Genomic DNA, 57671 nt, shown 5'->3' on the forward strand with positions numbered 1-57671 from the left:
GGACACGTTCACCGTGCTCTGAACGTACAGGGAAAACCGATCTACGGGTGAACGGAATAACGACTGGACTAAAGGTCTCTCCGGGAAGGTTTTAAAAGAGAAATTTGTATAAGAGACGGGGAAGAGAGAGTAGGAAAGGAATAGCTCCTCTCCCTTCCAGAGAGAGGATTGACGTGAAAGGCCTACAACCCTAAATCATCAAAATCTGAAGCATCATGGCGCTCGGCCAGCTGCACATCGCCCCAGGTGCGGTTCACGATGCGGCCGCGTTTAACCGCCGGGCGGTTAGCTACTTCATCTGCCCAGCGGCCAAAGTGTTTGTAGGAGGCTATGTCGAGGAACTCGGCGGATTCATACAGGCCGCCTTTCGCCAGCGAGCCGTACCAGGTAAAGATGGCAATATCGGCGATGGTGTATTCATCTCCGGCGATAAAGCGATGATTCTCCAACTGTTTGTCTAGTACGTCCAACTGACGCTTGGTTTCCATCGCGAAGCGGTTGATGGCGTATTCGATTTTGACCGGCGCATAGTGGTAGAAGTGACCGAAGCCACCGCCCAGGTAAGGTGCGGAGCCCTGCAGCCAGAACAGCCAGTTCAGCGCTTCGGTACGCCCGGCGATGTCCTTCGGCAGGAAGTGGCCGAATTTTTCTGCGAGGTAAAGCAGGATGTTGCCGGACTCAAATACGCGCAGCGGCGGCGTAACGGAATGGTCAAACAGCGCCGGGATCTTGGAGTTCGGGTTTACTTCTACAAAGCCGCTGGAGAATTGATCGCCTTCACCGATGCGAATCAGGTGCGCGTCGTATTCAGCCCCGCTGATGCCCAGCGCCAGCAGCTCTTCCAGCAGAATAGTCACTTTCTGCCCGTTAGGCGTGCCAAGGGAATAAAGCTGTAGCGGGTGTTTGCCGACCGGCAGCGTTTTTTCGTGGGTTGGGCCAGAAACGGGGCGGTTGATGCTGGAGAACTGGCCTGCTTCGGTCTTGTTCCAGGTCCAGACTTTTGGTGGCTGGTAGTTGTGTTCGGACATAGCGTTATCTGCCTTCTTCTCAGGTTAGTTATCTGATGAAACTATCTGGAAGTGTAGCAAGAGGGAAGAGCTGGCCGGGCTATACCGCCAGAAAAGCGAAAGCCCGGCACGGCATTACAGGCTACGCCGATACGCTAAAGAGCTTTAAGTTTATCTCGGCCTGAACCTTAGTCACGATGTTGATGACTGACTGAGCAAAACTGCCTTCTCCTCGTTCGACCAGGAGGGACCATGCGTCTGGATCCATGCCCCAGTTACGTGGCACATGCATGCTTTCGTCGGCATAGGTCCACCATGGCCACCATCCTTCTTTTCGAGTGTGAGCTTCCAGCTCGGGGTATATATTATTCATCGCTTCAGAAATAAGAGGGAAATATAGGCGCTGATTCTTTTTGGACATGATATCCGAACTGCTTATTCCCCAACAGAAACCGCAATAGTTTGGTTTCTCAAATTGCCAGCACAGGGTGAAATCATCTTCCCCTGAAAAGTAAAAATGAAAATCACCTTCCTTGCGGCCCGTAAGAAGTTGGTTATTATAATTGAGGGTAATGCCTTTGGGTTGAAGTTCCTTTTTCAAATAAGATAGAAAATCAAGCCAAAGCTGTTCTTTTACTTTCCTCATACTTTGAGCAATAAGAAATGCCGCATTAAGATTCTGTGGAGAAGCGATTACGTTCTCTGTAAGTTCTTTTTCATAATCCACGTTAGTCTCTCCGTTGATATCTTCACGAGTAAATTGTATTAGCGCATCAACAAAACAGCGAACTTGTGGTGCTTTAATATGTGGAGCGCAGGCAGAAAGCCATTCTGCTAACTGATAAAAAGTGAATTGTATAATGTTTTTTCTGAGATCCTGGGGTGTTTCAGGGCGAAGTGTGAAGTCATTGATCTCATTGTTACAAAGATAAACCATTAACCAACTACTGTTTTTTTTCTTGGCTTCATTTGCTAGCCAGTTTGAATAATCATAGAGTTGGTCTATTTGGTCGGCAGCCCAGGGTTTGTTTTCTATGCCTATAAGAATCTCTTTGCTGGCGATATATATGTCTATTCTTCTTTTGTTTAGTATTGTGTATTCAGTAAAAATCTGAGTTGATTTATTAATGGATATACTTTCAGTGAGCTCTATTGAATTATAGAAACTCGAAAGGAAGAGATCTCCCTGAGCATGATCTTCCTGGGGATCCAGAAGATAGGCAAGGCAGCGGGATAATGTGTTTTCATTTATGTTGAAAAGTTGAAATAATTTGAAGTCAGGCGCGACCTGGCTGGCATATCGAATTTTTGCCTGCCGATAGCCCTCGTGAAGCATTGCCGTGCTGTTCAGCAGCTTTTGAATATTTTTCTGCACAAGAGACATTTCCATTGCAAATAATAAAATTAGAACGGAATGATAATAATGTTTTATTGTTAAAAGATCACCCCGCCAGAAAAGGCGAGGCGAGATAAGTAAGAAGCATTAAGCCGGTTTCAGCCCCGGTTCGACCAGGCCGTAAACCTGGCCGTTCAGGTGGGGGGCTTTTGCCAGTTCGGCCACGTGCGCGGCGACGTCGGCACGCATCACCATGCCGTGAATTTCGGGAGCCTGACTCAGAACAGCTTTACCGGTTGGCTCGCCGTGAAGCAGGCCGCCGGGGCGCACGATGGCAAAGGCCAGTATGCTGGTTTGCAGCCAGCTTTCCGCGAGAGATTTTTCCCGCACCGCCTGGCCGAAACCAGCTTTTGCACGATCGGACAAGTAAGCCCAGCTTTCTCCGCAGCCCAAAGAGGTGACCAGCACCATACGCGAGATCCCGGCTTTTTCGGCGCAGTCGATAACGGTGCGGTGTGCCAGATAATCCTGCGCGCCTCCCATTGTCGAGATGACGGTTGTTTCCTTGCCCGCAAGGCGACAGGCTTCTGTGACCGCGTCTGAATCGCAGGCGTCACCGATAATCACCTGAGCACCGGCCTCGCGCAGTTTTGCGGCGGCCTCTTCGTTACGCACCAGCGCAACAACGGGGCGATTTTCTGCCAAAGCCAGCTTCGCGGTTAGCGCGCCCACGCCTTTGCCTCCGGCCCCAAAAATTAACCATGGCGTCATGCAATATTTCCCTTAAGTGTTTCTGCCAGCGCCCGGAAAGCCGCGAGCTGGTCTGCCAGTAACTGACGATGATCGTCGCGCCCGATGAAGATTTTCAGCATCGCGCTGCCCGCCTGATTGAAGAACAGAATCGAGGCGGTGTCCATCCCCATAAACTTGCGCTCCACCAAAGCGATGTGGGTGCAGTTGCTCGCTTTGATATGCCCCGTCATGCCTTTTTTGCCGCGCAGGTTGAAATAGCCGTGGCGGTGGAAGCCGGAAGGCAGCTCGCCGGAAAATTCAATAATCAGGTCGGCGGTGTGTACCAGCGTGGTGACGCTGCCCCATTCGACAACGGTATCCCAGACGGTATCGAACTGCTCGCCGCTGACCAGGGCCAGAGCGGGAAGCTGGGAGACAACATCCAGCAGGGTGACATTATATTGTGCAGCGATGGATTCCAGCGTGCCATCCGGCTGGGTTTGTAAGTAGTCGGCGAGGGAAACGGAAGTCATAGGGGAGCTCCTTGTGGATTTTTGTCCGTTGTTATTGGGATATTCAGGGTCGAAATCAGCGTCTGCAGAGACTGGAAGATATTGCTGGCCCAGAAGCGGCCTTCATCGGTCAGGCGCAGGCAGGTAGAGTCATCGCGCGTCAGGCCGGATTCATGCCATTGGGTCAGCAGCGGCTGAAGCAGATGCGCATCGGCGGTCAATTCATCGAGCGGCACGCGTGCAGTTTCAATCCCGGCCTGCAGCCGATGCCGCCAGCGGTAGCCTGGGTCAGTGGTGCGGGCCATCATCATCAGCGGTTTTTTTCCGGCGGCGATGGCGGTGTGCCAGGTCTCCAGGTTGCGTTCAACCATCCAGGAATAGCCGTTGACCGAGCCGCCTGCACCGGAGCCAAAGGCCAGGCAGTCAGCGCCTTGTTTGATCAGCAGGTTGTAAAGGTTGCGTTCCCGCGTGGTGCGCGCCCAGTGGCTGTTGCTGATGCAGCGCCAGCCTGCGCCGTCCATGAAGTCGCAGCCCTGAAGGTACAAATCCCTGCGTTCTGCCGGAGAAGGCAGCGAGACACGTCCGTTTTCGACGGCTTTACCCAGCGGCGTTTGCGGCAGCAGGTTCAGGGCATAAAGATCGACTCCGTCGAGGCCGATGTCCCGCGCGATGGCCAGGTCTTCCGCCCACAATTTTTGATCCTGCCCCGGCAGGCCGAACAGCAGATCGCAGACCACGGCGGCGCGATCGCGTTTGCAGAGGTTTTCCATAAAGCGCCGGGCGGTGGGACCGTCGGACGTACGCGCCATTTTCTTGCGGATTTTGCTGTTAAACGACTGAATGCCGATGGAGAAGCGGTTTGCGCCCGCGTCGAGGCAGGCGTCGATGCGCTCATCGTCAAAATTCAGCACCCGGCCTTCAATGGTGATTTCGCAGTCAGGTGCCAGCGGCAGGCTGCGGCGCAGGGCGGTAATGATCCGCGCCAAATCTTTGGCCGAAAGCGCCGAGGGCGTGCCGCCGCCAAAGTAGATGGCGTGAATGGGTGCGGACTGGTGCAGCGGGCTGCTGGCCTCCAGCTCAATTTCCCTGAGCAGCGCGTTGGTGTAACGCTCGCAGTGGTCTTCTTCGTAGCGATTCTGATAAAAACCGCAGAAGGTACAGTGCGTTGCGCAGAAGGGAATATGCAGATAGACCAGCCTTTTGCCGGGTGGCGTTGGGCTGGCAATCACCTGCTGCCAGGTTTGCTCAAGCTGCTCTTTGGCAACGGGTGCAGCGCCGCGCCACGGCATGGTGGCGTGACGATCTTTAAAAGGTTGCCCGCCGGGGAGCGCGAAGTGCGCCTGGAGATCCAGTTCAGGTTTCATGTTCAACATCGCTCATTTCGAAGTAATCATTAATTGTTCTGGCCGGAATCAGGCCAAAACTGGTGATGCAGTTGCTCCACGGCTTCTGCGATACGCGGGCCCATGCCCAGGATCAGCGCTTGATCGATGATGACTATCCGCTTATTTTTCCAGGCCGATGTGTGGGTGATGCCGGGAATGGCCTTCAGCGCGTCAGGGTTGCCCTGAGTCATTTGGGTCGTGGCGACAATCACGTCCGGATTCGCAGCTATCATCGCTTCGGTGCTATAGCTCTGATACTGACGATGTCCGGCGATATTGCTGGCTCCCGCCATTTTCATAATGGTGTCGGCCACGCTGCCCGCGCCGGCAAACTGCGGCAGGCTGCCGCCTGTAGAGAGAATAAACATCGCCCGGACGGGATGGGATTTGAGGACGCTGCTTTTGGCTACGGCCTCCAGCCGTTGGCGCAGGCTGGCAACCAGCGCTTCGCCCTGCTGCGGGCGATCCAGGGCATTCGCAAGCGTTTGAATATTTTCATACATTTGTTCGACCGTGGCGGGAACTCGTGGGAGCAACAGCACGTTCACTTTGGTTTTTTTAAGCTGTTCAAAGACGATGTGTGGGCCAGCGTCCTGCCAGGTGATGAAGCGTTCAGGGCGCAGCGACAATATGGCTTCGCTGCTGAGCTGCATCCACGGGCCGATGTGCGGTAATTTTTCCGTTTCCGGCGGCCAGGCCGTGGTTTCGTCTACGCCAACTACCTGAGCGCCCGCGCCCAGCGCGTAAACGAGTTCAGTCAGTGAACCTCCGGCAACAATCAGCCGCTCGCTGGCCGCGGTGGAAAATGACGCCGTCAGCGCCAGCAGTACGACAAAAAGACTTTTCTTCATCAGAATTTCCACCCAAAGCCGAGGGCCGTATTGAAGCCCGCTTCCGGAATAGATTCGTGTGCGGTCTGGTAGCGCTTGTTGGTCAGGTTGTTCAGCGCAAAGTTGACCTGGTACTGGTCGTTGTCACCAAATTCTGCGTTTATCGCCAGATTCAGCGTGGCCCAGCCGGGGTAGCGCCTTTGTCCGTCGCCGGTGTTTTCTTTGGCTCGGGAAGCGGCGCGGATAAAGGCGTCGGAAGTGAGGTTCATGGCGTTGAGCATCAGCGTATGCCTGACCCCAAAGCGGCCGTTAACGGCGGGTTCCCCGGTATCCCAGGTTTTTAGCGTGCTGCTCTGATACTGGCGGCGCAGGAGGTTGCCGCTCAGATAAGGGGAGATGGCCCAGCCGTTATACTCGGCGCTCAGCTCTATGCCGTAGGTTTTGGCTCGATTGATATTGTCGTAGTAGCGGTAGTCGGCTCGTGCGCTGCCGCTGTTCCCCTGACAAACGGCTTGCCCTTCGCAGGCCCGCGAAGCGATGTAATCTTTCGCTTCGGAGTAGTATGCCGTGCCGTCCACCAACCACAGATTGCCCTTATAGCGGGCGCCGATTTCGTAGTTATTGGAATGTTCAGGGCTCAGGTTCTGGTTGCCATAAGTCAGGCCGCCGCCGGCTGAGGTTTGCATAAATTGCTGTACCAGCGTCGGGAAGACGTAGCCCTGGGCAAAGGCGGCGCGCAGCTCGATATCTTTAAACCCGGAGTAGTTCAGGCTGGTGGCACCCACAAACTGGCTATCGCTGGTCGACTTGCCGCCATTGGTGCTGCTGGTTGCCACGCCACCTTCAACCGTTTGCGAGCTGCTGTTGATGAGCTTTGACGCCAGCCAGTATTGCCGGGCTCCCACGGTCCAGGTCCAGTCATCGGCCAGATGCCAGGCGTTCTGAGCAAACAGTGAGGTATTAGTTTGCGCCGATTTATCCTGCGACCGGGTGCGGGTTTCGATATCAAAGAACCCGGTTTTCGCCGTCTGGCGCGTGTAGCCGCTGGAGTTCTGGTTCACTTTGTCGTGCTGATACTGCGCCCCAAGTACCAGATCGTTCCCGGCCGGCAGCGAGAAGTTAGTTTGCAGCGTAACGCCCTGGGTGTACTGCTTGTCGTGGGTTTGGGTCTGATTTTTTACGCTTAACGCCTGGATGATGGGCGAGGGAATTGGCTGCGTAGTGGCGACTTCATTTTCAAACTGGCGTTCGACGGTCTGGTTATAGGCATCGAGGTGGATTTTTTTCAGGTAGTTTCCGTCGACGTCATAATCGTAAAACAGCCCGATTTTTTCCCGCGTCATTTCCGGGATCCTGACGCTAAAAGTATCGAACTGGTGAGCCGGATCGCTGTACCAGGTTTGCGTGGAGAGGCGGTAGCGGTCGAGAGACAGGCCGATTTTCTGGCGGTCGAAGCTGTAACCCAGCCACAGGCCCTGGCCGTTATTGCGGAAGTGGGTGTTATCCAGCCGCCCGTCTGGCGTTTTTCTGTTGCCCTGATCCGAGTAGCTGCCGTTAATGCGGTAGTCGAACTGGCCGATGCTGCCCCAGGCCGCGGCGGATTCCTGCCAGCCTGCCGTTGCCGAGTTCCAGGTGGCTTTTACCAGCCCGCCCAGCGGCTTGTCACCGCCTTTTTTGGTGATGAAATTCACCACCCCGCCGATGGCCTGTGAGCCGTAGAGCACGGAATAGGGGCCTTTAATAACTTCGATACGCTCCAGAGCAGATTCATCCAACAACAACCCCGCGCCGTAGTCCTGCCCGGCGCGTTGGTAAGTGACCTGCTGACCATCAATCAGAATCAACACGCGTGACGAGGCTTCCCCGCGGATGCGGATCTGCTTGCGCCCCGCCAGTGAATTATCCGTGACTTCTACGCCGGGAATGTCACGCAGATCGTCGGCAATCGAGACGCTGGTTGAGTTCTCAAGCGTCTTGCTGCCAACGACCTGGACGGTGACCGGGCTGTTCCAGAGGTTGGTTTCCGAGCGGCTGGCGCTGACGATGATGGTATCTTCAGGCGCGGTGTTTTCCTGGGCAAATGCCGCGGTGGGAGCGGCAACGGCTCCCGTAACAAACAGAGGTATGGCTGAAAAGGCCGTGTAGGTTTTACGTTTCCCTGGCATAAACTCATCCTTGCGAACGTTAATGATAGTTATTATCGTTCGTCTTTATATCCAGGCGGAGCGCTCATCGCCACCGTTTAACCTGCTAACCAGATGCAACTTTGATTTTGGTCAAAGTTGCGCGGCGTCTCTGAAAAGAGGGTTCGCGTTCTGTGCCGAGAGCAGGATCGATCCCTTTTATGCCGCTAACCTGTTTATTTCATCAACAAACCCACAAAAAGTCGCCATGAGCCTGGAATGACGCACGCTGTTTATTTTCCGTTGTGTTCCAGGTTTGTAATGTCTTGCGGCAGGGTATGCCTTAATTCCAAATGCTTCTCGGTTAGTTACCACCAGAAATAATCAGCCAAATCATGTAAAGGAGTGATGTTTTTATGTTGCAGCGCAAGGATGGAAAAGTACTCCTTTTGTTTATTGGTTTTATGTTTATTTATTTGTTGCCGGGAATATATGGGCATACGCCGTGGAAGCAGGATGAGAATTATACTTTTGGCGTGATTCAAACTATGTATGAAACAGGCAACTGGTTGGTGCCTGTGAATGCCGGTGAGCCTTTTATGGAAAAACCACCGCTTTATTACTGGACGGCCACGCTGATGGTGCACTTATTCTCTGGCGTACTGTCGATGCATGATGCAGCCCGCACCGCAACGTTACTGTTTTCAGTTATTAATTTTTCATTTTTTATTCTGCTGGCGAGAAGAGTATTTCTTAGTGAAAGCCTGACGGATTATCGTATTTGGCTGGCTTTCGCCGTTTATGTCAGCGCGCCGGGCATTCTGCGTCACAGCCACGATATGTTCAGCGATACGGCCCTCACTGCCGGTGCAACCGTGGCGCTCTATGGCATTGTAGGACTTATCCGTCAGGAAAAAATAGCTGCCTCGGCCGTATGGCTTTGCGTAGGGACGGTGGTCACTCTGTTATCGAAAGGCGTTTTTATCCCCGGCGTGCTGTGGATAACGCTATTTTTGAGTTCTCTATTTTTCGCGCAATGCCGGACAAAATATTTTTGGAATCCTGTTATTCTTGCGGGAATCATTTCACTTGTCTTTATTCTTCCCTGGCCCGTGCTGCTTTATATTAAGCATCCGGATCTGTTTATAGTGTGGTTCTGGGAAAATAATATTGGCCGCTTCCTGGGGTTTTCTGTTGCAAAGCTCGGGGCTAAAGCCAATCTGATGCGAGTCCCCGAGGCGATTGTGCTTTTTGCGCTGCCGTCCGGCATACTGGCAACGCTATATTTTCTCCGTCACCCTCTTAAGCGCCTGAAGAGTCAGGATGAGTTTGCTATTACTCTGTTTCCACTGCTGGGGATTATTGTTCTGCAGATGTCAGCGAGCAGCCGTGCTTTATATCTGATGCCCTTTGTTGGCCCGCTGGCTATATTGGGCTCTCAGCTGCTGCCGTTAATAAAAGAGAAAGCGCTACGTTATTTCTCTTATTTTTCCACCGCGCTCTGGTCAGCCCTGCTTGTGGTGGTGTGGGGCGTCTATCTGCTGAAGGTTAGCGGCGATAAAAGAGGGTGGTTGGATCCTCTTGAGCATTGGCTGCCGACGAGCTACGAGCTGCATTTCTCCTGGCCGCTGTGCCTGTTTGCTGTGGCTATCACTGCGCTGTGGTTTAGCCGCACGCGTTTATCTGGTGCGCTCAACCCGGCATTGCGTGCCGCCCTGAGTTGGGGATTAGGCGCGGTCTCTGTCTGGAGCGTGGCGTTTACCTTGATGGTCGGCTGGTTCGATTACAGTAAAGGCTACGAAGGCGTCTTTACCGATCTCAAAAGTCACCTTGCCGGGCAGTACCAGGCCAATGACTGCATGGCGTCTTACCACATCGGCGAATCAGAGGCGCCGATGCTCTACTACTTTGCCGGTATTCTGCATCGGCCACAAAAGACCTTCAGCAAGCCTGAGAGTTGCCGCTGGCTGATTGTGCTCGGCGATAAGCGGCAGCCTGCGCCTGCGGGAATGGCATTTTTCTGGGAAGATAATCGCCCCGGTGAGAAGCGTAACAACCTGATGGTTTATCGGGACGTGTCGGGGAATAACGGCTAAAAAACAGCCCGGCAGGCCAGCAGCGAGAGTGTTGTACATTTCATTACACGCCGATACCAAACACTCACTGAAGAGTTTATTCGACACGCCTATAGTTCATTTCAACGGCCCCGCAGTGGGGTACACACAAAAACAAATTCGAGGATGTCGAAATGAAAAAAGTATTAGCTCTGGTTGTTGCCGCTGCTATGGGTCTGTCTTCCGCCGCTTTCGCTGCTGACACTACCGCTACCGCACCAGCTGCTGCTCCGGCAACCACCGCCGCTGCACCTGCTGCTAAAGCTCCAGCTGCAAAAGTAACGCACCATAAGAAACACAAAAAAGCTGCCGTTCAGAAAGCTCAGGCCGCTAAAAAGCATCACAAAAAAGCCGCTAAGCCAGCGACCGAGCAAAAAGCTCAGGCTGCCAAAAAGCACCACAAAAAAGCAGTAAAACCTGCGGCAGCACAGAAGGCTCAGGCTGCTAAAAAGCATCACAAAAAAGCAGTAAAACCTGTTGCCCAGAAAGCGCAGGCTGCTAAGAAACACGTGAAAAAACACCATAAAGCTGCTGCCAAACCAGCTGTTCAGCCAGCAGCATAAGTCAGGCGGGGCTATCCCGTTAGCTTGAAGCGTTAACACAAACACCCGGCTTGCCGGGTGTTTCTTTCTGGAGTTCAGATAATGTTGCGACGCTACAGTTTCGAATTAATCCTCACCGCGCTGCTGACCTGCGGCCTGATCACGCTGAATTTTTGGCTTCAGTAGATTGCGTTCTTTTGGACGTCTGGTGTTCTGGCATAAAGCCTCTATGCTTTTATGGCTGACAATTCAAAATCAGTAAAAAAGAATATCAAAATTTTTTACTGGGATTGACCAAAATCCATTGAGTAAAATTTGATGAGATTACATAATTGATGAGTTTTTAAGTATTAATTATTTGATTTTGCAATACAAAACTAAAACCAGAAAATTCCTGCCTTTGTCATTTGCAGTATCATTGTTTTAACCGTTGCTGGATGATTATTCACAAGATGGGTTGGTATATCAATATGGCTGATGCGATCGGTGTGGTTGGACTTATATGAGACATAATTGCTCTGCCGCTAAGTGACTAAAATAAGCAAAGAAGCTATAATGCTTCTTTGCTCTTAACGCATGGAATTAATTCATCGACATGACATTATGAATGTTTTGTTATCAAAAACACTATCATCAAAATTATGAGGTAGGAATTTAGATCTATAAATAAAGATAAGTATTCTCTCAACAATATTCGCTGATGTGTTATATATATCAGTTTCAGAGTTTTTGATTATCCCTTTTTGTATAAAGGAATGAATTAATTGCTCTACAGTACCATTGAAATTTGTTAAACTAATTTTGTAATTTTTTTCAACTTCATATAATTTTTTAAGTGTATTTAACTGAGTATTATCCCAATATCGATTTGGCGGTTCTGGATGCTCAAGATCTACCGGCAGTTCTTTTTTTATAATAGTTGCATCTAAACATGATATATTGCTTTCTTTAATTGTTACAATATCTAGTTTGCAATTCATGAGCATATCTTCCCCTCCCGCGACCATAAAAGATGGGTAAATGCCATCAGTATGCCTATCTATAAATGGGGCTGTGATAGCAATTATCTGTTGGGTAGGTGCACGAGATATATATTTAGCTTTATGTGTTGTACGTTGAGGTGGAATAAGTTGATTCTTAAAGCTTGGGACAGAAACTCTCGTGGGGTTTCCTCTTCCAAGCCCAATTATAGTGGTCCTTTGAGGATAACCAGCTTTAATCTGCGCCTGTAATAAAGATTTTTTTACTACAGGATTAGTATGCCGGGTTTGTTCAGTTAAAGCAGCATCCTGATCCATTAACAATATTTGTTTTGGTCGGTAAGGTAATGCGTCGGCAAAAGCTATTGCCGCAGCTCTGGCTGCACCATAACCTGACATTTTACCGCCATCCCAACTTATCAAATAGAAATTTTTGTACTCTACTTTGCTGAGCGCCTGGCGATAGTACTCAAATTCAAATTTATGGACGAGTAAGTATACTGGTTCGTCGCGTGCATTTTCAGGATGCCAGGCGAGACTATAATTGCTTAGCAGATCTTTTGCGATTCTTGTTGCAGCGCCTGTGCTATTAACAATTATTGGGATATTAGTGAATTTTAATTTCATAGAATGTATTGTACGGCAAGCATTCCTATTGAAACTAAAAGAAGTATGTCCCCCAAATTTATCAGGGCGGCGTGCTAGATCACGACATATATTAATGCGATTCTCTAACATTATATTCATTGAGGTTTTGACGTGTGCATTTACAAGTTTATAATGTATAATTACTGGTGCATATTTACGAATTTTCCTGTCTTCCTCGTCGACCCATTTAGGATTTAATTTTAAGGGGATGGCAGCAGATGTACTCTTAATTTCAACTGGATAAATCATAAATACCTCTTTTTGTCCTGTTTCTAAATATCCATTTTCATATGAATATAACTATATATAACCATGCAAAATCAAGGGTTTTTATGATGTGTGTTGTCATTTTTTGGTACTGGAGATATACAGTGTTTTTATATTTTAATAATCTAGAAGAATTTTCCATTCCTTTTTAAGGAACCGTATGTTTTTTTAAGTTTTTTGTAAAAAAACCTCAAAAAGCTGGAGTCGCTTACAGAAGGATAAAACGCGTTACTAGAGGAAAATATTCATACAGGGCGTACGAAATTGGGTCGTTGCTGATTGCGACCAGCAATTTATCGGATCCCAGAAAGCAAAAAACCAGCCCGTAGGCTGGTTTCTTTAAATAGTGGTGCCAGGACTCGGACTAACGCCGAAGGCTTTTGAACAGCGCTTGCGCTGGCCCCGAAGGGGTGAGTCTCAGGGATGAGGCGAATACTAAAACGTCAGGAACGTTTTTGAACAGCGCTTGCGCTGGCCCCAAAGGGGTGAGTCTCAGGATGAGACGAATAATCTAACTTGTTCGATGAAGAGTCCAGACGCAAAAGCAAAAAACCCGCCATAGGCGGGTTCTTCTAAATAGTGGTGCCCGGACTCGGAATCGAACCAAGGACACGGGGATTTTCAATCCCTTCTCCCATGGGTTCTGATTTTACAGTAAAAGTCAAATGCTGTTTTATTTGATCTGAACCGATGATTTTCACTCCAGTTTAATCAATTGGATGTGAAAATGAAAATATTGCCCGTAATTTCCACCAAAGGTGGCGAAGGTAAATCTACCCAGGCTGCCAACCTCGCCGGTTTTCTCGCGGATGCCGGTTTGAAGACGCTTTTAATCGACGGCGACTACGCTCAGCCGACCGCCAGCAGCATTTATGAACTGGATTATGAAGCGCCTTGCGGCCTGTTTGAGCTTCTCATGCAAACCGCGGATTTATCCCACCCCGAACAGATTATCTCCCACACGGCTGTTTCCGGCCTTGACCTCATCATCTCCAACGACCCACACGGCCAGCTGAAAACCGCCATGTTGCATGCTCCTGACGGGCGTCTGAGGCTACGCAATGTTCTGCAGCATCCACTGTTCCGGCAATACGACGCCATCATTGTCGATTCTCAGGGCGCGCGCTCCGTCATGCTCGAGCTGATTTTGCTGGCCGGCACGGAGACCGCCGTGGGCGTGGTCAAACCCGTTCTCCCCGACGTGCGTGAATTCCTGCGCGGCACCATTGCCATGATGGAACAACTGTTGCCTCTGGCCTGCTTCGGTGTACGCCTGCCTGAAATCCGGATCCTCATCAACTGCATGACCTACACGGTGCTGGCCCGCCAGACGCTCAGCGACCTGAACCTTATCATTGGTCAGGGTAAATACAGCGAGCACGCCGCGCAGCTGCCGGTCTCCCTGATGAGCACGCAGATTTATGACCTCGATATTTATAAGTTTGGCCATGCCGCAGGCCAGCCTGTTCACCGGCTGGAAAAAAACACCTCGCGTAAAAGTGACAGTGCAGCTCAGACCATGCACAGCCTCGCCTGTGAGCTGTTTCCGGAGTGGACGGCGCGGTTTGACGCGGTTATCGCCCGGGAGGAATGCGCATGAGCCTTTTCCACTGTTCCCTGGCGGCCTCACTGGCGGAGGTGTGCGGATGACCACGCAACCGCTACCGGCCCCCCACGCTACTGATGCCGAACAGGCGGTGCTCGGGGGCCTGATGCTCGACAATGACCGCTGGGACGATATCGTCCTGCTGCTGGCTCCGGACGATTTTTACCACGGGGCACACCGCTTCATCTGGCTGGCCATTGCGGAGCTGGCCGCAGAGGACTCGCCGTTTGACCTGATTACCCTCAGCGGGGTACTGGAGTCCCGCGGGCAGCTTAACCAGGCGGGGGAGTTTGCCTACCTGGCGGAGCTCAGCAAGAACACTCCCAGTGCCGCAAACATTGTGGCCTACGCCCGCATCGTCGCGGAGAAAAGCCGCCTGCGCCAGCTGCAACAGCTCGGGCGGATGCTGACGGCGGATGCGCAGGACCACAACGCTGACGCCACCGCGCTGACCGGGCGCGCCGAAGCCAGTCTGTTTGCTCTGGCTGAAAGCGGCAGCACCCGACAGGTTCAGGAAATGTCGGCTGTAGATGCGCTGGGCGCTCTGGTCAGCCATCTGGAAACCGTCAACGGTGGGACGGGGGTGACTGGCACGCCAATGGGGTTTAACGAGCTGGACCTGCTGACCTGTGGTCTTCAGCCCGGCGATCTGGTGCTGCTGGCTGCCCGCCCTTCGATGGGTAAAACCTCACTGGCACTGTCTGCCTGCTCTGCGGCTCTGCGGGGGCGTCAGGATGAATCCGTGCTGATTTTCAGCATTGAGATGCCGGTCGGGCAACTGATGATGCGTCTGGTCGCCATGGAGGGACGTGTGGAGCTTTCCCGCATGCGCTCCGGAGATATGCGTGACGAAGACTGGGGGCGGGTTTCGACTGCGGCGGCCACCATCAGCGAATGGGGTAACCGTCTGGTTATCGACGATAACAGCCAGCAAACACCTGCGTTGTTGCGGGCCCGCGCCCGCCGATACAGGCGTAAGTACGGCAAACCTTCTCTCATCATGATTGACTACCTGCAGCTGATGCGTTCGCCGGAGCAGGAGAATCGCACGCAGGAAATTGCCGAGATTTCCCGCAGCCTCAAGGCACTCGGCAAAGAGTCAGGATGCCCGGTGCTGGCCCTCTCCCAGCTTAACCGGCAGGTGGAAAGTCGCGCTGACAAGCGTCCAAACAATGGCGACCTGCGTGACTCGGGTGCGCTGGAGCAGGATGCCGACCTCATCATGTTCATCTACCGCGACGAGGTCTACAACCCCAACAATGCTATGACCGGGGTGGCAGAAATCATCATTGGCAAGCAGAGGCAGGGGCCTGTGGGTACCGTTCGGGTGCAGTTCGAGGGGAAATACACCCGCTTTTCTGACTTCCCGGAAGGCGGGTATCACCCCGTTTATGAGAGGACCAGCATATGAATATGAAGAACGTGGACTTAGGCACTGCCATGCTGCAGCGCGGTCGGCAGGCAACCGCCGCGCCGGTTGTAGCCCTGCCAGCCAGCGAAATGCCGATGGTGCTGACGCTTGACCAGCTCCGGCCTAATCCGGATAACCCGCGTACGTCGCGGAACCCCAAATTTGATGATATTAAAGCCTCCATCCTGGCCCGGGGGCTGGATACCGTGCCTAAGGTGACGCGTGACCCCGACGGTGAGGCGGTTTATATCTTCAGCGACGGCGGGAATACGCGTTACCAAATTCTGACCGAGCTGTGGCAGGAAACCGGTGAAGACCGTTTTTATCGCCTGCACTGCCTGTTCAAGCCATGGCCGGGGCGACTGCAGTGCGTCATCGGGCATCTGGCTGAAAATGAGGTGCGCGGGGAGTTGAGTTTTATTGAAAAAGCGCGGGGTATCCAAAAAGCGCGGGCTATATATGAAGAGCAACTGGGTAAAAAAGTCTCCCTGCGCGAGCTGGCATCGCTCCTGACCGGGGAGGGTTTTCCCGTTCATAATTCCAGTATCAGCCGGATGGATGACGCGGTGAGGTATCTGTATCCATCAATGCCCCGGCTGCTGGAGTCCGGTCTGGGGGGGCCGCAAATAAGGATTTTACTGGCGCTACGTCAGGATGCTGAGAATGCATGGAACCAGTATAAAACGAGTGCTGACGCTTCCCCCGGGCAGCCTTTTGGGGACGTATTTGGGGCATGCTGCCATAAATTTGATTCTCCTGAACTCTGGTCAGCAGAGATGTTTCGTGACGAGCTGATTGGCGATTTGCTGCAGGCGTTGCCCCATCCGGCACTGAATTACGACCGCTGGCTGCTTGAACTCAATCCCAAAGAGCGTCACCGCCGTCACGTTCTGGGGGATACGTCACCCTTGCCTGAGCTGGCTGACGTTCCGCCCGCTCAGGATGCCCCCCCTCGTCCCGCTGGCAATCCACAAAACAATGACCGTGATACCCTCCCGTTAACCTCTGCGCAGGAAAAGCCCGGTGAGGGGCAAAACATTCTCCTGCAGGCGCAGGACGCTCAACCCTCCCTGAAAGGGAAGCCATCCCCGGTCCCTGAAAAAGGCGCGCCTGTCGTCAGCTCCTCCGCTCACCCACTCCGCACCGAACTACAGCCCGATATGTACGGTGGGTCTCCTGTGCTTTTCGGTGACGTACCGGAGGAGGATATCGCAGACATGTTGTCTGGTGCAGATATGCCGCCCTCGCCCGAAGAGCCCGTTGCCGGGACGCTGGATTTTGCAGCCGTCGGGCTGGAGCCCGTCAGCAATATCTGGCGCATCTCACCCTTACACGATGACATTGAGCACCTGCAGGCGATGGCCTTTCGGCTGGCTTTTGAACTGGCTGAAAGCCAGGGATGTGAAGCCGATATTATGCCCGATGCTGCCCATCCGCAGGCTGCGGGCTACGGCCTTGCACCGTCTACAGACATCTCTGTCTTCGGGGCGCAACTCCTGTCTTTAGTTGACCCGGCCCACGAGGCGCACGCCCTGACGTTAACCTGTCTGTTGACAGGGACGGCTGAGCCAGCCAGCGGCCCGGTGCTGGATGATGTGTGTACCGTTAAATTTTTGCGTCTTATCCGCGTGTTGCGCCGCCTGCGTGAACTGCAGCGTGGCCTGCCCGTGGACGATGACGTGGCTGATACCGAAGGAGGCAATGCATGAGTGACAGTATCGATCAGGCCAGCGAGTCTGAGGAGTGGTATCGGCAGGTGGCGTTGCGTGATTTTGGCAACAAAAACACGGTTCCGGGCCCCTCGCTGATCCACTGCATTTCCTGTGGCGAGGAAATTGAGGCCAGGCGTCGTCACATTATTCCGGGGTGTACCCGGTGTGTAACCTGCAAAGACAGAGAGGAATCCCGGAGCCGGCACAGGGCATCAGCACGGAGGTATCATGATGAATAATAACCATATTGCACAGGCGACTAACGGGCTGCTGACACAGCTGGTGCTGGATTTGAAAAGCGGCTATCTGCGCCGCTGCGAATCGCTGGGTTTAGACACTCAGCAGATGCAGGTGCTGCTTAGCCTGACGCTGGAAGACCTGCACTACCTGACCAACAGCCAGGTGCCTGTCATGTCTTTTCAGATTGATTATGAAATTCTGACGCGTATCCAGCAGCAGGCAAGACTGGAACAAAAGCGTCTGGAGAGCATTGACCGTGCGCTGGTGCTGGGGGGCTCGATTGAGCTGATGCAGCACTATTTCGGGTTATCGAGTGCGGAGGTGGCCGCCCGCCGTCGCATTGCCGGGATTGATGTCCGGTCCGGGCGGGGTAATGTCCTCAGCGATGAAGACAATGCGCAGGTCTGGCTTAGCTGGCAGAAAGCGGGGATCGCGGATGCTGACACGGCTGACGGGCTTGACGTGATGATGCTGACGGCGGAGCAAATGGATGTGTCATTGACGGCGGTCTGGCATGCGGTTCACAGCTGGCATAAATCGCAGCCGGCTTCTGTCCGGACTGCGAGGAAAATGGCATGAGAAAAGCGCGACGGGAGGTGTTTCCGGGACTGCATACTCAAGCCAGTGTCCCTCCATTGCCCTGTCATAAGGCGGTGGTTGAGTTACAACGTTTTCACCAGGGCGTGCGCAACTATACGCGACTCAGGGAGAAGGGAACGGGCTACCTGAAGATCAACATCGGTCTTTTCTGGCGGCTGCTGAGTCGTGACAGGGGGCGGACGTGGGAGCTGATGAGCCACGAACGCTACAACTGTGACATCCGCAAAACGTGATGTTGCCCGGGCGTGAGCTTATCCTGCATCCGGTACGCCGGGTGCAGCAATCAGCTTATGGGGCCACCAAATGCAGTCTGGTCATAAAGGAAAAGCCATGAATTTGCCTGCAGAGAGTCTGATAACCCGCACCGTTGAGCTGATGAATGCCCAGCTGGCACAGCGAATACCCGGCGAAGACGTGACGCAGTTGCGCAGCGGGTTGCTTTATATGGGCAATGTGCAGGACGCGTTTCCGCGTTGCCTGCTGCTCGACACCCGTCTGTCACCCCTGGATAAAATGGCGTGGATGATGATCCGCCTTTACGCGCAGCAAAATCAGGGGGCTGTCTTCCCGAGCTATGATGATCTTCAGCTGCAGCTGGCATCTCCCGGGAAAGGCAGGGCATCGCGTGAAACGGTCAGCCGGGTACTGCTGATGCTGCGTATCACCGGCTGGCTGAGCCTGTGTAAACGTGTGCGTGACGAAAGAGGGCGGGTGCGGGGCAACGTCTATGCACAGCATGACGAGCCGGTGACCTGCCGGGATGCTGAAGCGCTGGATCCCTGCTGGCTGGACACGGTCGCTGAGGCGTGTCGTCACAGAAATCGTACGATCAGCCAGACTGCGTGGGAGGTTCTGCAGGATATCAAAGACGATCCTCAGATGCGTCACCGGCACAGCCACATCACGCTGGTTGAGAGCCGACTCAGGGCGGCACAAACGCCAGACCAACTGGCGGTACGACAGCGGGAAAATATAGTGTCACAGCCTCCGGGTTCGGTATCCGGACTCAGTCAAAAAGTACCGGGTTCGGATGCCGAACTGAGTTCTTTACCAGAGAAAACAGCGCAGAGTTCGGATACCGAACTCTGCCTACAATCAGTCACTTACAAAAAACCTTCCGGAGTTCGGAAGCCGAACTGTTACGTACGTTCTTTTACACAAAGTGATAATAAAAATACGTACGTAAACCCGCGCACGATGTTGCCTGAAAATATCGTCAGCCAGATGAAAGGTGAAGATGCCGATATGCTGATCTGCCAGCTGCAGGCGCTGCCGGGGGATCTACGCGAGCAGGTGCTCCAGCGCTTCGGGAGTGCACTGGCGGCGGGGAAAGTCAGTAACCCGGTGGGCTGGCTGCTGGCGGTTATGAAGCGGGCCCGCGAAGGCGCGCTGTTCGGCCATGTGTCTGAGCGCGAAGATGCTGCGCCTCCGGCAACTGCCGATACCAGCCCGCCATGCCGTCCGTTGCAATTGCAGAGTCCGCGGCGTGTATCATCACCTGAGCACGTCAGCAGCGTGGTGGCGGAGATTCGGCGCAAGATGGCGGCTGAGAAAGGACTTAAATAGCGTTGTTTAAATAACAGGCGGTGCTGGCACTGCCAGCACCGTTTAAAAAATAAGCAGCCCTGCTGTTTGCAATTATCGGGAGTACCAGAGGGTTTCCATGTCTGGCTATGTGCCCCGGCTTACTCAGCTCCCTGGGTGTTATTCCCGATCTGGACAAGGAATACTGGTTGTAAAATGGGCGCTGAGAGAGAGCTTAAACCGGTTTGGTTAAGAAACAGGTGCTGCTGGCAGTGCCAGTAGCGATTAAAAATAAACAGCGTCGCTGTTTGAGCCTGAGCCTGCTACCTGAGTAAAAAAAGATTTTTAGTACAAAGGGTATTGATGCTCCTGTCCTGACGCAGGGTGGCATAAAGCGAGATGCCCTGGAGCATCTCAGGCGGTTTAGGGAGGGGGATCCGGAGTCCTGTGGTGCACTTTAGCCCAATTAAAGAGAAGTGATGCTGGCGTATTCCTGTTCATGAGCATCAGAGGTGGCTCATCTGTGCTACAGAGAAAGCCCCTCAGGTGACTAATAAACCATCATAAATATCACGCTATCGTTATCGAAAATTAATAAGCCAGCCTTATGTATGGTATGCCCGCAGCACATCAATAATGAGAATTATCTTCCTTAACTCCTCAGATCCACCGGGTAAGAGAGAGGGACAATGTTTTTTTTCTTTATAAAACTTTATCACTGACTCTCCGGGTTGTTAGTTGTTTTTTTTCTTAGGCGGTTTAAGAAGTCCAACTGACAAATTGCTGTAGCGCCTTATTCCACGGCACTTGCAGGGTCTTTTATAGAAAATTCCCATAAATCAAATGGATGATCTGATTTTGTTAAATTCATCTGGTGTAAAAATGTGTTACATAATTTAAATTTTCATCGCGCGGCTAAAGTTTTTACACTTCCCTCCAATAGGTGCTTATCCGAAATTTCTCTTTCAGGTTAAGGCTTATCAATACCGTGTCATGTTACGTCAGTGAATGGAATGTGCTCGTTTTTGACTCCGTTTTGGCTTTACGTCAGGTAACGTAAGCTGCGATGTTGTTTTGGATAAGTAAGCCGTTCTTATTGATTTTTCACTGACATTGACCCTCTCTCTTGCTTCATAGAACAGGGACATCTATGTCTAACTCGTATCAGTCCGAGATCCCCAAAGCCCGCGTGAACATCCAGTTGAGTGTGCATACGGGGGGCGCGCAGAAAAAAGTCGAATTGCCCCTTAAGCTGATGGTTGTGGGGGATTACAGTAACGGTACCGGACAGCTTCCGGTGTCTGAACGCGAAAAGGTCAACGTCAATAAAAACAACTTTGATAGTGTGCTTTCCGAATTTTCTCCCTCCGTCAATCTTTCCGTAGAAAACACCCTGGCCGGTGACGGCAGCGAAGAAAACGTCAGCCTTTCCTTTACCCGGATGAAAGATTTCGAGCCGGAGCAGGTCACCCGCCAGATACCCCAGTTAAAAGCCATGCTTGCCATGCGTAATCTTCTCCGTGACCTGAAGGCCAACCTGCTGGACAACGGCACTTTCCGTAAAGAGCTGGAAAAAATTCTGCTTGACCCGTCGCTCAGTGCTGAACTGCGCAGCGAGTTATCTGCCCTGGCGCCGAAACAAGCCTGACGGTCGTGATGTTTAACGGATTAATGAAGAGAAAATGCTGATGTCTGTGAAAAATGAAAATGCCGCAGCGGGTGAAAGCGTCGTCCTTGAACAATCTGATGCAAAGAGTGTGTATGCGTCCCTGTTTGAAAAAATTAACCTAAAACCTGTGTCTGAGTTAAGCGCGCTGGATATCTGGCAGGATAATCAGGCGATGTCGGATGCCACTGCTGATGAGCGACTGACCGCCGGTGTGCAGGTGTTTCTCGAGTGCCTGAGTAAAACGGGTTCAAAAGTCGAGAAACTGGATAAGACCCTGATTGACCATCATATCGCTGAGCTCGATTTTCAAATCAGTCGCCAGCTGGATGCGGTGATGCATCATGAGGCGTTCCAGGCCGTAGAATCTCTCTGGCGCGGCGTGAAATCACTGGTAGATAAAACCGATTTCCGTCAGAACGTCAAAATCGAGCTACTTGATCTGTCGAAAGACGATTTGCGTCAGGATTTTGAAGACGCGTCGGAGATTATCCAGAGTGGATTATACCAGCACACGTACACGGCTGAGTATGACAGTCCGGGTGGAGAGCCGATTGCCGCTCTGATTTCAGCTTACGAGTTTGACGCATCTGCTCAGGATGTGGCGCTGCTGCGTAACATCTCCAGAGTGTCCGCTGCGGCGCATATGCCCTTTATCGGTTCTGCCGGTCCGAAATTCTTTCTCAAAGAATCGATGGAAGAGGTGGCTGCGATCAAAGATATTGGTAACTACTTTGACCGTGCCGAATACATCAAATGGAAGAGCTTCCGTGATACCGACGACAGTCGTTACATTGGCCTGGTGATGCCACGTGTGCTGGGTCGTCTGCCATATGGCCCGGACACCGTACCGGTGCGCAGTTTCAACTACATCGAAGAAGTCAAAGGCCCGGATCACGACAAATACCTGTGGACCAACGCCTCGTTCGCGTTTGCGGCCAACATGGTGAAAAGCTTCATCAACAACGGCTGGTGCGTACAAATCCGTGGCCCGCAGGCGGGTGGCGCAGTACAAGACCTGCCAATCCATCAGTATGACCTGGGCACCGGTAATCAGGTGAAGATCCCGTCAGAAGTGATGATCCCGGAAACCCGCGAATTTGAATTCGCCAACCTCGGCTTCATCCCACTGTCCTACTACAAGAACCGCGACTATGCGTGCTTCTTCTCGGCGAACTCCACCCAGAAACCAGCGCTGTATGACACCGCCGATGCAACGGCCAACAGCCGCATCAACGCCCGTCTGCCGTACATCTTCCTGCTGTCGCGTATCGCGCACTACCTGAAGCTTATCCAGCGTGAAAATATCGGGACCACCAAAGACCGTCGTCTGCTGGAACTTGAGCTGAACACCTGGGTGCGTGGCCTGGTGACGGAAATGACCGATCCTGGCGACGAGCTGCAGGCCTCTCACCCGCTGCGTGACGCCAAAGTGGTTGTCGAAGACATCGAAGACAACCCGGGCTTCTTCCGCGTCCGACTGTTCGCTATCCCGCACTTCCAGGTGGAAGGGATGGACGTCAACCTGTCACTGGTTTCTCAGATGCCGAAAGCCAAATCGTAAGGCGAGGGGAAATCAGGGATGAAAATTTACCGCCCACTTTGGGAGGATGGGGCCGCTCTGGCCCCGCAACAGTTCCAGCAGCAGGCCCGCTGGAGTGAACACGTTGCCGACATGGTCGCCCGGATGGGTATTTCTCATCCCTGGGGCGTGGTGGCGGCAGAATTTGATGATGCCGCACTGGCGCTCTCGCGCCTGAATGCCACCCGTCTGGTGGTGCGCTTTCAGGACGGTACCCTTGTGGATACCGACCTGGCAGATACCCTTCCTCCGGTCTGTGATTTGTCTGTTTCTGCCGGCAGTGAGGCTGTTGACGTGGTTGTCGCGCTGCCGCTGCTGAGTGCCAGCGGCGGCAACCTCGATAACGGTCAGGACAGTGAACGCCCGCGCCGCTGGAAAGCGGAGCGTGTGGTGGTGCAGGAGCTTGCCGGGCATGAAAGCGGGGAGCTGGCGATCCTGCGTAATGCGCTTACCCTGCGTCTGTCCAGTCAGGAAAACACGGCATACCTGACCTGTCCGGTGGCCCGCCTGGTGCGCAATGCACAGGGACAATGGAGCCGTGACCCGGCCTTTATCCCGCCGATGCTGTCGGTTGCTGCGAGCCCATTACTGACCACCGAACTGGGTGACCTGCTGGTTCGCCTGCAGGCTCGTCGTCGTCGCCTGATGGCCATGCGTCGTGAAAGCAATGAGCGGATGGCCGACTTTGCGGTCGCGGATGTCTCCCTGTTCTGGCTGCTCAATGCCCTGAACAGCGCTGAGCCGGTGCTGATGGAACTGCTGCAGACGCCTGATCGTCACCCGGAACTGCTGTACCGCGAACTGACCCGTCTGGCCGGCAGCCTGCTGACCTTCTCACTGGAGCACGACGCTGGCGATATTCCTGCTTATCAGCACGATGCACCGGAGCGGGTATTTCCGCCGCTGCTGGCACTGCTCGACAAGCTGCTGGAAGCGAGCCTGCCGTCACGGGTGGTGAGTATCCACCTGGAGCATCAGGATCAGATCTGGAAAGGTACCCTGCACGATGCGCGCCTGCGCGAAGGGGCGGACTTCTATCTCTCCGTACGCTCGTCCATGCCGAACCATGAACTTCAGACGAAATTCCCGCAGCTGTGTAAAGCGGGCAGTTTTGATGATGTGTCTGATGTGGTGAATGTGGCCCTGAGCGGCATGGTTATCAAACCGCTGGCCCATGTTCCGGCCGCTATCCCGTTACGCCTTGAGAACCAGTATTTCTCGCTGGATCTGAGTACTGAGGCGGCTCGCGCAATGCTTGAGATGGGCAGCTGCACCTTCTACACCCCGCGCTCACTGGGGGATGTGAATCTTGAACTCTTTGCGGTGCTGCGCTCATGAATAAATCCGAACTCAGCCAGATAGAACGCATTTTCTACCCGGGCTGGCTGATGGCCAGCCAGCTGCGCGGCGGGCAGGAAGTCCGGGACGGGGAAGGGCTCTGGCGCCGGGCCTGCCGTCTGGTGCAGGAGGCGAAAGCGGCGCTCACGGAGGCCGGTTACAGCGACATTAGCCGTGACCATATGGTGTATGCCCTGTGTGCCCTGCTGGACGAGAGCGTGATGAACCGCGGAACCACCGATGATGGTTACCTGACCTGGCGGCGTGACCCGCTCCAGGCACACTTCTTTGGCACCCTCAATGCCGGGGAGGAGCTGTGGGAACGGATCCGCAATCTGCTGAAAGAAACCGCCCCTGACGCCGCCGTCCTGACCTGCATGTACCGGACCCTGCAGCTGGGGTTCGTCGGTCAGTATCGTGCCCGGGATGATGAGCGCCGGGAAGATATCGTTCGCGCGCTCGCGGAACGGGTGCCGGCCTTCACGCTGGCACAGGATGCCCCCATTGTTGCCCGGGCATCACGCCTGCGCAGTGGTCGTCGCGGGTACTGGCTGACCTGGGTTGTGGCCGCTGTCGCCCTGGTGGCGCTCTGGTTCTTCCTTTCGTCTTCACTTACCGAGCTGGTAAGCCAGACTGTCAGGCCGGGGTAAGCGATGCGGGAGGCGTACCGAAGTCTGTTCACTGCCCTGGGTGCCGTGCTGGCACTGTGGCTCATTCTGGGATTCTGGCCGCTGTCCACGGGCAGCCGTGTGGCACTCAGCCTGCTGGTTATTCTGGTGTCTGGGGTGATGTTCTGGCGTCAGCGTCAGGCTTCTCAGCTGCGGGCAACCACAGTCCGTGAGTTTGTGGATGAAAACCTGCCACCGGAGGATTTTCAGGGGGCGGTTACCCTCGTCTGTGGCGACAACGCCCCACTGTTTGTGTCCGGTTCCCGTCACCGGGAAACCCGGCAGGGCTGGTATCTGTGGGTGAAAGATGCGGAACAGCTGCCACTGCTGGCACAGCACCTGAGCCTGGTGCGCCCGGCCCTGGTGTCGCAAATCTCCGTCATGCTGGCGGTGGTACCTGAACAGCACACCTCCGGTGATGATTTTACCCAGTCTCTGCGGGGCTGGCAGCGGGCTGTCGTCCAGTGCCGTGCGGCATTTGGCACTCTCCCCCCGCTGTGGACTGTGACCTGGGTATCGCCCCCTGTGTCCTGCACGGAGGTAGAGCCCGTCTGGTTTACCACGGTCAGCCAGCGAAGCGGTATTCAGGTGTATCAGCCTGGTCAGGGCAATGTGTCACTGATGGAGTGGACCCGGGAGACCGGCTCAGACGGACGTCTTTCGCGTCTGAGTCAGGGCCTGTGGCTGGACAGTCTGCTTGCCTGGCAGAACAGCGCGGTGACTAGCCTGCTGTCGGTACGCCAGGGCGAACTGCCGGTGATGAAGCCCTGCGTGCAGGGCTTGTGTATGGTGCCGGTGAGCGGTATCACGGGCAATCTCTGGCAACAGCACATCACTTCCGTGACGGCGCTGCCACCGGATGCCGTTGTTAGCACCGGGCCACTGCCGCTGCCTGAACTGCTGCTGCCGGCGTTACCACGCCGACGGGGCGTCAGCCGCAGAATGGTGTTCTGGCGCTATGCCGGATTACTGGGCGGGATTTTCCTGGCACTGGCCATGCTGGCGTCCTGGATGAACAACCAGCGTCTCATTCGTAATGTTGGCGATCACCTTGCGTTGTATCACCAGCTGACAGGTAAGCCTGTTGCCCCGAAACTGCGTGCGCAGCAGCGCCTCAGAGCCGATGGCGTACTGCTGGACGACTGGGCGCGTCGCGGGGAGCCACTGCGTTATCGCCTGGGGCTGTATCAGGGGCTGCGCCTGGTTCCACCGGTTGAGGCCGCCGTCAGCGACTGGGCTCCACCGCCTCCACCGGTCATTAAGAAGATTGTCCAGGGTCCGAAAACCATTCGCCTCGACAGCATGTCGTTGTTCGATTCGGGCAAATCGGCGCTGAAAGCCGGAACCACCAAAATGCTGGTGAATTCGCTGGTCGGCGTTAAGGCGAAGCCGGGCTGGCTGATTGTCGTGTCCGGCCATACCGATAACACCGGTAACCCGAAGCTTAATCAGACGCTGTCCCTGAAACGTGCCGAAGCGGTACGCGACTGGATGCGTGACACCGGTGATGTGCCGGAAAGCTGTTTTGCGGTGCAGGGCTATGGCGAAAGCCGTCCGATCGCAACTAACGACACCCCGGATGGGCGCGCGCTCAACCGCCGTGTCGAAATCAGTCTGGTACCGCAGGCTAATGCCTGCCAGATACCGGGCCACACCCAGGCGTCATCGCAGGATGATGGCGCATCACAACACAATGGAGAGTAATTCCATGGCAATTCCTGTTTATCTTTGGCTGAAAGACGACGGCGGCGCGGACATTAAAGGTTCTGTGGACGTTCAGGATCGTGAAGGCAGCATCGAAGTTGTCGCTCAGGAGCATAAGCTGTACATCCCGACTGACAACAACACCGGCAAGCTGACCGGTACCCGTATCCACACCCCGTTCCTGTTCACCAAGGAAATCGACTCGTCCAGCCCGTACCTGTACAAGGCTGTGACCACCGGTCAGACCCTCAAGTCTGCGGAATTCAAGTGGTACAAAATCAACGACGCGGGCCAGGAAGTGGAGTACTTCAACACCAAGCTGGAAAACGTGAAAGTGGTGAAAGTGAATCCGGTGATGCACGACGTCAAGGATCCTTCTTTCGAGAAGCATAACCACCTCGAGCAGATCGAGCTGCGTTACGAAAAAATCACCTGGACCTACAAAGACGGCAACATCATTCATTCCGATTCCTGGAACGAACGCGCCACCGCGTAAGTCACAAGCGGACAGTCCCCTCTGTCCGCTTTTTTGTCTTTGCTGAACGTCTGCCTGTACGGGCGTTGAGCAAAGAAACCCACAAACTGCCAGCCCGGCCGTATGCGCTTTGGTCCCCTGTATGGGAAACAGCGATGGGCGGTAGCGTGTCCAGGAACCGACAAAGAGAGAACTTCATGGAAAATCCAGCCATCTTGCTGCGACGTCTGAACCCTTACTGTGCCCGTGCGATGGAAGGGGCTGCTTCGCTTTGTCAGACTCGTGCGCACGCGGAAATTTTGCCTGAGCACTGGCTGCTGAAACTGCTGGAGCAGGGGGAAGGTGACCTGACGGTGCTGGCGCGCCGCTACGAGTGGGATATGGATGCACTGTGGCAGGATTTGCTCGGCTGGCTGGATAATCAACCGCGCTCGGTACGCAGTCGTCCGCAGTTATCCGCCGATATCCAGAAACTTATGCAGGAAGCCTGGATGCTGGCCTCACTTGCCGGAGAGGAAAGTATCCGAAGCCATCACCTGCTGATGGCGCTGATGGAAAACCAGCGACTTGCCCACTGTGATGGTCTGTGGCCACTGCTGACGCTCGGGATGAGTCAGCTCTCCCGCCTGCGTCCGTTACTGGATGCGCAGTCTGACGAGCGGCCGGATCTGCAGCTGGAAGCCGAACTGAGCCAGGATCACGGCAGTGAGGTGGAATTTGTGGGTCGTCCGGTCGGGACAGAGCTGAAAGAGGGTGAGCTCAACCCGGCGCTGCAGAACGCGCTGGATAAATTCACGCTCGATGTCACCGCCAAAGCCAAAGAGGGCAAGATTGACCCGGTGTTCGGCCGTGACACCGAAATCCGCCAGATGGTCGATATTCTCTCGTGTCGTCGTAAGAACAACCCGATCCTGGTCGGTGAGCCAGGTGTCGGTAAAACGGCCCTGGTTGAAGGCCTGGCGCTGCGTATTGCCGGGGGCAACGTGCCGGAATCCCTCAAGCCAGTTAGCCTGCGCACCCTTGACCTCGGCCTGTTGCAGGCGGGCGCAGGTGTGAAAGGCGAGTTCGAACAGCGTCTGAAAAACGTCATTGACGCGGTGCAGCAGTCACCGACGCCGATCCTGCTGTTTATCGATGAAGCCCACACCATTATCGGAGCCGGTAATCAGGCGGGTGGCGCAGATGCGGCGAACCTGCTGAAACCGGCCCTGGCGCGCGGCGAACTGCGTACTATCGCGGCGACGACCTGGGGTGAATACAAACAATATTTTGAGCGCGATGCCGCGCTGGAACGCCGCTTCCAGATGGTAAAAGTCGACGAACCCGACGACGACACCGCCTGCCTGATGCTGCGTGGCCTGAAATCCCGCTATGCCGAACACCACAATGTACACATCACCGATGACGCAGTGCGTGCGGCCGTTACGCTGTCCCGTCGTTACCTGACGGGCCGCCAACTGCCGGACAAGGCCGTTGACCTGCTCGACACCGCCGCCGCACGTGTACGTATGAGTCTCGACACGGTGCCGGAACAAATTGTGCGTCTGAAAGCGCAACTGAGCGCTCTGGAACTGGAAGAGCAGGCGCTGCTGGAAGATATCGCCGCCGGCAGCAACCGCCATGGTGACCGCCTGGGTGTCATCGAGCAGCAGCGGACTGAACTGGATGCGCGTATTGCGGAGCAGGAGGCACGTTTCAGCACTGAAAAGGCGCTGGCACAGCAGCTGATGGCCAGCCGCCAGGACATCAGCCAGCAGGCTGAGATTACCGACCTGCAGCAGCTCGAGCAGGCGCAGCAGGGCGACGTGCTGGTTCAGGTGGATGTGGACACCCGTACAGTCGCCAACGTAATTGCTGACTGGACCGGCGTACCGCTTTCTTCGCTGATGAAAGACGAGCAGACCGAACTACTGGCCCTGGAAAATGAAATCGGCAGCCGTGTTGTCGGTCAGGATATTTCCCTTGAGGCTATTGCCCAGCGCCTGCGCGCGGCGAAGACCGGGCTGACGTCAGAGAACGGTCCGCAGGGCGTGTTCCTGCTGGTCGGCCCGAGCGGTGTCGGGAAAACCGAGACCGCGCTGGCGCTGGCGGACGTGCTGTACGGTGGTGAGAAGTCACTCATCACCATCAACCTGTCGGAGTACCAGGAGCCGCACACCGTTTCTCAGCTGAAAGGCTCACCGCCGGGTTACGTCGGTTATGGTCAGGGTGGCATCCTCACCGAAGCGGTGCGCAAGCGTCCGTACAGTGTGGTGCTGCTGGATGAAGTCGAAAAAGCTCACCGCGACGTGATGAACCTGTTCTATCAGGTATTCGACCGCGGCTTTATGCGCGACGGCGAAGGCCGCGAAATCGACTTCCGTAATACCGTCATTCTGATGACCTCGAACCTCGGCAGCGACCACCTGATGCAGTTGCTGGATGAACAGCCGGAAGCCACCGAAGGCGACCTGCAGGAACTGCTGCGTCCGATTTTACGCGACCACTTCCAGCCGGCACTGCTGGCCCGCTTCCAGACAGTGATTTACCGCCCGCTGGCGGAAGCAGCCATGCGTACCATCGTGGAAATGAAGCTGTCGCAGGTCAGTAAGCGTCTGAACCGTCACTACGGCCTGACCACGCACATTGATGAAAGTCTCTTTGATGCGCTGACCGCCGCCTGCCTGCTGCCGGACACCGGTGCGCGCAACGTCGACAGCCTGCTCAATCAACAAATTCTGCCAGTGCTGAGTCAACAGCTGCTGACCCACATGGCCGCGAAACAAAAACCACACTCCCTGACGCTTGGCTGGAGTGAGGAAGAGGGGATTGGGCTTGAATTTTCAGACGCGGCTGAACGCTAATCCGGAGGCAGGGAATGACCATTCATGATGCTGGGAAGAAAAAGAAGAACGACAAAAAGCAGGACGATAATTCCGTCAGAAAACAGACCAGCGGGGAAATCGCCTTAGCCAGAACGGTATTCGGTAACAGGATCGATTACGAGAAGGTGAAGATTCATCATGGTAGCTATCTGCCGTTTAATGCGCAGGATGCGAATACGGCAATGACGCCTAATGGTGAAATCTACTTCATCAATCAGTACCGGGATGATTTTTCACAATCACTGTATTCGCTTCAGCATATGTTTATTCATGAAATGAGCCATGTCTGGCAGCGTGAAAAAGGGATGAATGTTATTGGACGAGGTCTTGTGAGCTGGCTTGTCAGTTATCGCTATACGCTTGATGGCCGCCTGCTGAGTGACTATCCGATGGAGCAGCAGGCACAGATTATTGCCGATAATTTTGTTTTACAGACATTTGGGTATGAAATCTGGTGGCACCTTGAAAATAAAAAGTACCCCGACATTACGCTTGATGGCGACATTTCTGAGGCTGCAATACGTGAAGGGTATAAAAATTCTCTAAGAGGTTTTCCATGGTGAGCGTGAACCATTTTCGAAAAGTTATCTTTATCGTTTCATTAGGCATGTCGTCGGTAGCTCTGACTGGCTGCCCGGGCCCTGGCGACAGAATGAGCCTGGATGAAACTACGCAGGTGAGCAGGAAAGGTAATGATGTTTGCATGAGCATTCATGATGCTCGAGATTATCAGCCTGCAGACATGGGTATCAATCTCCGGGGTACGCCGCCTAAAGAGAAAGAATTTAGCTTCTCGCCAGATCTCAAGATTGTTGATGGTGCATTGTGCATTCCACCGTCTTACTACCATTTCATGGATGGTAATAAATACATTGTTGAATTCGCGCTTCATTCAGAAAATAACAAAGATGAACCCCGGAATTATGTTGTCGGAATAGGCATTAATAATACCCAGGTATATAACTTTCCTTTGAGCGACCGCGAAATTTCCAGGCCTTATGGCTCAATTGACGTTTCTGAATAGTGCCCCGGCATAAAGTCATGAAGGTTTTTATTTTTTTAACTTTAGTGGTGGCGGGAGTGCTGTTTCTTCCGGATACGTATTTTTACACATTCGTTAAGCGCTTTATCCCCATTAGTGGCGACGGCGAATACGGCCTGAATAATTTTGAAATGACCGTTTTGCTGATGAAAACCCTCACCTGCACCCTAGGGGCTGGAGCCGTAATCACGCTTTTTCGTACTCGCTGAGTACCCCTGATTAAACCTGTTACTTGCCCGTCGGCAAGAAAGTCATGGACTGCAGGTTATCCCATGGAGTCAAAATCATGAGTCTGACAGATACGCTTAAGAACACCCTGTCTGCGCTAACGGAAGGCGGGCTGAACCGCTACCGTCTGGATATTCCGTCCTGCACAGCTTCACTGGATGTGGAAGAGTTTAACGGTAAGGAGTTCATGAGTGAGCTTTACCACTACGACATCATCTTTACCAGCAGCGATCAGAATATCAGTTCAGAGCAACTGTTGACCAAACCTGCCACGCTGACCATGGGAACCGGGCCTCTGATGGGGCTGACCGGGCAGAAAGTGGTGCATGGAGTGGTGACGCATTTTAAGCGTATCAGTGGTTCACGTGACCAGGCGACGTACCAGATTATTATTGAGCCGTTCCTGTCCCTGCTCCGTAAGCAATTCCGCACCCACCGGTTTTTTGTCAATAAGTCGGTACCGGAAGTTGTCACCGAAGTATTACAGGAGCATGGCCTGAAAGGCTGGGAGTATGAGTTCATTCTCAAAGCCGATTATCCGAAGCGCGAGCAGATCAACCAGTACAAGGAAAGTGACCTCGCGTTCATTGAGCGTTTGCTGGCCGAAGTGGGGATTTTCTACTTCTTCACCCTGCAACCTGACACCCAGACTGAAGTGGTGCATTTCGCAGACAAGCAGAGCGCATGGACGTTCGGTAAGTCTCTGCCGCTCAGCAGCCCATCGGGAATGAGTGACAATGCAGCGGAGTCGGTCTGGGGGGTTAATGTCCGACAGAACGTGGTTGAGCGCTCTGTTATCGCCAGTGATTACAATCACCGTGAAGCCCAGAATGTCCTGATGTCTGTCCCGGCGGACATGACCCGCGGCGACAGTGACGGTGTTACCTACGGTGAGGTCTATCACTACCTGCCGCGTCATCTTGAACGTGGCGACAAAATCACACCTTCAGCAGAAACTGGCAACTTCTGGGCTCGCCTTGAACACGAGCGTTTTCTGTCAGGACAGACGACTATAAGCGGCTGCGGTAATGATGCCCTGCTTTCCCCGGCCCAGGTGCTGACCATCAGTGAACGTGTAGTACCGCCGACACTGCCATCAGAAACGGACAACGGCATTATCGTTACCCGCACGGGCTATATAGCCAGTCGTAAAGATGCCCTGATCGTGATGTGGGAGGGGATGCCGTATTACGAGAACCGTTGCTGGCGTCCTGCGGCGAAAAAGCGCCCGGTGGTCAGTGGTACGCTGATGGCGCGTGTGACCAGCGCCAAGGATAACGACATCTACGCCTGGCAGGATGCATCGGGCATGTACCGGGTGAAGTTTGATGCCGACCGCGACGATAAACGCCAGGGCATGGAAAGTATGCCGGTGCGCTTTGCCAAACCTTACGGTGGTGACAAGTACGGCTTCCACTTCCCGCTGATACAGGGCACTGAAGTTGCCATTGCCTTCCACGAAGGCGATCCGGATCGCCCGTATATCGCCCATGCCCTTCACGACTCCCGCCACGTCGACCACGTTACTGAAGCCAACAGCACGCGCAATGTGGTCAGGACTGCGGGCCTGAACAAGCTTCGGATGGAGGACAAGCGCGGTGAAGAGCACGTTAAAATCAGTACGGAGTATGGCGGCAAGACCCAGCTCAATTTAGGCCACAACGTGAATGCTTCCCGCGAACTACGCGGTGAAGGAGCTGAGCTGCGTACTGACCGACATGTTTCTATCCGGGGTGGTGCCGGTGTGTTTATCACAGCAGATAAACAGCCGTTTGCCGGGGACAAGATGCTTTCCATGCAGGAGGCGATTGCCCAGCTTGAGAATGCACTGAGTATTGCCCGAAGCATGTCAGACGCAGCGGAAACCGCGCAGGCGCTACCCGCTGATATTCAGAGTCAGGTGAAGTTGACTGATGCCCTCAAAGATCTGGTGCAGCCAGGAATGGTGTTGAATGCACCTGAAGGCGTGAGCATCACCAGCCCACAGGCGGTTCGCATGGCGTCGGGTAGTGCCAGCGTTGGGATCATGTCGCAACAGAATACAGACATTAGCGCTCTTAAACGATTTACCGTAGCAGCAGGTGAAGCCGTGAGTATGCTGGCCCGTAAGGCCGGGATGAAACTCTTTGCGGCTAAGGGAAAAGTAGAAATCCAGGCTCAGGACGATGCGCTTGATGCGATAGCCAAAAAGGATGTGACCGTAACCAGTACGGAAGGTCGGGTTGAAATCACGGCAGCGAAAGATGTCGTACTGAAAAACCTGGACGGTTCGTTCATCCAGTTGCAGGGTAAAAATATTATTCTGGGCTGTGGAGGCAATATCTTGTTGAAATGTGCCAATGTTCAGAAAATGGGACCAGCAACTGTAAGTTCACCTCCACATGAATTCCCTAAAGGTTATGGAGGTGTTTATGTTCTCAATGATGAGAGTGGGAACGTCATTCCTAAGACTGAATACAAGGTTACTACAGCCGAGGGCCAGATATTTTCAGGTATATCGGATGAAAATGGCAAAACAATGCCTATTTACACTTCAATGCCGGGCAAATTAAATATTGAAATACTAGGGACCGGTAACTCATCAGCAGGGAGCAATAAATCATGACTAATTACCATGCATGGGAAGCCAACGACTGTGAACACTTTACTGATGTAAACATTTCGGAAAAAACAATCGTTTGTAAACGAAAGCCTGTTCCTGGTATTACCATTACAATTGGGATGTTCTTTGATGGTACAGGTAATAATGTCTTCAATACAGATGAGCGTTTATTGAAAAGTTGTACTCACCTTGATGTTGGTCTCAAAAAAGAAGATCTTGAGCTTTGTACCAAAAAGCTGGGGATGAGTGTAAATGGCAGTAGTAGCTTTATGGGGTATTATTCAAATATTCATTGGCTAAATACACTTTATTCCGTTGATGATGAGGTTATTGAGGATAAAACTCAATTTCAGCGTGCTGTCTACGTTCAAGGTATTGGCACACAAAAAGGCAAAGAAGACAGCCTGGTAGCAATGGGGACCGGAACTTTATCAGAAGGTGTGGTTGATAAGACTGATGAAGGTGTTTCTCAGATCGCAAAAGAAATCCGAACTCTGCTCGGTGAAGGAAGTGGCATAACAAACGCAATAGAGAAAATCCAATTCGATATATTCGGTTTCAGTAGGGGCGCAGCAGCGGCCCGTCATTTTGCAAATCGCGTCAGAAATAATGATAACGCGATACAGCAAGCAATCACTAAGGGGCTAGATGGCCGAAATCAGCATGGACAGCCTGCCGGTGAAGTACGGTTTATCGGATTGTTTGACACCGTTTGCGCCGTTGGGCTTGACCCGCACGATGCCATAAATCCTGGCGTGGATCTGGATTTACCTCCCGATATTGCACAGAAAGTTTTCCAGATAGCGGCGATGCACGAGTGTCGATATAACTTTAGCCTGAACAGTATAAAAGAATCATGGCCAGAACTATCTCTCCCCGGTGTACATTCCGATATTGGCGGCGGTTACAACCCAAATGAGCAGGAATATTATTTTTTAACTAAGCCGAAAAATGAAACGGTAAGGGATAGTGTTCCCCCAGAGATTACTGATGTTTATCGACAGACTGCAGCTGAAACACCTGATTTGAAGGTGTTTCCTAATCTAAGCCCAATAATGGCGAGTGGAGAGATAAAAACTGAAACTTGGTATGACTATCTGGTAAACCATGATAAACGGCGTCAGGAGATAATAGAAAAACGCGTCGGCGCTGCTGTGACGCTTAAGCGGGTTGTCCCTAATTACTGGAGCAAGGTCAGCTTAAGGGTGATGCTTGATGCTGCCCTTGAGGCTGGTAGTGTATTTAATCCTATTAGGAAAGCTAATGAAGATTTAAAATTACCTCCTGATCTAGAGAGCTTGAGTCAAAAAGCGATTAACCAAGGCAAAGCCGTTCGAGGTGGAGGTGCCCCAGTATATTTTACTGCAGCTGAAATTGAATTGATTGGAAAATACATTCATTGCTCAGCAAATTGGAACCCCGTCGAGTTCAAAACGGTATGGCTTGATGGTAAGCATATTGAAAAAATATATGGAGCAGTAAAAGCGACAGAAGTGTTTGGATTTATTAATCGACCAAACCCCGGCTGGACCCGTGCAGTATGGAATATGAAAGGAGAAAAAGCATGAGATTAATTACTATACTCTTATCATTTGCTTTTTTGGTGAGTTGCAACAGCAGTTCGGCCACTGACCAGCAAGGGAAGATTAAAGCCCCTTTTGATGAGTGGTACTTTACCTTTTCAACACCTAAAGCATTACCTGCTCAGGTAACACTTGTAAAGCTTATTGATGTTAATGGTTATGGAAAAGTTTTTCGGACAATCGATCAACCACAAGGGCAGAGTGTGGGGACATGGAGCCAGCATGCCGGAAAGGGAACCTCGCCTTTTAATAAAGCATCTTCTCCCCCGCAAGTTATGCAATTTTGCTGGGATTCAATTATTGACAAAAAAATTTATGAAACCACACTAGTGTTTTCATCTGAAACTAAAAATAAAATGCTTACTACGGAACCCAGTAACTACAGTTCTGAGGATACTTATTACTTTCAATATGTGGTGATTGGTCTGGCACCAGAAGGAAAAGTAAGGGTTTGGTTAAAAAATAATGGTAGGCCTAACCTCGAGCAGACTGGCACAGAGATTACAACGGTTTCCGGCAAAGAATTAGATATGTGCAAAGGAGTGACTAAAAGTGACTTTAGCTATAGATATGATGACGACACGATTGATTTTATAAAAAACAAAAAATACCCTTACGGAACCTGGTAATACATACTATCAGTAAATTTCAGTAGCTATTATCATTCACAGGTAACAACCTCTATGTTATTTATTAAAGGTACATTATGAAACTAGTTCCTTGCTTATTATTGTTTTTTATCTCCGCCGCATGCTTCGCTGAAACTATCACTATAGACCCAGCATCAACGACTAAAGCAGACGATGCAAACTCAATGGCTAATGTTTATCGTTTGGGCATGGGTGTTCCGAAGGATATGAAGAAAGCATTTGAACTCTATCAGGTCGCTGCTGAACTCGGAAACACGGATGCTCAGGTCGATTTAGGCGATATGTATTATTCTGGCGAAGAAACCTCTCAGAGTTACGAAAAGGCCAATTATTGGTATGAGAAGGCTGCGAAAAACAACAACGATAAAGCTCAGATGTATTTAGGTTACGCATATCTTAATGGTAAGGGCGTCGCTGTGGATTATGCTAAAGCCAAAAATTTTCTTGAGCTTGCCGTTAAACAAGGCGAACCTTCAGCCATGAATCATTTGGGAACGATGTACTTTGATGGTAAAGGGGTAACTAAAGATCAAAATAAGGCTATTCCGCTATTCCAAAAAAGCTGCTCTGCAGGTGATTCTAATGCATGTGAAAAGTTAAAAGAAATTAAAACAGAGAAATAATGTTTTATCTGCATAAAGATATGAATATGTGGAAGTCAAAAAATGGAGTTTCGTATGTCTAAAGGCTTTGTATTAATTGGTGATAACACCACGCACGGCGGCCAGGTTATTTCTGCCTCATCAACAATGGTAGTAAATGGCAAGAAGGTTGCCCTCGTAGGCGATAAAGTCAGCTGCCCAAAAGAGGGGCATGGCATTAATGCCATTATTGAAGGATCGCCTGAATGGACCTCTGACGGTAAAGCCGTGGTTGTGGATGGTTGCCACTGTGAGTGCGGTTGTCAGGTGATCTCCAGTGCACCGGATTGTGTAATAGGATAAGTAATGAGCTGGGAGCGTCAGAAATCAACAATATCGACTAAGCCTGAAGAACCTTCATTCCTCCTGTGGATGATGTTGGGGGTTTTCGCGCTGGTCGGTTGTGTACTGCTGTTTGTCCTGCATGCCAATAAATTGGCAGGCCCACTTCAAACATTTAATCTTTGGGTTGTCACGGCGTGCCCTGCAGTTGTCTGGTTTTTCTTTGTGTGTCTGCGTGGCTGGCTCTATAACAATGCATTTGACAGACACGAATTTGAAGCCAATGAGGCAGAGTATGCGCAACAACAGTGGATGGAGTGGTCTGGACGCAATATCGCAGTATTACATAGTGGTGTAATGCTGCCTGCAAATCTGACACCTCAAAATTTAATTACTGCTCCGCCAACGCTTGAGCAGAGCACATCTCTGACCCAACGAGTTTGTCTGCAAGATCATGAGGCTCATTTTTCAGTTCTGTTGACCGGGTTAAGTCCTGTACTGGCAAAGTTGCCTTTAGATTTAGTACCAGCTGTCACGCTACTGACAGATTCTCACGATGACATACTGGTATTGCAGGATGCATTCGCGCAGGCCTGGCAGACAGCCATTCTGGATCGCCCTGTTCCACAGCTGACAATTCTTACGTCAAAGACCTTCCTCTCACTGGATGAGCGAATTAAATCACCGACGCTGGAAGTGGATTTAATCCTGATTCACCAGACACAGGGCCGTGATGTGTACAGTGATGCGCTCGTAGCCCTGCTGTTGACCTCCGACGATGTCGCCACAAAATATGATCTTTCGCTTAACGCGCGTCTTTTGCGTCCAATGGCTCTTGATATGGCGATTTCAGAAAAATCGCTGGATACATTTTTCTCGACACAAACTCAGGCCTGTGCCACCGCCAGTATTGTCGGCGACAAAGTGGAATGGGGTAATGCATTTTCTGATTTGCTCGAAGCGGCACAAGATTATGGTGGTCACTGGAAACCTGAACAGCTCCACTGGTTGGAAAAATATGCCGGGCTCAGCGGCCCCTTTTCTCCATGGATAATGACCGCAGTAGTCAGCGATATCGTGAATATACAAAAAGTAGACTGTCTGATGCTTTCTACAGATGGTGAGCAGAAATTTATTAATACAGTGCACACAGGGAACCGAAACGATGACCACGGGTGATTCAGCATGGCGCGGAGGCTGGGGAAGACTGGGTTTCTCCGCGCTTTTAGCAGGCGGGATTGCCTCGTTAATCTGGCACTTTGGCGATCAAATGGGGCTGCATACCCCGTTACTTAAAGGGTTGGTTATTGCCGGTGCCCTGATTTCATTGATGCTGTTGCGCCATGGCAAAACCATTACGCTTGCCATTAAACAGGGCTGGCATCGCTTTCAGGCAAAACGTAAAAATGTTCTGCCTGTCGATGAAGGGCGTGTTGAGCAGAGTGCCCCTCGTAACGTTACCGTCGACACCATCCGTGACGCCATGCGTAACCTCTACGGTCGGCGCTGGGGCCGTAAAACGCGCATTCTGCTGATAACGGGTACTGTTGCTGACGTGGAGCAGTTGACTCCGGGCCTTACGACTCAGCTCTGGCAGGAAGACCGTGGCACGCTGTTGCTGTGGGGCGGTGACCTCAATACGCCAGCAGACAGCGCCTGGTTGACCGCGTTGCGCAAACTTCGCCGCCGTCCGGCGGATGGTCTGGTGTGGGTCACCTCGGCCTTTGACCAGCTCTCAGCACCAGGGCTGGAGCCGCCATTGCCGGTGCCCTCTGAAAGCACCATGGATTCCCTGTCCCATGCCATCAGCACGCGTATGGATAAGCTTGGCTGGCAGCTCCCGCTGTATGTCTGGTCCCTGCACCCGCGCGCCGGTCAGCCGGAAGGGCGCATTACGCAGGCGGCAGGTTGTCTGTTGCCTGCCGGGTGTCGTACCGAAGGGCTGGCGGAACAACTCTCCGCCCTGACGCCGGATTTGACGTCACAGGGTCTGCAGCAGACCTGCGGCGAGGTGAAACATAACTTCCTGCTGACGCTGGCTGACCAGCTCATTCGCGAGCCACAGAGCGTGACTGCGCCGCTGTCGGTGATGCTCAATCCGTACCGCCCGCTGCCGCTAGCCGGTGTGGTGTTCAGTCAGCCCTCTGCCGGCGCTGAACGTGCCGTGACACACCACTGGGGTATGGATAAGCGCTGGGATGTTCTGCCGGAGTCTGTCCGGACGCTTCCTGCCGGACTGCGTCCGCGCAAACCGGGCATTCCATGGCGCAAAGTGTTTGCGTCTGTCGTCGCCCTGGCGATGGTGGGCCAGGCTGCATGGATGAGCATCGCGTATGTCACCAACCGAAGCCAGATTGACGGCGCGAATGCTCAGGCCTCACTTGCCGCCCGCCAAAATCAGCCACTGGAGCAGCGCCTGCACGCGCTGTCTGAACTCCAGAAAACGCTGGCCCGTCTGCAGTACCGCGCTGAGCACGGTGTTCCCTGGTACGAGAAGGCCGGGCTGAGCCAGAATAATGCCCTGCTGACGGCACTCTGGCCACGCTATCAGGACAGCGCGCTGCCGCTGTTGCGGGATTCGGCCGCAGACCATCTTCAAAAGCAGATCATCGCCTTTAACGCGCTGCCGCCGGGCAGCCCGCTGCGTGAGCAGATGGCAAAAGCCACCTGGGACCAGCTCAAGCTCTACCTGATGCTGGCCCGTCCGGAACACATGGACGCCGCCTGGTTCAGTTCGTCGCTGCTGCGCGACTGGCCAAAACGTGATGGCGTGAAAGACGGTGTCTGGCAGGGCGTAGCCCCGTCACTGCTGTCGTTCTATGGCGCGCAGCTGGTTGCGCACCCTGAGTGGAAATTGCGGGCAGATGAGAACATGGTCAGCCAGGCGCGTTCCCTGCTGGTTCGCCTGATGGGCGTACGTAACAGCGAATCAACCCTGTACCAGAATATGCTCTCTCAGGTGGCGCACCTGTACGTCGATATGCGCCTCGAAGACATGACCGGCGATACCGATGCATCCCGTCTGTTCAGCACCACGGAAATCGTGCCGGGCATGTTCACCCGCCAGGCCTGGGAGCAGGCCGTGCAGCCCGCTATCGAGAAAGTGGTGAAAGCGCGTCGGGACGAGCTCGACTGGGTGCTGACTGACAGCAAGCGTCAGGTGAATAAACAGGACGAGACCTCGCCGGAAGCGCTGAAAAAACGCCTGATGGAACGCTACTTCGCTGACTTTGGCGGCGCATGGCTTGAGTTTCTCAACAGCCTGCGCTGGAACCGGGCCACCACACTGTCGGATTCCATCGACCAGCTGACCCTGATGGCCGACGTGCGTCAGTCACCTCTGGTGGCACTGATGAACACCCTGAACGTGCAGGGGCGCACCGGGCAGACCGGTGAGGCGATTTCAGATTCGCTGGTGAAATCGGCCAAAAACCTGCTCGGGGGTGATAACCGGGATGCCATTGACCAGAGTGCCGGCGTTCACGGCCCGCTGGATGCGACCTTTGGCCCGGTACTGGCACTGATGGACAAGAACCGCACAGGAGCACAGGAGCAAAGTCTGCAGTCGTTTCTGACCCGCGTGACACAGGTCCGTCTGCGTCTGCAGCAGGTGACCAATGCTGCAGACCCGCAGGCTATGACCCGGACCCTGGCTCAGACGGTGTTCGAGGGCAAGGCGATTGACCTCACCGACACCCGGGACTACGGCAGCCTGATTGCCGCCGGGCTGGGGCAGGAGTGGAGCGGCTTTGGGCGCACGGTGTTTGTGAACCCGATGGAGCAGGCCTGGCAGCAGGTGCTGGCCCCGGCGGCCGACAGCCTCAATGCTCAGTGGCAGCAGGCGGTGGTGGCTGAGTGGAACAGTGCCTTTGGTGGCCGTTATCCGTTCAACAACGCCAGCAGTGATGTTTCTCTTCCGCTGCTGGCCAAATACCTTAACGCGGATTCCGGGCGTATTGCGCAGTTCCTGCAGACCCGCCTGAAAGGGGTGCTGCACAAAGAGGGCAACCACTGGGTGCCGGACAGCATCAACTCGCAGGGGCTGGCCTTTAATCCGGCGTTCCTGAACGCCATCAACACCCTGAGTCATATCTCGGATGTGGCCTTCACCGAAGGCAACGCCGGCATGAACTTCGAACTGCGTCCGGGCACTGCCGAGGGTGTGATGCAGACCGACATGATTATCGACAGCCAGAAGTTGACGTATGTGAACCAGCTGCCGGCGTGGAAGCGCTTCACCTGGCCTGCAGATACTGAGGCTCCGGGTGCGAACCTGAGCTGGATTAGCACGCAGGCGGGCACCCGCCAGTACGCCGATATTCCGGGTAGCTGGGGTCTGATTCGTCTGCTCGATAAGGCCGCGGTCAGTGCTTACCCGGGTACGAGCAGCAGTTACAGCCTGAGCTGGAAAGCACAGGACGGTCATACGCTCAATTACACCCTGCGTACCGAAGCCGGCGAAGGCCCGCTGGCGCTGCTGAAGCTGCGTAACTTCCGTCTGCCGGAGACCATCTTTAGTACTACTGGCGTGGCAGTGTCAGACCAGGTCGCCAGTGCAGGCAGTGATGCAGAGGAGGTCTACTGATGAGCACACTCAATACCTTACTCAGTGCCTGCCAGAGCAAGCAGGCTTCCCTGCTTGCTGCCACCCGGGAGCGTGTGGCGCAGTGGGACAGCTGGCTGCAGCCGCTGTCCGCTTCATCGCCCGCTGGCGAAGACCCGGGCTATGACGATGACTTCCAGCAGATACGCGAGGAAATTAATAAGCTCTCTGGCGTAAACACAGAGCTTATTTACCAGCATGCAGAAAAGATTTTAACCACCGTCGCCAAAGATATCCGGGTGGCCACCTGGTACTGCTGGGCGAAGCTGCACCACGAAGGTGAGCAGGGGCTGGCCGAAGGACTCGAACTGCTGGCTGGTCTGCTGGAGCGCTTTGGACCACAGCTGTATCCGCAGCGTGACCGCAGCCGTAAGGCGGCACTGGAATGGCTGGCAGGTTCACGCATGACCGACTCGCTCTCCCTGTACCCGGAAGTGGTCAGAGAAGAGGCGATGCGAACCACCGGAGCGCTGCTGCTGATAGCCGGGCTTACCGAAAATGAGCCGGATGAAACCCGTCCGGAACTCAATGCGCTGTACGGCGCGCTGGAGAATCGTCTGCAGAAAGCCGGGGGCGTGGATGCGGTGGTACCGCAGAACGCCTGTACCAGCGAACCTCCTTCGTCTGCCAGTCACAGCGATGCTCCTGTCATCGGGCGGATCACGTCCGGTCAGGATTTGCTGGCCCAGGCCCGCACGCTCACCGAATATTTGCGCGAACAGCCGGACGGCTGGCTGGCTGCGCACCATCTGATGAAGAGCCTGCGTCATGACACCCTGCGGGCTATCCCGGCCCCGGATGCGCAGGGGCGTACACGCATCGAGCCGCCAAGGGCGGATCAACGCGCGTTGCTCAAACGTCTCTACCTGCAGCAGAACTGGGCTGAAATGCTGGAAACGGCCGACAGCACATTTTCGCGCGGTGCCAATCACCTGTGGCTGGATTTGCAGTGGTATATCCACCAGGCGTTGACGAAATCCGGCAAGGAGACGCTGGCCGACATTGTCACGGCTGATCTGAAAGGGTTGTTGTCGCGCCTGTCCGGGCTGGAGACGCTGGCGTTCAGTGACGGCACGCCGTTTGCGGATGAAGTGACGCTGAACTGGATCCAGCAGAGCGTGCTGGACACCGTTGGCGGTTGGGGTAATGACGCGCCATCCGCTCCGGTGACCGTCGACAACGATGGCATTCTGGCACTGGAGCCCGAAGCGGTAGCACTGGCCGACAGCGAAGGCCCGGATACTGCGCTGGGCTGGTTGCAGCGTCGCCCCGGCGTCAACACTGCACGCCAGCAGTGGCTGTTGCGCCTGCTGATGGGACGCATTGCGGAGCAGTACGGTAAAAATGACCTGGCGGTGCACCTGTTTGCAGAACTGGGTGATCGTGGCCGTATAGTGACCCTCAGTGAGTGGGAGCCTGAACTGTTATTCGAGGTCCAGGCCCGTCATCTGAAACTCCTGCGCCTGAAAGCCGGTCGCAGTGAGGCTGATAAGGTTCGCCTGAATCCACTGATGGAAAAGTTGCTGGCTGGGCTGGTTGCTGTTGATCCGGCTCGCGCTGCGGTTTTGTGTGGTTAGGAGAAGGCTATGGATTTACTGGCAAATATTAGTGTCCTGAAATTAGTCGCAACTGCGATTATTGGATATGTTGTAAAAATGGTACTGGACTGGGCAATTAAAATTTTTGTAAGTCCACGTCCCACAAGGAAGTATCGCTTTGATAAAATCTCTTGCGAAACTAAAGTCGATATTCTGGATAAGATAAAAGCATTGGTAATGGCCGAAAGTGATAGTCCGGATGCATCAAAATCTGCCATTCGTATTCAGATTAAGTTCTTGTATGAGCAAATGGGGATATACCTTCCGGTCTGGCATTGCCATCAGCTGATTGCCTGTATGGCACAGGAAAACATTGGTTCCCAGGATGTTTGGCTAAATGGTTTTCTGAAAAATCCGGTGATCGGACGGTGTCCAGTAGAAGGTTTTTATATAAATAAAAAAGCAGTTAAGTGGTCTTACGTTGCGATAGCATTATTTAGCATGATTTCTATCTCAGTACTTGTTTATGCCGGACTAAGTACACTACAAGCGCTTTTACATACAAAGCAGGAATTCCAGTTCTTCATGTTTTTATTAATTTATTCTGTTGCAATCACTTTCTTTATTGGTTTGTCAGTCAATGAGGTTGAAAATATCTGGCTGGGCGTAAAATTTGGCAAAATATTTGAGCGCTGGGTGCGGGATACAATCACATCTTCGGAGCCTGGTGTTTCAACAGTAATAACACCGCCACTAAAGCTTCATCATGAGGAATAAATGGAAGATTTAACCCTGCGTTATTACGATTCGGAAATGCGCTACCTCCGTGAAGCCGCGAAAGAATTTGCCCAAACCCACCCGGATCGGGCCGCGATGCTGGATCTGGATAAGGCCGGCACACCCGATCCCTATGTCGAGCGCCTTTTCGAAGGCTTTGCTTTTTCGATGGGACGGCTGCGGGAGAAAATTGATGACGATCTGCCGGAACTGACCGAAGGGCTGGTCAGCATGCTCTGGCCACACTACCTGCGTACCATTCCGTCGCTCTCGGTAGTGGCGTTCACGCCTGCACTTCAGGCGGTGAAGATGGCAGAAGTGATGCCCGCAGGACTGGAAGTGTACTCCCGCCCGGTGGGACCACAGAATACGGTCTGCCGCTACCGCACTACCCGCGAGGTGATGCTCAACCCGCTGAACATCTCAGGGGTGACCATGACCACCGAGCCTGACGGTCGCTCGCTGCTGCGGATGCGTTTTGCCTGCAGCACGCAGGCGGACTGGTCCCATGCTGACCTCAGTCACCTGAATCTCTATCTCGGCGCGGATGCACCCGTCAGCAGCCAGCTGCACCTGATGCTGACCAGGCGTCACGCAGCTCTGTACATGCGCCTGCCCGGGCAGACCGACCGCATTCGCCTTGACGGGTACTTCTCGCCGGGAGGATTTGCAGAGGAAGACGGATTGTGGCCAAAAGGGGATACCGCCTTCAGTGGCTACCAGCTGCTGCTGGAGTATTTCACCTTTCGCGACAAGTTTATGTTCGTCCATCTCAACGGCCTGGACGGCATTACGCCGCCTGCCGGGGCAGAGTATTTCGACATCGAAGTCGTGTTCAGCACGCCGTGGCCATCTGACCTGCCGGTCACCGATGACGCGGTTCGTCTGCACTGTGTGCCGGTGATTAACCTGTTCACCCTGGAAGCTGATCCACTCACCATCACCGGGCTTGAAAGTGAGTATCTGCTGCGCCCCAAACGACTGCAGGACGGACACACCGAAATTTATGCCGTGGATTCGGTCACCGGCTCAAACCGCACCCGTGATGCCGAATACGTCCCGTTCAGCAGCTTCCGCCACAAGGGCGGGATGATGCGCCGTCACGCCCCGCCACGGTATTACCACACCCGCGTTAAGCGCGGGGTCACCGGACTGTATGACACCTGGCTTATCCTCGGTGGTCACCAGTGGGAGGATGACCGGTTGTTTGAGCGCGAAGCGGTGTCGCTGCAAATCACCGGCACCAACGGTCAGTTACCACGCCGGGCGCTGCAGAGCACGCTGCTTGACCGCTGTGAGCAGGTGGTACAGACGCCGCTGACGGTGAAAAACCTCTGCAAACCCACGCTGCCGGTTTACCCGCCTGCGGAAGACCGTTTCCACTGGCGGGTACTGAGCCACCTCGGTTCCGGGTTCCTGAACATGATGAGCACCGCCGAAGTGCTGCGCGGGACGCTGGCGCTCTATAACTGGCAGGAAGATGAACTGAACACCCGCCGTCTGGAGGCGATTCAGCATGTGGAGCACCACCGCCTGCAGCGCTTTGAGCAGGGCTATCTGCTGCGGGGCCTGGATATTGAAGTGACCCTCGACAGCAACGGCTTCACCGGCGAGGGGGATATTCACCTGTTCGGTGAAATGCTCAACCGGTTCTTTGCGCTGTATGCCGACATGAACCAGTTTAACCAGCTCACCCTCATCGTACAGCCAGAAGGAAAATGCATCCGGTGGAAAGAGAATCACAGTCCACACCTGCCCGGCTGATGGTGCGGCTACGGCAGTACCTGCCGTACATGAACTTTTATCGCTTCTGCCAGGTACTGGAGCAGAGCCAGCCGGGTAAACCGGTTATCGGCAGCAGCTGGCAGGTGCGTCATGAGCCGGTACGCTTCCGGCCGCATCCGGGCATGGGCTTCCCGGCGTCTGAAATCAAAGGGATTGAGCCGCCTGAGCATTCGTATCTGCCGCCGACGGTGCGCATCACCTTTATGGGGCTCTACGGCGTGGAGTCTCCGCTGCCGACGCACTATATCGACGACATCACCCAACGCCGGGAAGGGTATGAAGCGACCGCGGGTTTCCTCGACATCTTCAACCACCGGCTGATTGCTCAGTACTATCGCATCTGGCGTAAATACTCGTACCCGGCGACCTTTGAAGAGGGTGGGAAGGACAAAACCTCACAGTACCTGCTGGGCCTGGCGGGCCTCGGCATTGACGGCTGTGCACAAAATATTGCCACCCCGACCTCACGCTTTCTGGCGCTGCTGCCGGTTATGTTGTTGCCCGGACGTACTGCAGAAGGTATGACCTCGCTGGTGCGCCTGCTGGCACCCAATACGCAGGCGAAAATCTGGCACCACGACAAACGCCGTGTGCCGCTGAAGAAGCCCCTGGCTATGAGCGTGCGCCAGCCTGTCACCCTGACAAACCGTCCGGTGATGGGCAGTTATGCCACTGACGTCAACAGCCAGGTGCTGATGCGCCTCACTACCTCTGACCCGGCTGAAGCACAGAGCTGGTTACCGGGCGGGGAGCTTCACACGGACCTGATGGCGCTGCTGCACGTGTATCTTGGGGCCCGGCTCGATGTCCGTCTGCAGCTGTGTGTCGACCGTGGCCTGCTGCCGGACGCGACGATGAGCAGTCAGCCCAGAGCTGGCGCGGTGCAACTGGGCCGTACTGCCGTGATGCGACCGCTGAATGCGGCCAGGACCGCATCACACCCCAAAACAATCACCATTAATCTGGGCCGCTATGAGCGGGTTCAGGAAAATCTTCACCGCAGGGAGACCGATGAACATGGCGAGTACCGCTGGTAAATTCCCCCTGGTGGCACTGGCCACAGGTATCACACTGATGCTCGCAGGCTGTGGGCTGACCCAGAGCGTCACGGACGGCACCGTCGCCGTGACCAAATCGATTTTTTATAAGCAGATAAAGACCCTGCATCTGGATATTCGTGCCCGTGAGGCCGTTAACAGCAACGCCGGCGGCGTGCCGTTGTCCACGGTGGTGCGCATCTACCAGCTTAAGGACAGGAAAACCTTCGACACCACGGACTATCCGTCACTGTTTAAGACTGACAGTCAGGCCATTAAAGCAGACCTGGTTGCGGAGAAAGACATCCACCTGCAACCGGGCGGGGCGGTCACGGTCGATATGCCGATGGAGGAAAGTGCGCAGTACGTGGCGGTGGCCGGGATGTTTATGTCCCCGGACCAGAAGAACAACACCTGGCGGGTGGTACTGAACCGTGATGACCTTGATCCGGATAAAGCCCGGGTGATTGAAGCAGGTAACAACCGCCTGACCCTGAAGGCGCTGAAAGATGATTGAGCCATCCCGTCCTTCACTGTATGAAATGCTTTACGGCAACTTTACCGGCGGGCTCGACCTGCATCAGGTCAGCGAGCAGAACCAGACCATCCTGTCTGTGCTGGACAATATGCAGCGTATTCTGAACTGCCGTGCCGGGACGCTGGCACATCTGCCTGATTACGGCCTGCCGGATATGACAAAAATACTGCAGGGCATGCCGGGTACCGCCCATGAGCTGATGGGTACCCTGTCGGTTGTTCTGCTCAAATATGAGCCGCGTCTGAAAAAAATTACCGTAGTCCTGCTGGAGCAGAACATCCCCGGCGAGTTGCGTTATGCCATTGATGTTGAACTCAGGGGCATTGGCCTCGTGCGTTACGGTACTGAGTTTATGCCCGAAGGGCGGGTCCTGTTGAGACATCTTAAACAACAGCGTTATTTCGACACGATAACGCCGACTGGGAAGATGTGAAACAGCAGTTTCTGGATAAGGTTGCTCTGCTGGAACCTGCGTAAGGAGTTTTCCCAGGTCGAACTCAGCAGATTTATCGATTAGGTGGAGTGTCACCACGGACAGGTTGGATATATTGCTGACCCGATGGCGCTTCAGTATCTGCAGAGTCTCGAATATGCAGAAAGCGAAGCCGCATAACATCATATTCTGAAATTTTGACAGCGTAACTATTGCAGGGCTCCGCTGATGCACTGCACATAAATGGATAATATTGTATGGCGAAATTAATGACGTCCCTGACGCTATGTTCCGGGAGAATGACGCACGGGGAGCGACGTGTAGCCCAGCGCCTTGAATCATATCTTGGGGAGGACTGTCTTATCTGGTATGACATTCCGGTGGGGCGGGAATACAGGCATCCTGACTTTGTTATTATCGATCCCGCAAACGGCCTTATTTTTCTTGAAGTCAAAGACTGGAAGCTAAGCACCCTTCAGCATATTAACCCGCAAACTGTTACACTCCTTACTGCGCAGGGAGAAAAGCAGGAACAAAATCCGCTGGTACAGGTCAGGGAATATGCCTGTGCGACCGTCGAGTCGTTATCCCGTGAGTCGAAACTGCAGCAAAATACGGGCCTGTACAAAGGTAAGCTTAATATTGCCTGGGCTTATGGTGTTGTTTTTACCAATATCACCCGCCAGCAACTGACCTCCCTCTCAGCCGACGGGGCAATAGAATCCATATTTCCCCGGGCACTGACGATTTGTCAGGATGAAATGACTGAGTCTGTCTCTTTATCTGCTTTTCGTTCTAAAATTTCCGGATTATTTACCACCCGATTCAGACCGGTAGTCACTCCGGTAGTCAGGGATATTCTCCGCCAGCATTTGTTCCCGGAGATTGCTATTCGGACGAAGAAAAAAAGTAATCCGGTCCGCAGAGTAATGGACCTGCAGCAGGAGGTTCTGGCCCGTAACCTCGGGGAAGGGCACCGCGTCATCCATGGTGTGGCGGGTTCCGGCAAGACACTGATTTTACTCTACCGTTGTCTGTATCTTTCAGAAACGACAACGCGTCCTGTATTAGTGCTCTGTTTTAATATTATCCTGGCAAACTATATCCGTGAATGCATTGCTGAAAGAGGACTGTCGGGTAAAGTGCATGTGTATCATTTCCATGACTGGTGTGCGTATGCTGTCCGAAAATTTAAACTCAATGTCAGTCGGGAAGGGCTGTTCTTTGATAACTGTTTTGCCGCGCTGGAAAATGCGGTTAACAATGGAGCCGTGACAGATAGTGGTTATGATGCCGTGCTGATTGACGAGGGACATGATTTTGACCAGCGCTGGCTTTCATTAATCGCCCGACTGTTTGATAACACAACCCGTTCACTGTTGCTGATGTACGATGATGCGCAGTCACTGTACCGACGTGAGAGAGCACTTAACTTTTCGCTGGCGAGTGTGGGTATCCAGGCCCAGGGACGCACGTCTGTTCTTCGGGTTAACTATCGTAATCCCTGCCGCATTCTCAATTTCGCTTACGCCTTCTCACGTGACTATTTTGAAAGTCATCATAATCAGGAACTCCCTCTGGTGCTGCCGGAAGCCTGCGGAGAGGAGGGTGATATTCCTGATATTGAATTATGCCAGTCTGAAGCGGAGGAGGCCCGTCGTGTTGTGGCATGGCTTAAGGAGCAACACGCGGTTGCAGGCCGCTGGGGAGATATGGCTGTACTGTGCCCGACACGTTATTCAGCAGAAAGGCTCATCTTATTGCTGGAGCAGCATAAGATACCCACTGCCATCAGCTTTACCACCGGGGATAAAAAAGCCTATTCATATCGCGACGATTTTGTACACCTCATGACCTTCCAGAGCAGTAAAGGTCTTGAATTTCCTTACGTTGCCGTCATCAATGCGTCTTTTGTTCATAAATCTGCTGAGGATGAGTGGGAAGCCATCCCGGCGCTATATGTAGCTTTTACGCGCGCGACGCGTTCGCTACTGGTGACTTGCTACAAAGAAAACAGCATCAGTCGTCAACTGACAAAATTTGCCGGTGTGGATCTGGAGGAGGAACAGGATGACTATGCATAAAACATTAAAAACCGGTAGCGACCCACGCATGCTGGCGGATTATGCCACCCTGCGCGATGAGCTGAGTAAGCTGGTTCATCCAGCTCGCCCGGATGTGAACTGGCAGTATGTCGAAAAACACTGTCTTTCACTGTTTGAGCAGAACGGTGTGGAGCTGCAGACGGCAGCCTGGTATACGCTCGCGCGTACGCAACTGGCCGGCCTGTTCGGCCTCAATGAAGGGCTGGCGATACTCGAGGCCCTGATAAGCCATCAGTGGGGGGCGCTGTGGCCGCAGCCAGTCCATGCCCGAATGGAAATCCTCAGCAGTCTGAGTCAGCGTCTGCAGCAACGGATGCGCTCGCTCCCGCTAAATTACAGCGACCTCGGTCAGCTGTACCGGGCGGAACAATTGCTTACCGGTTTGGGGACGATACTGGAGCGGCTGGAGCTTAAACATCTGAGCCAGCTCGATACCCTGCGTACTTTGATGCACAACAGTGCTTTCAGGCTGGAAAACAGCGATGGCATAACCAGCACCGGGTTGAACATTCAGCCTGGTATTGTGTTGCCTGCCACCGTGATGAATGCTGCGACAGCAGCTTCGAGGAACCTTACTGGTAGTCCCGCTGAAGATACGCCAGACAGTGTGGTTAAGTGGGTGTATGTCGCGCAACCGGAACAGCAGCCAAACATAGAATTGCTGGCAACTATGCTTACCCCGGTAAAAAAATGGAAATCCTTCGTCGCCGGGGTATGTACCATGCTGGCGGTAGGTGCAGCAACGGTATGGAGCTGGCAGTTTCTTCACCGGTCTGACCCGCTACAGACTCAGCTTGCTGCTTCACTGGCTCCGCTCCCTGCACCTCTCGCGCCTGAAGCGCTGGATATATTGCGTCAGCAATCTCTGTCATCACAAACAGGAATAGCAGAAACACAACAGCAGCTTGCCCGACTGGATAAATTGCCCCCTGACTGGAATATTACTTACAGCCGAAAACTTACAGAACAGGCTCTGATGCTGTGGCCGGAACAGGCTAAGCCTCAGGTACAAAAGTGGCAGCAACAACTTTATTCTTCCGCATTACCGACAGAACAACTCAATGGCTGGCATCAGGGGATGACAACGTTACAAAAACTGAGTGACCACCTGAACGGACTTGATGAGCAGAAGGGCAAATACATGACGGTCAGCGAACTGAAGTCCGTTGTATTTTCCATTCGACAGTCTTTTAACCAGTCCATACCGGCTGAAGAGCAACTACGGGCATTGTCAGAAAATCCTGCTGGAGTACCTTTACCTGCCGCTGCGAGGTCTCAACTGGAGATGCATCTGAAACAACTGGCAGCCCGCTATGCTGAAATAAAACAGAATACATCCGAGTAAAAAATCATGGTTGATTCAGTCTGTTATCGTAATAACCGTGCCAGGTGGACCGTCGGGGATTTAACCTTTTTGGAAAATAACTATTCTTCCTTGCCTGTCGAAGAGATTGCTGTGCGACTGGGGCGGACACCAGGCGCAGTGAGGCTTATGGCAGACAATCTTGGGTGCCGCAAAAAGAAAAGTGCACCGTGGAGTGAGGTTGAAATGGATATTATTCGTGAACATTACTCCCGAGGTACAGAGGCCAGGTTCCTGACACAACTACTTCCAGGAAGAAGTATTAGTGCGATCTTTTCAATGGCGGAGACGCTGGGAGTGCAAAGTGGTCGTTTCTGGCGGGAAGTGGAACTCGATATTCTTAAAGCGGACTATCCCCGGATGGGGGTGTCGGTAACTGAGCATCTGCCAGGAAGAAATGCAGTATCCGTCAGAATAATGGCAAAGAGGCTGGGGCTAAAGAAGTCACGGGACAGCAACGTCGGTTTTCGTCCCTGGAGTGATGAAGAATGGACTCTGCTGGAAAAGAATATGCATCTGAGTGTGGCTGAGCAACAGGCTACTTTGTTTTCATACAGAACAAAAAGAGCGGTGGAAAAGGCACGCGAACGTTTGCTCAAAAAAAAACGCGACCTTGCTAGGGATACTACGCCGTGATGTATCAGACGATATCCAGGGCTGGCTGGTAAACCGGCTGCGCGATCTGCTGCCATGGAAAGCTGATCTCACATCAACTTAAGCGTCAAGAAGGTCTGGATGTGGCTCTTACAGAAGAGAGGAGTCCTGAATTTCAGAAAAATAATTCTAATTTACATATTATTAAGTGATTTCTCCTTACACAATTATAGTCTTTGCTCATGCTCGTTCTGCACATAAAAACATCATTGATCAGATGATTATTGGATTGTATATTTGTACAGGCTGGGTATTAAAACAGGTTATTAATAACTAAGGTGGGTCAATGGCTGAAAAGTCAGAGTTTTTTTCCAGTTTCGTCGATATAGAAAAACGCCCGCACTACTCCCCTGAATGTGAAATCAGTCCTGAGAACTTCCATACACTAGTTGGTGAGTACCGATTGGATGAAGATGTTATTTGCCAGGTTAAAGGCCACAAGGGAATTTGCTATCAAAAGCATAGAAGCGGCTGGCTGGGGGTAACCAATGATGGGCTAGAAGTTCTAATCGGTGGTCACTGTGCCCGTAACTATTTCAAAGCGGATAAATCATTTGCACTTGAACGAAAGCGTGTTCGAAAAGAAATTGATAGAAAGATCGCCTTGTATAAGTTGGAAGAATATAGAAAAAATAAAATGAGTATCAGTGATGAGCTGTCATGCTTGCGACAAGAAATTATTGATACCAGAGTAAAACTCGACCAGGTTCACAAGCATTTTCCAAATGCGGTCCTTAGCTTTATTGATAGTGCTCAAAAAACTGGGAGCTGAAAATTGATGTGCAAGACGGATACGCAGATGGTGGTGTAGCTAAATGGGCGTCAGGTTCTTTGGGTAAAGTAAAGAATCTGCCATATGGCTATGAAATCATTGGGTTAATGAATAAGGTGAAGGTCCTGTCGGCTGCATATGACGAGGCATGCCAGATCAACCCTGAAGATATCAAAACACCAAAATTAAAAAAGATAATCGAAATCCTCAATGACAAAGAAGAATTTAAGAAAACCAGCTCAGCTCTACATAAAGATGTTTTTGCCTTCGTTGAGCCAAGGAATCTGGAAACTTTAATCTACACGTGTGATGGTTACGAAGAGGAGTTCCTCGCAGCTAAAGCAATCATGGCTATAACAGGTGCGAAAGTCTCGAGCGAAGGGCATATCAATCTTCGACTGAGGCGGATAAAGGAACGTATAGAGAAACAGTTTGACGGAAAACTTGTCAGAAAAAATCAGATTTCCAATAGATTTCAGCGGCGAAACGCTTTCGTGGGTTAGACTCTCTCTTGATAATTTTTATAAGAGCCTCGTTATGTACGAGGCTTTTTTGCCTTTAATTGGGCATACCGAAAGCCACTATTGGAGTATTTTTTGCTGATTGTACGTCTGGCGATCACTGCGTGGGAAGCTCTGGCGGCAGTACTTGGTGCCGGAGCGGTCGGCACACTGGCAACTCAATAAAGAATAATGATGGAACTGAAGGATTTTGATCTGGATTATATCTAGAAACGGTTACCAGAGGTGCCGGTGAGGTACAAGGGCGGCAACCCGGCCGTGAATCTCGACCTGATTATCATGGTGTTTTTTAAAGACCGCTACACCGTCTATAGCAGCCAGTTGTATTTACCGTTGAATGGCCGCAGCGTGTGGATGCTGCTGGGGTTGGTTAAAAAATATACGTCGCTGGCAGTGCCAGCAGCGATTAAAAAACAGACAGCACTGCTGTGTCGGCTAGTTAGCAGGGATATGCCTTTGAACTGAGGAATGCATCGTAAGGCCGTACAGTGAGTCGCTCTGTGCTATGCCCGCAGGGCATGGAAGGCGATGCGGCTGAGCGATATTGGCCCGCAGTGATGTTGATTCGCCGAAGCCCGCTCCGCAGGGGCGGTACTGGTGGCTATGTTCCCCATTCCCTTGCGCTGCCAGACCGCCCTTACTTTTCCCGGCTTACCGGCAGTTCAGTTGCCTGGGGTCGCAGACAAGCCAAGCCCGATGCGAAGAGTTTTTGTTTTTACTGTTTTTTTCAGTGAGGGCAAAATGGGTTTTGAATTGAGCGCCTGTCGTTCTGTTTCGGATGATAACCCTTCATCTATAGACGTATTAACGCCTTGTCAGGTAAGGGGTCCACGATGGCAGAAGAAAAGAACGCACAATCCAGCGCCCGGCGTGCCGGCGCGCTAAAATCATCGCTCAGCATTGAACTACATTCCGACTACGCGATCCGACTCTGGGCTGGACGCCAGGAGGAGAAACGAACAAAGGGGGAGAGGGCAGGGCGGTCAGCCATTGCCAGTATGCCGCAGGTCATCCATGCGGCGGGCAGGATCTATCAGGATTCTGCCGCCGATAATCCCTATGCGGATGCCGTGATGGTTCAGCTTGAGCAGGCGCTGACGCAGGCCTCGGCGCAAATCCAGGTGAAAGTCAGTGAACTGGAGACTGTGTTGAGTGCCATTCCGTCGCAAATTTCACTGACCACTATCGCTTCGGTTAACCCCCTGAATATCGGCGTGTTCAGTCGCTCCCCGCTGGGTTATCGTTGCGTCTGGCTGCTGGTTGGCTATGACCAGATGGCGATGAAAGCCTTTCAGGCGCACCATTACGGCCTGATATCCCGCCAACGGCGGGACGGCCTGCTGAATCAGGGCGGGCATCTGGTGCGCAGAATTTATGGCATTTTGCGCAGCTGGCCGCGCGTTGACGTCACCCGGGCCGATATTCTTAACCAGACTCCACGAGGGGTTGATGCGGTGTCCCGCCTGGGAATACCCGATGAGGCCATTATGTCAGGGGCGGTTCGTTCCAGTTTCTCCCCGCCGCTTCGCGGTGTGATCCCCGCTGATGCCTTACCTGCTGTGGCAGAGACCGAAGCGAAGCGCCCCGTGGCTCAGGGTAACGGCCCGGCTGAATCATCGGATCCTGATGCATGACCGCTCAGACGCTGTACCTGTGCGAGAAGCCGTCGCAGGCTAAAGATATTGCCCGCGTCATGGGGTTGTCACAGCGCGGCCAGGGCTATATATCCGGGCCGGGAACGACGGTGACCTGGGCTATTGGGCACCTGCTGGAAAACGCGCCACCCGATGCGTACGGTGAACAGTATGGTTCGCCCTGGAAAGCGGAGTCTTTACCTGTTCTTCCCCCGCGCTGGAAAATGGTCGTCAAGAAAGACACGGCGGATCAGTTTGCGGTGATTAATAAATTGCTTAAACAGGTGGATGCAGTGGTGATCGCTACTGATGCTGACCGGGAAGGCGAGGTCATTGCCCGTGAATTGCTGGATCACTGCCAGTTTTCGGGGGGAGTAAAGAGACTGTGGTTGTCAGCGCTGGACGAAGCCAGCGTCAGGCGGGCCCTCGACAACCTGCTGCCCGGTGATAAAACGGCGTTGCTTTATCAGGCGGGTCTTGGCCGCTCGCAGGCGGACTGGCTCGTCGGCATGAACATGACCCGTCTGTATACCGTTAAAGCCCGCGAACTGGGTTTTGGTGACGTGCTTTCTGTCGGGCGGGTGCAGACCCCCACACTCGCCCTGGTGGTGCGCCGGGACAATGAGATTGCAAATTTTGTCCCCATCCCCTTCTGGCAGGTGTTGGCGCAGCTTGAAAAGGACGGGGTGCGCTTCCGGGCGGCCTGGGTCCCGGCGGCCAGCTACTGCGACGACGAGAGGCGCTGCGTGCAGCAATCCGTCGCGCAGGCCGTGGCGCAGCTGTGTCGCCAGACGGGAAGCGCGGTGGTGACCGGGGTGGTCAGGAAGCGGGAGAAAACACCGGCTCCGCTGGGGTTTGACCTTGGCACGCTGCAGGAGGTTTGCTCCCGGAAATGGGGCATGGGCGCGAATCAGGTGTTGGGCATTGCGCAGGCGCTGTATGAGACCCACAAGGTTACCACCTACCCGCGCACCGACTGCGGGTATCTGCCGGTCTCGATGCGCGGGGAGGTCCCGGCGGTGATGGCTGCCCTGGTAAAAACTGACCCGGCCATAGCCCCGGTGGTAGCCACCCTTGACCAGGCATTTGTGTCGCGTATCTGGAACGATAAAAAAATCACCGCCCACCACGCCATCATTCCCACCCGCCAGGCATGCGATATGGCGGCGCTGTCGGAGGAAGAGCGGAAGGTGTATCAGCTGATTCGCCAGCACTATCTGGCGCAGTTCCTGCCCCTGCAGGAGACGGACATTACCGACGCCACGTTCAACATCGGCGGCCAGCTGTTCCGCACCCGGGGCCGGGTGGAGGTGGTGCCTGGGTGGCGTGTGCTGTTTGCCGCTGATAAGGCGCAGCCAGGTGACACCCCTGCCCGCGTTGAGTCAGTCTGCTGTCTGCCGGGTCACCGGGGCTGAGGTGAAGGCGCAGCAGACCCGACCGCCGCAGCCGTTTACCGAGGGCACCCTGATTGCGGCGATGAAGAACGCGGCCAGCTACGTGACGGACCCGCAGCTGAAAAAAGTCCTGCGCGACAATGCGGGCCTCGGGACCGAGGCCACGCGGGCGAACCTGCTGGAGACGCTGTTTAAGCGAGAGTATCTGGTGAAAAAGGGCAAAACGGTTATTTCCACTCCGCTCGCGCGGGAGTTGATTGCTGCCCTGCCGGAGACGCTGACCAGCCCGGGGATGACCGCCCTGTGGGAGCAGTCGCTGGACGATATCGCACAGGGGCAGATGACGCTGGCGGCGTTTATGCAGAAGCAGGTGCAGTGGACGTCACATCTTGTCGAGCGGGGTCGCACTCAGGCCATCAGCCTGACCCCGCCGGTCACCCCGCCGTGCCCGGTCTGCGGGGGGATGACCCGAAAACGTCAGGGGAAAAAAGGGGATTTCTACAGTTGTGCGAAATACCCTGAGTGCAAGGGCGTGGCGAATGCGCAGGGCAGTAAACCCTGTGGGAAGGGGAAAGGGCGTAAAAAGGCTTCAGGAACCTGACCTGCCGGAAATCTTTCACCCTGGCCGTTGGCTACCCGGTAGCGCGGGCGGACAGCGTTGTGATAGGGTGACAGGGCTTTGATGTACACACCCCCGCCACTGCGGGGCGGACGGGCCACTTAACGGGCTGGTCTGGCCGACAGTGCGGCAGTCCGCCCCTCACATCCGGTGGGGCTGCAAGGCGCAGACGCTCCGTGAAAAACGCGCCGGGAGCCTGAGAACCTCCCCGGAGTCACGCTGAACACATACCCCTGGTCCCGGTGTGGGCCCCGCGGCACTGCTGATACGCAGTGCCGTTTTTATTTTCGGGGAACAATACCGAGTTTACCTGGCCCGTGTCGTTGACAGCCGAGGTGACAGGTTTAAAAATAAGCAGGCTTATCCGTTGTCTCACGACAACCAGCCAATGCTTCCGTAACCTGAGAGAAGCGCCTTCGGGTGGTTACCAGCCAATGTTTCACCGATCTGAGAGAAACGCCTTCGGGTGATCAAATCGCCTCGCAGCCTGAAAGAGGCAGCCAGTATTCTGGCGGTACATCCGTTTACCCTTTGAGAACGGATATCACCCCAACCGGTGATGAAGGTTCCCTTTTACCATTCAGCCCTGTCAGCGCCCCGGCCCTGACACCCCGACGGGAAACCATTTCCCGCCAGGGAAGATGCGTTTCTCTGCCGAGCCTTTTTTAACCACGGAGAAACACATCATGACTGCCACGACCCAACAACCGCAATCCACCACCCCTGCTCAGTCTCCGCGAAGCGACTACTTCAACCTGAATATCAAAGGGCTGGGTTATCTGAGCAATATCCGCCAGGTGAGCGCCCAGACCGGGACGTTTATCAGCTGTGTGATCAACGCGCTCAGCGGGGCCACCGACAATCCGTCCTACGTGCGCTTTGACGTCACCGTGGCCGGAAAGGAGGCCAGCAGCCTTATCAACCGATGTCAGAAAGCGGTGGATGAGGACAAAAAGGTGCTACTGGGGTTCACGCTCAGCCACCCCTCGACGGATATCTTCACA

The 57671-nt window shown here is 53.6% G+C and carries 49 protein-coding genes and 2 pseudogenes (1 of these 51 running past the window's edge); 43 read left to right on the forward strand and 8 right to left on the reverse strand.

Annotation, left to right across the window (positions count from 1 at the left end):
* Positions 1-182: 182 nt before the first annotated feature.
* From yghU to CNE01S_RS13880, 7 genes are all read right to left on the reverse strand, one after another.
* On the reverse strand, positions 183-1028 hold the full coding sequence (gene yghU, locus CNE01S_RS13850) for a glutathione-dependent disulfide-bond oxidoreductase (RefSeq protein WP_061276860.1): 846 nt from the start codon (positions 1026-1028) through the stop codon (positions 183-185).
* 121 nt (positions 1029-1149) lie between these two features.
* Positions 1150-2382: a PDDEXK-like family protein gene (locus CNE01S_RS13855; protein WP_169799411.1), complete on the reverse strand. Its 1233-nt coding sequence runs from the start codon at positions 2380-2382 to the stop codon at positions 1150-1152.
* A 108-nt stretch (positions 2383-2490) separates the two neighbouring features.
* Positions 2491-3114 carry an SDR family oxidoreductase gene (locus tag CNE01S_RS13860; RefSeq protein WP_061276865.1) on the reverse strand — a complete coding sequence of 208 codons (624 nt, stop codon included), beginning with the start codon at positions 3112-3114 and terminating at the stop codon, positions 2491-2493.
* Positions 3111-3608: a heme utilization cystosolic carrier protein HutX gene (gene hutX / locus CNE01S_RS13865; RefSeq protein WP_061276866.1), complete on the reverse strand. Its 498-nt coding sequence runs from the start codon at positions 3606-3608 to the stop codon at positions 3111-3113. Before hutX ends, CNE01S_RS13860 begins: the two co-directional genes overlap by 4 nt.
* Entirely contained in the window at positions 3605-4951 is a 1347-nt protein-coding gene (gene hutW, locus CNE01S_RS13870; RefSeq protein ID WP_061276869.1) for a heme anaerobic degradation radical SAM methyltransferase ChuW/HutW, read from the reverse strand. The genes hutX and hutW overlap by 4 nt, the downstream gene beginning before the upstream one ends.
* Before the next feature lie 29 nt (positions 4952-4980).
* On the reverse strand, positions 4981-5823 hold the full coding sequence (locus CNE01S_RS13875; protein ID WP_061276871.1) for a heme/hemin ABC transporter substrate-binding protein: 843 nt from the start codon (positions 5821-5823) through the stop codon (positions 4981-4983).
* Complete coding sequence (locus tag CNE01S_RS13880; RefSeq protein ID WP_061276873.1) at positions 5823-7967, reverse strand: TonB-dependent receptor; 2145 nt, start codon at positions 7965-7967, stop codon at positions 5823-5825. Before CNE01S_RS13880 ends, CNE01S_RS13875 begins: the two co-directional genes overlap by 1 nt.
* A 374-nt stretch (positions 7968-8341) precedes the next feature.
* Here CNE01S_RS13880 and CNE01S_RS13885 point away from each other — a divergent pair, with 374 nt between their 5' ends.
* From CNE01S_RS13885 to ydgU, 3 genes are all read left to right on the forward strand, one after another.
* A complete protein-coding gene (locus tag CNE01S_RS13885; RefSeq protein ID WP_061276875.1) occupies positions 8342-10021 on the forward strand; it encodes an ArnT family glycosyltransferase in 1680 nt (559 codons plus the stop codon).
* A gap of 152 nt (positions 10022-10173) precedes the next feature.
* Positions 10174-10602, forward strand: coding sequence for an acid resistance repetitive basic protein Asr (asr, locus tag CNE01S_RS24440; protein WP_072279142.1), 429 nt, complete (start codon positions 10174-10176; stop codon positions 10600-10602).
* Positions 10603-10683: 81 nt separating this feature from the next.
* Positions 10684-10767 (forward strand): small membrane protein YdgU, encoded by an 84-nt coding sequence (gene ydgU / locus CNE01S_RS26135; protein ID WP_456297838.1) that lies wholly within the window; start codon positions 10684-10686, stop codon positions 10765-10767.
* A 401-nt stretch (positions 10768-11168) separates the two neighbouring features.
* Here ydgU and CNE01S_RS13895 read toward each other — a convergent pair whose 3' ends face one another.
* Entirely contained in the window at positions 11169-12458 is a 1290-nt protein-coding gene (locus CNE01S_RS13895; RefSeq protein ID WP_061276877.1) for a hypothetical protein, read from the reverse strand.
* Between the two features lie 745 nt (positions 12459-13203).
* Here CNE01S_RS13895 and CNE01S_RS13900 point away from each other — a divergent pair.
* From CNE01S_RS13900 to CNE01S_RS14085, 40 genes and pseudogenes are all read left to right on the forward strand, one after another.
* The gene (locus CNE01S_RS13900) at positions 13204-14076 is read left to right on the forward strand and encodes a ParA family protein (protein ID WP_061276879.1); all 873 of its coding nucleotides are present in this window, start codon (positions 13204-13206) and stop codon (positions 14074-14076) included.
* A 46-nt stretch (positions 14077-14122) separates the two neighbouring features.
* Positions 14123-15493, forward strand: a complete 1371-nt coding sequence (gene dnaB-PI / locus CNE01S_RS13905) for an SPI-7-type island replicative DNA helicase (protein WP_061276880.1) — start codon at positions 14123-14125, stop codon at positions 15491-15493.
* Positions 15490-17202, forward strand: a complete 1713-nt coding sequence (locus CNE01S_RS13910; RefSeq protein WP_061276883.1) for a ParB family protein — start codon at positions 15490-15492, stop codon at positions 17200-17202. The genes dnaB-PI and CNE01S_RS13910 overlap by 4 nt, the downstream gene beginning before the upstream one ends.
* Positions 17199-17444, forward strand: coding sequence for a TraR/DksA C4-type zinc finger protein (locus CNE01S_RS13915; protein ID WP_061276885.1), 246 nt, complete (start codon positions 17199-17201; stop codon positions 17442-17444). The genes CNE01S_RS13910 and CNE01S_RS13915 overlap by 4 nt, the downstream gene beginning before the upstream one ends.
* The gene (locus tag CNE01S_RS13920) at positions 17434-18024 is read left to right on the forward strand and encodes a DUF2857 domain-containing protein (RefSeq protein WP_061276886.1); all 591 of its coding nucleotides are present in this window, start codon (positions 17434-17436) and stop codon (positions 18022-18024) included. The genes CNE01S_RS13915 and CNE01S_RS13920 overlap by 11 nt, the downstream gene beginning before the upstream one ends.
* Positions 18021-18278 (forward strand): ParE family toxin-like protein, encoded by a 258-nt coding sequence (locus CNE01S_RS13925; protein ID WP_061276888.1) that lies wholly within the window; start codon positions 18021-18023, stop codon positions 18276-18278. Before CNE01S_RS13920 ends, CNE01S_RS13925 begins: the two co-directional genes overlap by 4 nt.
* 97 nt (positions 18279-18375) lie before the next feature.
* Positions 18376-19611 (forward strand): STY4528 family pathogenicity island replication protein, encoded by a 1236-nt coding sequence (locus CNE01S_RS13930; RefSeq protein ID WP_061276890.1) that lies wholly within the window; start codon positions 18376-18378, stop codon positions 19609-19611.
* Positions 19612-20719: 1108 nt separating this feature from the next.
* Positions 20720-21217, forward strand: coding sequence for a type VI secretion system contractile sheath small subunit (gene tssB, locus CNE01S_RS13935; RefSeq protein ID WP_061276892.1), 498 nt, complete (start codon positions 20720-20722; stop codon positions 21215-21217).
* A gap of 34 nt (positions 21218-21251) precedes the next feature.
* The gene (tssC, locus tag CNE01S_RS13940; protein WP_061276894.1) at positions 21252-22799 is read left to right on the forward strand and encodes a type VI secretion system contractile sheath large subunit; all 1548 of its coding nucleotides are present in this window, start codon (positions 21252-21254) and stop codon (positions 22797-22799) included.
* Positions 22800-22817: 18 nt separating this feature from the next.
* Entirely contained in the window at positions 22818-24155 is a 1338-nt protein-coding gene (tssK, locus tag CNE01S_RS13945; RefSeq protein ID WP_061276896.1) for a type VI secretion system baseplate subunit TssK, read from the forward strand.
* Positions 24152-24805 carry a type VI secretion system protein TssL, short form gene (gene tssL, locus CNE01S_RS13950; protein WP_061276897.1) on the forward strand — a complete coding sequence of 218 codons (654 nt, stop codon included), beginning with the start codon at positions 24152-24154 and terminating at the stop codon, positions 24803-24805. Before tssK ends, tssL begins: the two co-directional genes overlap by 4 nt.
* Positions 24806-24808: 3 nt before the next feature.
* A complete protein-coding gene (locus CNE01S_RS13955) occupies positions 24809-26527 on the forward strand; it encodes an OmpA family protein (RefSeq protein ID WP_174522182.1) in 1719 nt (572 codons plus the stop codon).
* 4 nt (positions 26528-26531) lie between these two features.
* Complete coding sequence (gene hcp / locus CNE01S_RS13960; protein ID WP_061276898.1) at positions 26532-27023, forward strand: type VI secretion system effector Hcp; 492 nt, start codon at positions 26532-26534, stop codon at positions 27021-27023.
* Between the two features lie 176 nt (positions 27024-27199).
* Positions 27200-29845 carry a type VI secretion system ATPase TssH gene (tssH, locus tag CNE01S_RS13965; RefSeq protein WP_061276900.1) on the forward strand — a complete coding sequence of 882 codons (2646 nt, stop codon included), beginning with the start codon at positions 27200-27202 and terminating at the stop codon, positions 29843-29845.
* Between the two features lie 14 nt (positions 29846-29859).
* Positions 29860-30429, forward strand: coding sequence for a hypothetical protein (locus tag CNE01S_RS13970; protein ID WP_061276901.1), 570 nt, complete (start codon positions 29860-29862; stop codon positions 30427-30429).
* Positions 30423-30890, forward strand: coding sequence for a putative T6SS immunity periplasmic lipoprotein (locus tag CNE01S_RS13975; protein ID WP_061276902.1), 468 nt, complete (start codon positions 30423-30425; stop codon positions 30888-30890). The genes CNE01S_RS13970 and CNE01S_RS13975 overlap by 7 nt, the downstream gene beginning before the upstream one ends.
* A 17-nt stretch (positions 30891-30907) precedes the next feature.
* Complete coding sequence (locus CNE01S_RS13980; protein WP_061276904.1) at positions 30908-31117, forward strand: hypothetical protein; 210 nt, start codon at positions 30908-30910, stop codon at positions 31115-31117.
* A gap of 77 nt (positions 31118-31194) precedes the next feature.
* On the forward strand, positions 31195-33741 hold the full coding sequence (locus tag CNE01S_RS13985; protein ID WP_061276905.1) for a type VI secretion system Vgr family protein: 2547 nt from the start codon (positions 31195-31197) through the stop codon (positions 33739-33741).
* Positions 33738-35306 (forward strand): T6SS phospholipase effector Tle1-like catalytic domain-containing protein, encoded by a 1569-nt coding sequence (locus CNE01S_RS13990; protein WP_061276907.1) that lies wholly within the window; start codon positions 33738-33740, stop codon positions 35304-35306. The genes CNE01S_RS13985 and CNE01S_RS13990 overlap by 4 nt, the downstream gene beginning before the upstream one ends.
* Positions 35303-35950: a DUF2931 family protein gene (locus CNE01S_RS13995; RefSeq protein ID WP_061276908.1), complete on the forward strand. Its 648-nt coding sequence runs from the start codon at positions 35303-35305 to the stop codon at positions 35948-35950. The genes CNE01S_RS13990 and CNE01S_RS13995 overlap by 4 nt, the downstream gene beginning before the upstream one ends.
* Positions 35951-36027: 77 nt before the next feature.
* Positions 36028-36594, forward strand: a complete 567-nt coding sequence (locus tag CNE01S_RS14000; protein WP_096754163.1) for a tetratricopeptide repeat protein — start codon at positions 36028-36030, stop codon at positions 36592-36594.
* 54 nt (positions 36595-36648) lie between these two features.
* On the forward strand, positions 36649-36915 hold the full coding sequence (locus tag CNE01S_RS14005) for a PAAR domain-containing protein (protein ID WP_061276910.1): 267 nt from the start codon (positions 36649-36651) through the stop codon (positions 36913-36915).
* A gap of 3 nt (positions 36916-36918) precedes the next feature.
* On the forward strand, positions 36919-38073 hold the full coding sequence (locus tag CNE01S_RS14010) for a KPHS_23130 family T6SS system protein (RefSeq protein ID WP_061276911.1): 1155 nt from the start codon (positions 36919-36921) through the stop codon (positions 38071-38073).
* Positions 38060-41479 carry an ImcF-related family protein gene (locus CNE01S_RS14015; RefSeq protein WP_061276913.1) on the forward strand — a complete coding sequence of 1140 codons (3420 nt, stop codon included), beginning with the start codon at positions 38060-38062 and terminating at the stop codon, positions 41477-41479. The genes CNE01S_RS14010 and CNE01S_RS14015 overlap by 14 nt, the downstream gene beginning before the upstream one ends.
* Positions 41479-43074 (forward strand): type VI secretion system protein TssA, encoded by a 1596-nt coding sequence (tssA, locus tag CNE01S_RS14020; protein WP_061276915.1) that lies wholly within the window; start codon positions 41479-41481, stop codon positions 43072-43074. The genes CNE01S_RS14015 and tssA overlap by 1 nt, the downstream gene beginning before the upstream one ends.
* A gap of 9 nt (positions 43075-43083) precedes the next feature.
* Positions 43084-43812, forward strand: a complete 729-nt coding sequence (locus CNE01S_RS14025; protein WP_061276916.1) for a hypothetical protein — start codon at positions 43084-43086, stop codon at positions 43810-43812.
* Positions 43813-45576 carry a type VI secretion system baseplate subunit TssF gene (tssF, locus tag CNE01S_RS14030; protein ID WP_061276918.1) on the forward strand — a complete coding sequence of 588 codons (1764 nt, stop codon included), beginning with the start codon at positions 43813-43815 and terminating at the stop codon, positions 45574-45576.
* The gene (gene tssG / locus CNE01S_RS14035; RefSeq protein ID WP_061276920.1) at positions 45531-46634 is read left to right on the forward strand and encodes a type VI secretion system baseplate subunit TssG; all 1104 of its coding nucleotides are present in this window, start codon (positions 45531-45533) and stop codon (positions 46632-46634) included. Before tssF ends, tssG begins: the two co-directional genes overlap by 46 nt.
* Positions 46615-47151, forward strand: a complete 537-nt coding sequence (tssJ, locus tag CNE01S_RS14040; protein WP_096754212.1) for a type VI secretion system lipoprotein TssJ — start codon at positions 46615-46617, stop codon at positions 47149-47151. The genes tssG and tssJ overlap by 20 nt, the downstream gene beginning before the upstream one ends.
* A complete protein-coding gene (tssE, locus tag CNE01S_RS14045; protein ID WP_061276924.1) occupies positions 47144-47605 on the forward strand; it encodes a type VI secretion system baseplate subunit TssE in 462 nt (153 codons plus the stop codon). Before tssJ ends, tssE begins: the two co-directional genes overlap by 8 nt.
* Positions 47606-47638: 33 nt before the next feature.
* Positions 47639-47785: pseudogene (locus CNE01S_RS25740) on the forward strand (GIY-YIG nuclease family protein); the annotation flags it as partial.
* A gap of 77 nt (positions 47786-47862) precedes the next feature.
* Positions 47863-49689: an NERD domain-containing protein gene (locus CNE01S_RS14050; protein WP_061276925.1), complete on the forward strand. Its 1827-nt coding sequence runs from the start codon at positions 47863-47865 to the stop codon at positions 49687-49689.
* Positions 49676-51055: a VasL domain-containing protein gene (locus CNE01S_RS14055; protein WP_061276926.1), complete on the forward strand. Its 1380-nt coding sequence runs from the start codon at positions 49676-49678 to the stop codon at positions 51053-51055. The genes CNE01S_RS14050 and CNE01S_RS14055 overlap by 14 nt, the downstream gene beginning before the upstream one ends.
* A 69-nt stretch (positions 51056-51124) precedes the next feature.
* The gene (locus CNE01S_RS14060) at positions 51125-51709 is read left to right on the forward strand and encodes a hypothetical protein (RefSeq protein WP_255212417.1); all 585 of its coding nucleotides are present in this window, start codon (positions 51125-51127) and stop codon (positions 51707-51709) included.
* Between the two features lie 304 nt (positions 51710-52013).
* Positions 52014-52499, forward strand: a complete 486-nt coding sequence (locus CNE01S_RS25745; RefSeq protein ID WP_245874339.1) for a hypothetical protein — start codon at positions 52014-52016, stop codon at positions 52497-52499.
* Between the two features lie 8 nt (positions 52500-52507).
* Positions 52508-53002, forward strand: a complete 495-nt coding sequence (locus tag CNE01S_RS25750) for a hypothetical protein (protein WP_245874338.1) — start codon at positions 52508-52510, stop codon at positions 53000-53002.
* A gap of 276 nt (positions 53003-53278) precedes the next feature.
* Positions 53279-53485, forward strand: coding sequence for a hypothetical protein (locus tag CNE01S_RS26060; protein ID WP_138089299.1), 207 nt, complete (start codon positions 53279-53281; stop codon positions 53483-53485).
* Positions 53486-53853: 368 nt separating this feature from the next.
* Positions 53854-54654, forward strand: coding sequence for a PFL_4669 family integrating conjugative element protein (locus tag CNE01S_RS14075; RefSeq protein WP_072279144.1), 801 nt, complete (start codon positions 53854-53856; stop codon positions 54652-54654).
* Positions 54651-56649, forward strand: a pseudogene (locus CNE01S_RS14080) (DNA topoisomerase III). Before CNE01S_RS14075 ends, CNE01S_RS14080 begins: the two are co-directional and overlap by 4 nt.
* 704 nt (positions 56650-57353) lie before the next feature.
* Positions 57354-57671, forward strand: the 5' portion of a protein-coding gene (locus CNE01S_RS14085; protein WP_061276967.1) for an STY4534 family ICE replication protein. The gene runs 171 nt beyond the window's last position; only the first 318 of its 489 coding nucleotides appear in the window; its start codon is at positions 57354-57356; its stop codon lies beyond the right edge, outside the window.

The sequence above is a fragment of the Cedecea neteri NBRC 105707 = ATCC 33855 genome (assembly GCF_001571265.1).
Taxonomy (GTDB): Bacteria; Pseudomonadota; Gammaproteobacteria; order Enterobacterales; family Enterobacteriaceae; genus Cedecea; species Cedecea neteri.

Excerpts from the sequence above, each read along its gene's own strand:
- yghU (WP_061276860.1), bottom strand. The coding sequence starts at position 1,028 with ATGTCCGAACACAACTACCAGCCACCAAAAGTCTGGACCTGGAACAAG.
- CNE01S_RS13860 (WP_061276865.1), bottom strand. The coding sequence starts at position 3,114 with ATGACGCCATGGTTAATTTTTGGGGCCGGAGGCAAAGGCGTGGGCGCG.
- hutX (WP_061276866.1), bottom strand. The coding sequence starts at position 3,608 with ATGACTTCCGTTTCCCTCGCCGACTACTTACAAACCCAGCCGGATGGC.
- hutW (WP_061276869.1), bottom strand. The coding sequence starts at position 4,951 with ATGAAACCTGAACTGGATCTCCAGGCGCACTTCGCGCTCCCCGGCGGG.
- CNE01S_RS13875 (WP_061276871.1), bottom strand. The coding sequence starts at position 5,823 with ATGAAGAAAAGTCTTTTTGTCGTACTGCTGGCGCTGACGGCGTCATTT.
- CNE01S_RS13880 (WP_061276873.1), bottom strand. The coding sequence starts at position 7,967 with ATGCCAGGGAAACGTAAAACCTACACGGCCTTTTCAGCCATACCTCTG.
- CNE01S_RS13885 (WP_061276875.1), top strand. The coding sequence starts at position 8,342 with ATGTTGCAGCGCAAGGATGGAAAAGTACTCCTTTTGTTTATTGGTTTT.
- asr (WP_072279142.1), top strand. The coding sequence starts at position 10,174 with ATGAAAAAAGTATTAGCTCTGGTTGTTGCCGCTGCTATGGGTCTGTCT.
- ydgU (WP_456297838.1), top strand. The coding sequence starts at position 10,684 with ATGTTGCGACGCTACAGTTTCGAATTAATCCTCACCGCGCTGCTGACC.
- CNE01S_RS13895 (WP_061276877.1), bottom strand. The coding sequence starts at position 12,458 with ATGATTTATCCAGTTGAAATTAAGAGTACATCTGCTGCCATCCCCTTA.
- CNE01S_RS13900 (WP_061276879.1), top strand. The coding sequence starts at position 13,204 with ATGAAAATATTGCCCGTAATTTCCACCAAAGGTGGCGAAGGTAAATCT.
- dnaB-PI (WP_061276880.1), top strand. The coding sequence starts at position 14,123 with ATGACCACGCAACCGCTACCGGCCCCCCACGCTACTGATGCCGAACAG.
- CNE01S_RS13910 (WP_061276883.1), top strand. The coding sequence starts at position 15,490 with ATGAATATGAAGAACGTGGACTTAGGCACTGCCATGCTGCAGCGCGGT.
- CNE01S_RS13915 (WP_061276885.1), top strand. The coding sequence starts at position 17,199 with ATGAGTGACAGTATCGATCAGGCCAGCGAGTCTGAGGAGTGGTATCGG.
- CNE01S_RS13920 (WP_061276886.1), top strand. The coding sequence starts at position 17,434 with ATGATGAATAATAACCATATTGCACAGGCGACTAACGGGCTGCTGACA.
- CNE01S_RS13925 (WP_061276888.1), top strand. The coding sequence starts at position 18,021 with ATGAGAAAAGCGCGACGGGAGGTGTTTCCGGGACTGCATACTCAAGCC.
- CNE01S_RS13930 (WP_061276890.1), top strand. The coding sequence starts at position 18,376 with ATGAATTTGCCTGCAGAGAGTCTGATAACCCGCACCGTTGAGCTGATG.
- tssB (WP_061276892.1), top strand. The coding sequence starts at position 20,720 with ATGTCTAACTCGTATCAGTCCGAGATCCCCAAAGCCCGCGTGAACATC.
- tssC (WP_061276894.1), top strand. The coding sequence starts at position 21,252 with ATGCTGATGTCTGTGAAAAATGAAAATGCCGCAGCGGGTGAAAGCGTC.
- tssK (WP_061276896.1), top strand. The coding sequence starts at position 22,818 with ATGAAAATTTACCGCCCACTTTGGGAGGATGGGGCCGCTCTGGCCCCG.
- tssL (WP_061276897.1), top strand. The coding sequence starts at position 24,152 with ATGAATAAATCCGAACTCAGCCAGATAGAACGCATTTTCTACCCGGGC.
- CNE01S_RS13955 (WP_174522182.1), top strand. The coding sequence starts at position 24,809 with ATGCGGGAGGCGTACCGAAGTCTGTTCACTGCCCTGGGTGCCGTGCTG.
- hcp (WP_061276898.1), top strand. The coding sequence starts at position 26,532 with ATGGCAATTCCTGTTTATCTTTGGCTGAAAGACGACGGCGGCGCGGAC.
- tssH (WP_061276900.1), top strand. The coding sequence starts at position 27,200 with ATGGAAAATCCAGCCATCTTGCTGCGACGTCTGAACCCTTACTGTGCC.
- CNE01S_RS13970 (WP_061276901.1), top strand. The coding sequence starts at position 29,860 with ATGACCATTCATGATGCTGGGAAGAAAAAGAAGAACGACAAAAAGCAG.
- CNE01S_RS13975 (WP_061276902.1), top strand. The coding sequence starts at position 30,423 with ATGGTGAGCGTGAACCATTTTCGAAAAGTTATCTTTATCGTTTCATTA.
- CNE01S_RS13980 (WP_061276904.1), top strand. The coding sequence starts at position 30,908 with ATGAAGGTTTTTATTTTTTTAACTTTAGTGGTGGCGGGAGTGCTGTTT.
- CNE01S_RS13985 (WP_061276905.1), top strand. The coding sequence starts at position 31,195 with ATGAGTCTGACAGATACGCTTAAGAACACCCTGTCTGCGCTAACGGAA.
- CNE01S_RS13990 (WP_061276907.1), top strand. The coding sequence starts at position 33,738 with ATGACTAATTACCATGCATGGGAAGCCAACGACTGTGAACACTTTACT.
- CNE01S_RS13995 (WP_061276908.1), top strand. The coding sequence starts at position 35,303 with ATGAGATTAATTACTATACTCTTATCATTTGCTTTTTTGGTGAGTTGC.
- CNE01S_RS14000 (WP_096754163.1), top strand. The coding sequence starts at position 36,028 with ATGAAACTAGTTCCTTGCTTATTATTGTTTTTTATCTCCGCCGCATGC.
- CNE01S_RS14005 (WP_061276910.1), top strand. The coding sequence starts at position 36,649 with ATGTCTAAAGGCTTTGTATTAATTGGTGATAACACCACGCACGGCGGC.
- CNE01S_RS14010 (WP_061276911.1), top strand. The coding sequence starts at position 36,919 with ATGAGCTGGGAGCGTCAGAAATCAACAATATCGACTAAGCCTGAAGAA.
- CNE01S_RS14015 (WP_061276913.1), top strand. The coding sequence starts at position 38,060 with ATGACCACGGGTGATTCAGCATGGCGCGGAGGCTGGGGAAGACTGGGT.
- tssA (WP_061276915.1), top strand. The coding sequence starts at position 41,479 with ATGAGCACACTCAATACCTTACTCAGTGCCTGCCAGAGCAAGCAGGCT.
- CNE01S_RS14025 (WP_061276916.1), top strand. The coding sequence starts at position 43,084 with ATGGATTTACTGGCAAATATTAGTGTCCTGAAATTAGTCGCAACTGCG.
- tssF (WP_061276918.1), top strand. The coding sequence starts at position 43,813 with ATGGAAGATTTAACCCTGCGTTATTACGATTCGGAAATGCGCTACCTC.
- tssG (WP_061276920.1), top strand. The coding sequence starts at position 45,531 with ATGCATCCGGTGGAAAGAGAATCACAGTCCACACCTGCCCGGCTGATG.
- tssJ (WP_096754212.1), top strand. The coding sequence starts at position 46,615 with ATGGCGAGTACCGCTGGTAAATTCCCCCTGGTGGCACTGGCCACAGGT.
- tssE (WP_061276924.1), top strand. The coding sequence starts at position 47,144 with ATGATTGAGCCATCCCGTCCTTCACTGTATGAAATGCTTTACGGCAAC.
- CNE01S_RS14050 (WP_061276925.1), top strand. The coding sequence starts at position 47,863 with ATGGCGAAATTAATGACGTCCCTGACGCTATGTTCCGGGAGAATGACG.
- CNE01S_RS14055 (WP_061276926.1), top strand. The coding sequence starts at position 49,676 with ATGACTATGCATAAAACATTAAAAACCGGTAGCGACCCACGCATGCTG.
- CNE01S_RS25745 (WP_245874339.1), top strand. The coding sequence starts at position 52,014 with ATGGCTGAAAAGTCAGAGTTTTTTTCCAGTTTCGTCGATATAGAAAAA.
- CNE01S_RS14075 (WP_072279144.1), top strand. The coding sequence starts at position 53,854 with ATGGCAGAAGAAAAGAACGCACAATCCAGCGCCCGGCGTGCCGGCGCG.